We start from the raw sequence: 57,292 nt of genomic DNA, 5'->3' as shown, positions 1-57,292 counted from the left end.
CGATTCCATTCGCATCGGCAATCGTCTCCACGACGCGCGTGCTCGTAGTACCCACGGTAACGATGCGCCCGCCCTCGCGCTTCGCCTTGTTGATGATTTCGGCGTTTTCCTTCGTGAGTTCGTAATGCTCGCCGTGCATCTTGTGCTGGGTAAAGTCCTCGACCGAGATGTTCTGGAACGTGCCTGGCCCTACGTGCAAAGTAACCTCGGCAACGTACACGCCTTTCGCCTTGAGGTCCTCGAGCATCTGTTCACTAAAATGCAGGCTCGCCGTCGGGGCAGCAACTGCACCCGAGTACTTTGCAAAAATCGTCTGGTATGCCTTCTTGTCGTCCTCGTCGTCGGGACGGTTGATGTAGGGAGGGAGCGGCACGTGGCCCTCGCGATTCATCACCGCTTCAAGTTCCACGGGGGTCGTCGCAAAGCGGAGCACGCGGGCTCCATCTTCGTGAATATCCTCGACCGTCGCCTTGACACCTGCAATTTCGAGTTCGCGTCCGATCTTAAAGGCCTTGCCCGGGCGGACCTGCGCCTCATAGCGGGCATCGCCGTTCTCTGCCGGAATGAGCGACTGCACGAGTAGCGTTTCGACTTCGCCGCCGTGCAACGTGTGACCGTAAAGGCGCGCAGGAATCACCTTCGTGTTGTTCACCACAAGGCAGTCTCCAGGGCGGAACAGTTCCACAATTTCGGGAGCCTTCATGATGCGTCGCGGCCCGCCATCCTTGGGACAATGCAGAATACGCGTCTTGCCTTTCCCCGCCGTGCGGGTAGCAATCAGTTCCTTCGGGAATTCGAAGGTGTAATCGGAGAGGTTATGTTCTTGCATCTCAGGCGTCCATATCAGACAGTGCGTTCTTGAGTTTCTGCTTAATCTTTTCCTTCAGCGAGGCGGGTTTCAGAATACGCACATCGTTGGTGACACCCATCAGCCAACTTTCGAAATCCGGGGTAATGCGAAGTTTCAGATCGACAATCATGTTCTTGTTCCTGTCGAAACGCTTTGAAATCGGCGGATTGAAATGCGAGCGTTCGAACTGCGTCTGCAGCCACTTCGTCCTAATCTCGAGCGAGACATCTTCCACCTTGTCGCGACCCGTGTACTTGCCAAAAGCATACTTGTAATGCGTTTTCTCATCAAAGGCAAACTTCGGGGACGCATGGTTCGTTTCCGTCACGCTGTCAATCTGTTCAAAAAGGTAGTTCTTGAAAACCTGATTTCCCTTGTCGTCCACTTCGCCCGCGACAAGATAGAGCGTGTCCATGCGCATGATGACCTTGACCGGAAAGACTTCCTTCGTTTCTTCGGCGACCGAGGAATGGTCCGTCGAATGGCGGTAGTGAATCCTGATGGCCGTTCCGCTGTGGATTGACTTGAGAACCCGATTGACAAGCGCATCCTGCAATTTATCATCGCAGAAGGGGCCGTAATCCAGCACGTAATCCGGGTCTGTCGAAATGGCTTCGGGCTTAAATTCGTTCGGGTCCGTCGTTTCCAGCAGGCTTATTACCTTATCCAAAAGCTTTATCGTCTTTATTTCGGGAGCGGAATTCGCAGCCATCGTCTTCTTGATTTTATCGAGTTGCTTGACGATATTCTGGTTAAAGTTCACCTTCTCGTCGGGCTGGATAACATAGAAGGTCTCGCCCTCGCTCTTGTACTTGCGAAGACCGCAGTTTTCCTTCTGGACGACATCGAGATGACGGAAAACGGTGCGGATGCCACACCCGAGCGCCAAGGCCAACTGCGTCACGGTCATCGGATTCTTTAGTTTATTCTTAATAAGGTTGATTTTTTCGTATCCTGAAGCCATAGGCACTCCTTTTTTATAAGTTTCCAGCCACGCGCAAGCGATTTTCCACAGCCGTCGAAAGGGTCATCTTTACCGCGTTCACAAGGGCAATCTGTTTCTGAAAAGCCGAATGGACCCTTCCTTCCAGCAAATACTTGTCATCGACAAACGAGACCTTTATCTTGGCCCCCTGGAGCAAAGAATTCAACGAATAGCTGTGTTCCATTTCCAGGCAGGTTTCTCGATTCCGCATTTCCCTTTCCGGCAACGACACCATCGAGAAGTTCAAATCCTGCAAACCGGGAACTTCGGCAATCCTATTTTCCAAATCCTTAGGGCACAGGCCTTCGAAGCAGCACAAGGACACACTACCCTTTCCATTTGCTACTTCTACCTTGTAATCAAAGACATTTCGTCCAAAGGATTCCAGCAACATGTAAATTTCGTTTTCTATCCGCTTATCCGTCATGCCAGGCTCCGCAATAACCTTCGTAAAGTCAACGCAGCCACGAACGCGAGGCATGTTATTGATACAAGCCCGAAGCGAGCGCTTAATCATGACGCTCTTGACAAGGCCATCCAGGTAGACAACGCCCTGTCCAACCGTCACCGAGACCCTGCTTACGTCATCCGGGAAAAGCTGGCGCAACTTGTTGAGAACAATATCGGACAACTTGTCGTTAGGAATGTTCTGGGCTTGTTCCGGAAGCGTTATAAACAAGACGGAACCATCTTCGAGCAGTGTCGCCAACTTATCCTTGTCGCCATCTTTCACGAGCCCGACTGCAATACCAAACTTATCTCGCAAAGTGTGGTAAATATTATCGCCAAGCAAAGTCTGGGCGCTCTGCGCCGGAAGTAGGCGATAGCCTTCGGCCGATTTTTCACGAACCGGAGCGGGATGGTCGAACACAAATTTCATGTCCTGGCCACCATCATAGCTCACGACAATGATTTCTTGCTCATTTGTCCTGAAATAGCTTTTGACCTTCCCCGGCTTGACCGATTCCTTGAAATAGAGCCAATTTCCCGGAGAAATCCGACTATAGCCATACACAGCGGTGTAATCGCCCGCATCAATCGGCCTCGAAAAGGCAAACTCGTTCGAAAAGCCGACAAACGCAGCCGAGCACCTTTCACACATGCAGAGAAGCGGAAGATGCGGTTTCATTCCTCCATAAGTGGAATAAGGTTCACGTGCATAGACCCCGTGATCGAGCACCTGACGACAACGGCAGCAGAACAACTTCTGCGTATGGATCCTATGAGGAAAGAGATTTCGCATGGGTCAGCGAAGATTACCCCATCAGCGGGAGAGCGACATCGATGCGGCGGAGGACTTCGTCCTTGCCGATGATTTCGAACATTTCCCAGAGGCCGGGGCCAGCAGTCACGCCAGAAACAGCGAGACGCGGAGCACCGACGAGTTCACCCACCTTGTGGCCGCAACGTTCGGCGAGGTCATAGAAGCCCTTCTCGATGACCGGTGTCTTGAAGTCTTCGATGGAAGCGAGCATGTCGCGCACGAGCGTCGCCACTTCCTTGGAGCCTTCACCGAAGTGCTTCTTCGCACCCTTTTCGTCGTAGGTCGTCGGGGCGACAAAGAAGTACACGGCCATGTCAGCCAGATCCTGCACGAAGTGGGCGCGGGGCTTCAACTGCTTCACGATTTCGTCGAGGCGAGCTTCCGGTTCCTTGGAGAGGTCGATGCCCTTTGCAGCGAGACCTTCCTTCATGATACCCTTGAGGAATGCGTCGTCGCACAGGTGAATGTGCTGGCCGTTCATCCACTGCAGCTTCTTTTCGTCGAAGCTGGCGGACTTGGGGTTGATGCGTTCCAGCGTAAAGCTTTCGACCATTTCCTTGATGGTCATGACTTCGCGATCGTCGCCCGGGTTCCAGCCGAGGAGCGCGAGGTAGTTCACGAGAGTCTCCGGCAGGTAGCCGAGGTCGCGGAAGTCACCCACGGAAGCAGCCCCCTTGCGCTTGGAAAGCTTGCCGCCGTTCTTGTCAAGAATCACCGGCAGGTGGCACCATACGGGCGGCTGCCAGCCAAATGCCTTGTACAAGAGTTCGTGCTTCGGCGTGGAGCTGATCCATTCGTCGCCGCGGAGCACGTGGGTCGTACCCATCAGGTGGTCGTCCACGACGCTTGCAAAGTGGTACGTCGGGTAACCGTCGCGCTTGATGAGCACGAGGTCGTCCAGAAGTTCGTTCTGGTAGCTGATGTGACCGCGAATCATGTCGTCGAATTCGGTGACGCCCGTTTCCGGGACCTTGAAACGGATGACAGCCTTTTCGCCAGCGGCAATCCAGGCTTCCGCTTCTTCACGGCTAATATTACGGCAGTGGCGGTCGTAACCCGTGACCGGCACGTGAGACTTTTCTTGCTCGGCGCGGACTTCCTGCAGGCGTTCTTCGGTGCAGAAGCAGTAGTAGGCGCAACCCGCATCCAAAAGTTTCTTGATTTCGCGGTGGTAAATGTCCAGGCGTTCGCTCTGGAAGTACGGGCCGCAGTCGCCTTCGCAACCCGGACCTTCGTCCCACTGAAGTCCCAGCCACTTGAGGTCGCGCATCAAGTCGTGCAATGCAGTTTCGTTGTAACGCTTGCGGTCGGTATCTTCGATACGCAGGTAGAACGTGCCGCCCATGTGTTTGGCAAAAAAGTAGTTGTAAATAGCGGTGCGCGCACCGCCCACGTGGAGGTAACCCGTGGGGCTCGGGGCAAAACGGACGCGGACAGGACGGGTTGCAGAATTTTCGCTCATAGATTCCTCATTTAAATTTCAATTATCCCGCACAACTTCGCGCAGGAACTTTACATGACAAAAAATAGCAATTTTAAAGAGACGGGCGGTTTGCCAACTTCTCTATGATGGCTTCGCAACCTTCGTTCACGTCATCCCAGGTTGCCTGAAAATTACCCGTATACCACGGGTCCGCCACATCGCGCGGATTACCAGTCCAATCCATCAGCAGCGACACCTTCGACATGTCATGCCCTTCGCCCAGAATCCAGCGCAGGTTTCTCAGGTTATTTCTATCCATGAGCACGATATAGTCGTAATATTCGTAATCGCCTTGCGTCATCTGGCGCGCATGTTTTCCGCTACAATCGATTCCGTGGCTTGCAAGCATACGTTTTGCGGGCGGATATACGGGATTCCCGATTTCCTCGGTACTTGTCGCGGCACTTGCCACCTCGAAATTCTCGAGTCCCGCCTTCGCAAGCTTGTCCTTCATGACAAACTCGGCCATGGGGCTACGGCAGATGTTCCCGTGACATACAAAGAGGATTTTCGTCTTTTTCATAATGTCAAATATAACAGCAGGGCCTACACGCCGCGACGTTCGGGGTCCCACACGATTTTGTGAAGTTGCACCTGGAATCGGGCGCCATTCCGCGTCATGGTTTCGCTATCCAGCATCCAATCCACGATTGTTTCGTTCGGCAGCATCCCGAAAACTGGCGAGACAAAAATATGAGGCATGTCGCATGCAGGACTTTTCCGCAGCAACGAAAGCTGCGATACCACGCGTTCTGCTTCGCGCAGATCTTCGACGCTCCCAACAACGAACTTCAGTACGTCATTTTTTCCAAGCGTCGCGATATTTTCCATGCGCATCCTGCCCGACATCCCGCTACTGCCGCATTTCCAGTCCATGGTATAAAAAAGCGACGGGAAGCGCCACTTGCAGGGAACCGTGCCATTGGTTTCGACATTGACCTCGAAGCCCGCACCGCATAGCTTCGAAAGCAGTTCGTCGACGCCTTCATGAATCAGCGGTTCGCCGCCGGTGAGCGTCACGCAACCGGCCCCGCTTTCGCTACGGTATTTGTCTACAGCCGACAAGACTTCATCTACATCCATTTGTGTGTAGTCATGACCTTCGACCGCATACATCAAGTCGCAATAGGCGCACCGCAGGTTGCAGCCGTGAAGCCGCACAAAGACCGCGGCCTGCCCCATGCGCAGGCCCTCGCCTTCTATGCTCTTAAAGATCTCGCACACCTTCATGGCAGGCCCTGTCCCTAGCGTTCGTACTCGACAATGTTGCCTTCGCTTTCCTGAATCTGAACCTTGTAGCAGTGCGGAACCTGCTCGCAGACCCAACGCGCCATGTTCTCTGCGGTCGGATTAAAATCCACGACGTCATTCAGGAACTGGTGATCCAGCTTGCCGTGGACAATTTCCTTGATGCGCGAGAAATCGACCACCATCCCATTCTCGTCAAGAGTTTCGGACTGGCAGAAGACCGTGATAATCCAGTTGTGGCCGTGGAGCCCGCGGCACTTGCTTTCGTACGGAAGCGACAGCTTATGAGCTCCGGAAATTTCGATTCGTTTGATGACTCTGTACATATCAGGCCTCGTATTCTGTCGTATCGTCGATTCCCGCTTCGGCGAGAGCCGCCTTGCGTTCCAGACAGGTTGCGCACTTTCCACAGTGGATTCTACCACCCTTGTAGCAGGACCAGGTCGCGCTATAATCTATGCCAAGAGTTTTTCCCCTGCAAGCAATATCAGCCTTGGAGATATTCGTATAGGGTGCGTCAATGGTGATACCGGCGTAGGTGCCCGCCGCAATCGCCGCCGACATGTTCTTCACGAATTCCTCGCGGCAATCCGGATAAATGGCATGGTCACCGAAATGGTTCGCCATCATCACCTTCTCAAGGCCGCGGCTTTCAGCAAGGCCCGCCGCAACAGAAAGCATGATGCCATTGCGGAAAGGCACGACCGTCGACTTCATGTTCTCGGCAGAATAGTCGCCTTCAGGGACTGCATCGGCACCCGACAGCAGCGACGACTCAAAATAGTCGTGCATGAACTTGAGCGGAATCGTCACATGCGGAATTCCCAGCTTTTCGCAGTGGAAGCGGGCGAAAGGAATCTCGTTGTCGTTGTGGTTGCTGCCGTAATCAAACGAAACGGCAAGTGCAATATCGGCGGCACGCTCATAAAGCAGCGTGGTGCTGTCCATTCCGCCGGAGAGGACGAGCAATGCGTCTTTCATAGGGGCTCCTAGTTTTGTTTAGAGTCAGGATGGGTTTCGAACTGACTGATGCCCAAGATAGAAAAATTACAGTTTCCCGTCTTTAAGAGGAGAACTTCTTGTTGGTATGCGCCTCGACCACGTTCACCACGTAGTCGCCCAGCTTCTCGCAGTCGTTCACCACGTCCATGTAGTGCACGCCCATCTGGTAGCTGTATTCCTGGTTCTCGATATCGGTGACGTTCTTCTCCTTGAGGAGCTTGCGGTAGTCGTTGATTTCGTTCTCCAGGTTCAGCGTGCGGTTCGCATCGGCCGATGCATAATCGCTAATGACATCGATCATGTTCGTAAGCGCATTGTCGCACAGCTGCATGATATGCTTGATATGGCCGTACTGGTTCTCCGTAAAGTCTTCCTTGCTGCGGAACTTGCGATTGATGGCACGGGCCATGTTGTAGCAGGAGTCGCCGATGCTTTCGATTTCAGAAATTTCCCTGAGCATCGACTGGATGTTAGTCTTACTTTCGGGACTCAGGCGGCCTTCAGAAACCTTGTTAAGGTAGTTCGCAATCTCGATTTCCATGTTGTCGCTGATGCCTTCGTACTTCTCGATGCGGGCAAACAGCTTGACGAAGTCATTTTCGTCCTTCATCTCGAGCAGTTCGGGCACCATGCGGAACATCTTCTGCGTGCGGGCTGCAAACAAGTTAATTTCCTTGCGGGCTTCAAAAAGCGAAAGTTCTGCAGTGCTCATGAGGCCCGCGCTGATAAACTTGACCTTGAAATCCTCGCCGTCTTCCTTCTCGCGGATAATCTTGCAGATGATTTTTTCCATCGGCTTGATGAACCAGATAAGGATAAGCACGTTGCAGAGGTTAAACGCCGTATGGAATGCCGAAAGCGCGTAAGTGACACGGACGCTTGCCTGGGCAACTTCTTCTTCGGTATGCGGCACGAACGTCGGGTCAAACCCCACGATGCTGCAAACCATGTTCACGAACGGGCGGAACACTATCAATACCCACACCACGCCGAACACGTTGAAGAGCATGTGCGCCAAGGCCGCGCGCCTTGCCTGCGTACTTGCTGAAAGTGCCGCAAGGTTCGATGTCACCGTGGTACCGATGTTTTCGCCCATCACGAGCGCAATACCTTGGTAAATCGGGAGCACGCCGCTACTGCAGAGCAAGAGCGTAATCGCCATGATGGCGGCAGACGACTGCACGCACATGGTAAGGATGCTTCCCAGCAACAGGAAGAGGAGCGTGCTGAAGATGCCCCAGCCGCCAGTCGTTGCAAAGAAGTTGATGACCGCCTGGTTGTGGGCCAAGTCCATCGCCACAGCATTTTCGCGCAGCGTGGTAAGGCCCAGGAACATGAACGCGAAACCGAAGACAAATTCGCCCAGGCTCTTGGTCGAGTTCTTCTTGGTGTAAGAAAGGATGATACCGAGGGCGAAGAAGGGCCACACCACCGAGCTCATGTTGAACTGGAACCCGAATATGGACATGATCCACGCCGTGGCCGTGGTACCGATGTTCGCGCCCATAATAACAGGAATGGCCTGACTCAATGTGAGCAGGCCAGCATTAACGAAGCTTACGGTAAGTACGGTCGTAGCGGTAGAAGACTGCACCGAGGCCGTGACGAACGTGCCTGTGAGGAGGCCTCCGATACGGTGCTTGGTCATGGTGCCAAGGACTGCGCGGAGGTGCCCGCCGGTGAGTTTCTGCAAGCCTTCGCTCATGGTCTTCATGCCGAACATGAGCAGCGCAAGGCAACCAATCATTTTGAGAATCATAAGTGTCATAAAACCTTATTCGTTTTTGAAAGGGTTGTAAAACCGACCTTGATTTCGGTACCGAGACCAACGATCGAATTCAAGTGGATTGTCGCATGGAGGACTTCGGCGATGTGCTTTACGATAGCAAGCCCGAGACCCGTTCCGCCGGTTTCCTTGGAGCGGCTCTTGTCTACACGATAGAACCTCTCAAAGATGCGGGACTGGCATTCCTCCGGGATTCCGATACCGGTATCCTTCACGGCAATGGAGTCCTGTTCCACGAGCACGACGACCTTGCCGCCCGACTCCGTGTAACGTATGGCGTTGTCCACCAGGTTGAAAATCATTTCGTAAAGCAGTTTGGAGTTCGCGATGATTTCTGCGGATGTTTCGCCTTCCAGCGAAAGCGAGATAGACTTCTTGCTCGCGTTCAGGCCGAGGCTCTCTACACAGGAATGCGCAACGTTCCAGAGGTTCACCTTTTCGCCCAGCTCGAACGGTTCGCCACCATGGTTGTCGAGTTTCGACAGCGTGATGATGTCGTTCGCGATGGACTGCAGGCGGCTTGCCTCCTTATGGATTTTACCCGCGAACATCTTGACATCCTCGGGTTTCGCCAAGCCGCTCTCGATGAGTTCCGCATAGCCCGAAATGGAGGTCAGCGGTGTCTTGAGTTCGTGCGAGGCATTCGCGGTGAATTCATCCTTCAGGTGAGTCATTTTCTGCTTTTCGTTCGAAAGCTGTTCAATCGTCAGCTGCAGTTCCAAGTCCTGCTTGCGGATGGTATTCACGAGGGGCGCGATTTCCTTGTAGACGTTCTCGATTTTCATCCATTCGGGAGTACCGAGCTGATCCACAAGTTTCTTGAGCGGACTCACGAAGGTACGGCTGAGCCCGATGGCTATCAGGATGGCTGCCGCCACAATGGCCGCAAGCAGTACGACAAGATACGGGATTGTCTTGGAATACACCTTCTGCAAGTTCGCCTGGCGCATGCCGAGCCTGAGCACGTTTCCGTCATTCAGGCGCTTCGCAAAGTAGAACGCCTTCGCCTGCAATGTGGAAGAGTAACGCAGGTCCTCGCCCACGCCTTTCGCGAGCGCATCGATAATCTCTTCGCGGTCGTTGTGGTTTTCCATCTTGGCCGCTTCGGCATCGCTGTCGTAGAGAATCCCGCCCTTCGAATCGACAAGCGTGATGCGGAGATCCTTGCTTGCAAATTTCGCAAGTTTCTGGGGTTCGCCCCCAAGCGATTCATTCGCGTACGAGGTTTCAATGAGGCGCAAGTTTTCGCGCAGGAGTCCCTTGAGTTGCTCCGCCATTTCGCCTTCAAATACACGCGTCGTAAAAAAGACTGCAAAGAGCGCCGCAATCACTCCCATGTATATCAGGCTGTAGCGGATGCGGTCTTTCATTGTGCCTTGTACCCTACGTTTCGGACCGTCTGGATAATCGCACCTCGCTCGCCCAGTTTTTGTCGGAGCGTCTTGACGTGCATATCGACCGTCCGCGTATCCATTTTGAAATCGATGCCCCAGATTTTTTCCAGAAGCTGCTGCCTGGAATAGACGAGCCCCGGATGCGACACGAGAAGCTTCAGGAGTTCGTATTCCTTGTAGGTGAGTTCCACATTCTCGCCGCCCGCCGTGACGGTGCGCTTGGCCTCGTCGAGCGAGACATCCCCGAGCGAAATAATTTTCGGTTCAGCCGCTTCGACATTCACCATGCCCGAACGACGGAGCAACGCCTTGACACGCGAAATGAATTCCAGGACACCGAACGGCTTTGCGATATAGTCGTCGGCCCCCAGATCGAGCCCCTTGACCTTGTCCAGTTCGGAACTCTTCGCGGTAAGCATGATGACGGGAACATTGCACGTGGATTCCTGCGTACGGAGACGTCTCAGGATGCTAAGGCCGTCTTCGCCCGGCAGCATGATGTCGAGGACAAACAAGTCAGGCACGCGGGCCTTGACAGCCTCGTCAAGGCTTTTCCCGCAATCGAAGGCTTTGACCTCAAAACCGCTACTCTTGAGAGCGTAGGCTTCCATTTCGCGGATTTCGGAATTGTCTTCAACTATGTAAATCATATTCACAATTTACCCAACAACAAGATAAAAAGACCACAGCGTTTATCCAATACCTGAAGCAACGGCTTCGCAAAGGTTTTATCTACACTTTACACAAATTTTACTTGTAAAAAACAGGCACGAAAAACTTGCGGTACAAAAGATTTCTTGACACCGTATTTACAAGGTTCGTACCGTAATTCGCACAAAGCAAGCGGGATTATGTAGAGAATTTTTTGTTCGCATGAGCCTCGACCACGTTCACCACGTAGTCGCCCAGCTTTTCGCAATCGTTCACCACGTCCATGTAGTGCACGCCCATTTGGTAGCTGTATTTCTGGTTCTCGATATCGGCGACATTTTTTCCCTTGAGAAGCTTGCGGTAGTCGTTGATTTCATTTTCAAGGTTCAACGTACGGTTCAGGTCAACCTGCTGGTTGTCGTCGAGCACGGCAATCATGTGTTCGAGCGCCTTGTCGCACAGGTTCATGATATGCTTTATGTGGTCGTACTGCTCTTCGGTAAAGTCTTCCTTGCTGCGGAACTTGCGGTTGATGGCGCGGGCCATGTTGTAGCAGGCATCGCCAATGCTCTCGATTTCAGAAATCTCCCTGAGCATCGCTTGGATGGTCGTCTTGCTTTCGGGGCTCAGACGGCCTTCCGACACCTGATTCAGGTACTTCGCGATTTCAATTTCCATGTTGTCGCTGATACCTTCATACTTTTCGATGCGGGCGAACAGTTTCACGAAATCGTTCTCTTCCTTCATTGTCAAAAGGTCAGGCACAAAATTGAACATCTTGCGAGTGCGGGTCGCAAAGAGGCTAATTTCCTTACGGGCTTCAAGGAGCGAAAGTTCGGGAGTACCCATGAGGCCGGAGCTGATGAAGTGCAGGCGGGAGTCCTCTTCCTCTTCGGAATTCTTGGACTTGATGACCTTGCACACGAACTTCTCGATGAACTTGATGAACCAAATCTGGATGAAGGTGTTCGACACGTTGAACGCAGAATGGAACGAGGCGAGCACCACGGAAATCTTCGCGAGGTTTGCAGCATAGCCTTCATCGCCCGGATGGATGGAAAGGTCGTAACCCACCACGTGGCACACGGCGGCGAGAAACCACTTGAGCACAATCACCACCCAAATCACGCCGATAACATTGATAGTAAAGTGAGCTAGAGCCGCGCGACGCGCCTGCGTATTGGCTGAGAGAGCTACGATGTTCGCGGTAATCGTCGTACCGATGTTCTCGCCGAGCACGAGCATGATGCCCTGGTCAATGTGAAGCACACCGGTGGAGCAGAGAATCATCGTGATGGCCATGATGGCGGCAGAAGACTGCACACACAACGTGAGGATTGTTCCCATCACGAGGAAGAACAGCGAGTTGAAAAAATTCGGTTCGCTGAAATGCGCGAAGAACTGGCTGATAGACGCGCTTGCCCCCGGGTCCTGCACCACGGTAAAACCGGTTTCTTTAAGGGTGGTAAGGCCAAGGAAAAGGAAACCCACGCCAAACAGGAACTCGCCCAACACACGCTTCTTGTTGAGGTAAACGAGAATGATGCCCACGAAGAACGCCGGGTAAACGAAGTTTGCAATGTTGAACGAGAACCCGAGGCTCATGATCCATGCCGTAACGGTCGTTCCGATGTGGGCGCCGAGGATAATCGAAATCGCCTGCATCAGCGTAAGTAGCCCCGCATTAACAAAAGAGACCGTCATCAACGTGGTGGCGGTCGAACTCTGTACTGATGCTGTGACGAACATGCCGGTAAGCATACCCGTGAAACGGTTTGTGGTCATGGTTCCGAGCACATGCCTGAGCTGCGGACCCGCCATTTTCTGCAAGGATTCACTCATCGACTTCATGCCGAACATGAGGAGCGCCAGGCACCCTAACATTTTAAACGCCATCCAAGCCATATAATAGGACCTACCTATGGAGCGCCACTACCGGATCATCGTCGCTGCCTTTCAGCTAGCCCGGACTCATGGCGGTGAATTGTTGATTGTAAAGCTGGCGTAAAATATAGAAAAAATTAGGTAAAATTTAACCACCAAAAAATGGTAAACCAAACTCGTTGAATTAGGGACAACGAGAGCCTCGTGCCCCGAGCCTTTTTCCTTACAGACTTCTTACCATTGCGACCGCCTGGCTGGCGATGCCTTCGCCCCTGCCCGTAAACCCGAGCTTTTCGGTCGTGGTACCCTTGATGCCGACCTGCTTCACGTCTATCCCGAGTACGCGGGCGATGTTTGCCTTCATGGCGTCCTTGTGCGGGTTCACCTTCGGGCGTTCGCACATCACGATGCTGTCGATATTGACAATCTCGTAACCCGCCTTCTTGACCTCCTCGCCCACCTTGCGCAACAGTTCCAGACTGTCAGCGCCCTTGAAGGCCGGGTCGGTATCCGGGAAGTACGTGCCGATATCGCCGAGGCCTGCGGCACCCAGCAGGGCGTCGCTAATGGCATGCAGCAAGACGTCTGCATCGCTATGGCCCAAGAGGCCCTTCTCGTACGGGATATCCACCCCGCCAATAATGCACTTGCGGCCTTCCACCAACTTGTGAACGTCAAAACCGATACCCGAACGATAAATCTTGTCCATGATAAATCCTTTTTTTGCAAATTTAAAAATTTCAGTCTTTCCCGAAATAAAGATTGTTCATCGTTTCGGCAACTTCGGGGAAATCGTGTTCGTCGACGAAGAAGATTTCCTTGTCAATAACAAAAACATACATATGACGGAAAAGCCCCGTTCTGTACCTCTTTTTTAGTATATCCGTCTTGCCAAACGGAAGGACAGCCTCGTCATTGAGCCTGTACAACACAAAATCGTCCTTGCGACATTTTATTTCGCGCACGGCCTTGATGGAGTAGCCGGCATCAAAGAAAAAAACAACAGATACAGCAAGAGGTATAAAAACTGTTAAAAGAAGATACTTCGTAATCGGTTCCCTAAAGAGTTGACCGAGCATGCAAACAAAGACCATAAAGAGAAAGAGTGCTATACAATATTTGCCCACCATCAGTACTTTCCCGCCATGGCGTTTGCGTGCCTTGTACGTAAAGAATACTTCCTTCTCCGGGGCATTTTCAATTTGAGAACCGGAAGGTTCCGCCCCCTCGTCAGACTTCTCTTTTTCTACAGGCTTCGCAGCCCCGCACCACGGGCACTGCGGCTCGTAAAAATTAAATCGTTCTCCACATTCCGGACAAATCATCTTCGCAAACCCCTTTCTTGTGCAACAAGATAGATAAAAAAAGGAGCCCCGCCGAATCCGGCAGGGCATTCCCTTTTAGATTTATCCTCTAAAGACTAGCCGATGAGGGCAGATGCCGGAAGCACGCTCATCGCAAGCAGGGCAAGAGCAGCAAGCGATACGGTAAACTTGAGCATATAGCCATAATGGGGATCCGTCTGGCAGCAGCACTTGCACTGGCAAGGTTCCTTGCGGGGAGCAAACAGCACATAGGCGATTCGAAGGTAGTAAACCGCCGCCACGAGCGAAAGGCCAAAGCCAAAGATGGCCGTAGCCGTCATTCCCGCAGAGAAGGCTCCTGCGAACAGAGCAAACTTCGCGAGGAAGCCCGCGACAGGCGGAAGTCCGGCAAGGCTAGCAAGACAGACCGCAACACCGAGCGCAACGAACGGACGGCGACGGCCGACACCCTGAATGTCTTCCAGGTTCTCGTTCTTGTCTTCTTTACCGGCAAGGTAGGCAATTCCCGTCAGGGCGCCCGCACTTGCGATGGCGTAAGTCACCAGGAAGAAGAACATGGAGCCAAGCTGCACGGAGCCTTCCTTGAGGTAGTTCGGAAGCAGGAGGCCAATCACAATGAAGCCCGCGTTCATCACGGCAGAGAACGCAAGAATTCGACGGATGGATTTCTGGGCAAGGCCACTGAAGGCGCCAATCACCATCGAGAGGATAGCGACAACCAGGACAACGTAATAAAGTGCGGGAGACTGGGATGCAAACTTCACCGGTTCTGCAAGGTTCCATGCAGCAGGAGCTCCGGCACGGGTCGCGAGGATTCCCACCCATACAGAGCCGAGAGCCGCTAATGCACCCACCTTCACGACAGCAGCCATGAAGCCAGTCACGGCAACGGATGCACCCGTATAGACATCGGCCACCCAGAAATGTACCGGGGCAGCGCCTGCCTTGAACAGGAGACCGAACACGACAAGCAGGATGCCCACCGCATAAATCGAGCCACGGCCTTCAAGCACTGCAGAGAACATGTGCGTACTACCCGTAGCGCCATAAATCAAGGCCACCCCGTAAAGGAAGAAGGCGCTGAATATGGAGCCCGACACAAAATACTTGAACACGCCTTCACCCGCATTCTGGTCTTTACGGCGGATGCCGACAAGGGCATAGACCGGGAAACTCGTGAGTTCCATGGCAATGAAGAGGGAAAGGAAGTCTATCGCCTGCGTCATGAGCAGGGCACCGCAAGAAGCGAGAAGCATGAGCCCGTAGGCTTCGCCACCCTTCATCTTCTCGCGGCCGAGCATCCACTGGAGTCCGCCAATGCCGAGCAAGGCGCAAAGGAGGACAGAGACACCGAGCAAGCGACGGACCGGGTCCACCGCGAACAGATCGTAGACGCAATCCACCTTCACCAAGGCAAACGCCGCCATGCCAAGCGCGACAAACACCGCAGCAACCCACGGAAGGACCTTGTGCTTGCTTTCGTCGTTCAGGAACGGTTCTGCGGCAAGCGAGACCAGCGCGCCAAGCGCCACTACGATTACCGGCATAAACATCACAAGACTAGTCATTGGAAGCCTCCTCGTCCTTTACGGTCGGTTGAGCAGATTGTTCTTTTTCGAGAGCGGCTGCGGTCGCCTTCGCCATATTGGCCTCGGTTTCGATTACCTGACGGATCAGTTCCTTCTTCTCCTCTTCGGAGAATCCGGCTGCTGTCAGCGAAGAATCGAGCTGCGCCACGTCGGCAGAAGTCGCGATGTGCGATTCGAGGGGTTCCGCCTCCACAGTTTCTTCATCCTCGACAGGAAGCGCATCGGGCAAAGCCTCATCGACAGCGGCTTCTTCGTCAATGGCCGCCGTCTGTTCCGTGGAGTCGTTGAGATCACGCAGAGCGTTCGTCACGAAAGCGGGATGGAAACCAAACACCAGGAGGAGCAGGAGCATCACGCCATAGGCAAAACCTTCAAGCGCGCTCGCACGCGGGCCTTCCTTGTATTCGCGGGCAGGCGTTCCAAAAATGACCTTCTGGATAAAGCGCAGCATGTAGGCCGCCGAGAGGATCATGCAGAAGCCCACGACGCCAGCACAGAACGGGTTCATGTCCCAAACAGAAAGGAGGACGCCAAATTCCCCGATGAACCCGGCCGTACCGGGAACCGCGAGGGCCAGGACGCCCGCAGCGCCAAAGAGGAATCCGAACACAGGATTCGTATGCGAAAGTCCGCCCATTTCCTCGATATTGCGAGTCCCCGTCATGCGTTCGGCAACCCCGAGCAAGAAGTACTGAACACCGGCAGAAATGCCATGCGCCACCAGGAGCACGAGGACAGCCGTAAGCATCGACTCGGAGAAGCTGAATACGCCAGCAACCGCGATGCCCAAATGGCTCATGGAACTGTAGGCGAGCAGTTTCTTGCCGTCAGTCGCGCGGAGCGCCATGAGCGCCCCGTAAATCGCGGTTATAAGGCCAAGCCACAGGACCGTCATAATCTGTGGCACATCAAGCGTAAAGATCGGGAGCATCCAGGCGATAAAACCGAAAACGCCCGCCTTGCTCATCGCGCCAGTAAGGATAGCCGAAAGCGGAGCCGGAGCTTCGGAATACGTTATCGCTTGCCAGCCGTGGAACGGGAAAATCGGAGTCTTCACGAGGAATGCGAGCAGGAAGCTCAAGAACACAAGCAGCTGTGCGCTCTGGGGCATCGTCTGGACCGCGAGCACGATAGAAAGCACCAGCGAATTGTCGGCAATGGTCAATAGGTACCAGAGAGCGACCATCATCGGGGCAGAACCCACCAGCGTGTAAATCGCGAACGTCATTGCAGCCTGCTTCCGCTTTTCGCCACCGAAGCCCGCAATGAGAAGCGCCGCGGGAATCACCATGGCCTCGAAGAAGAAGAAGAACAGCACCGCGTCGGCAGCGAGGAACGTTCCGTTCATCGCACCCATGAGCGCGAAAATGCCGATAGCGAAGTTGCGGTAGTTCTTGTCCAGGTGTCCGCGCGCCGAGATAAGGGCGACCAGCGAAAGCCCGCAAGACAGGAACACCATCCAGGCGCCCAGGCCATGGCTATAGAGATAGTAGTAGGCAGGGCCCTTGCAACCCGGAATATGGAACCACTCGACAGGGGTCGTCGCCATGTTGCCATTAGCGACCAGCGCAACCGACATGCCGGCAAAAACAATCCCAAAAAGAATCGCCATGTGCGTCGAGGCCTTGAAATCCTCCTTGGAGTTGAGAACCATCAGGATGGCCGCAACGAACGGCGCAAAGACGAGGAGATGTAAAAGCATTAGATTACCCTCCCGAGAAGAGATTTTACACTATCGATGAGTTTAAAGACAAAGTCCGGAATACCGACGATGCCTTCGGCAAACAGGGCGACGAGCACAATCAGCGCGACCCCCGTAATGCTGAGCGCAAGCTGGAGACGCACCCTGCGGACCTGGAAAGTACTCGCGCCATCACCGAGGATTTCCCCGATTGCACCAAGCGTCCACTGGAACGCCTGCAGGAACTTGTCGACAACGACATCGCAAATCCAGGCAATCACACGCACCGGGAAAACAAATCCAACATGGATGTAGTCCCACACGAACGTCCATGCCGCCGCAGAACCTTCCGGAGCACCCGAATCCTTGGGGGTCGGAATTTTCTTATTCGCATAGACGCGCCAGGCGATAAACATACCCAGTAGGGCAGCCAGCGTGCCGAGTACCGCGAACAGCACCGGGTTCACGTGATGCGCCGACAGGATGCCTTCGCCAACCGCCTCGGCACCACCCAGGGCCGCAGCGAGGGAATCCTTGAAGAACGTAATGCCGATCATGTCCGCCCAGAGGTAGCCCGCGAAGATGGAACCGAACGTGAGCACGACCATCGGGATGAGCATCACGGCCGGAGCCTCATGGATATGGGCCTCGCTCTCCTTGCTTCCGCGGTATTCACCGAAGAAGGTCATGATAATGAGACGTCCCATGTAGACCGCCGTGATAACGGCCGTCGCAAGGCCAACCACATAGAGAATCATTCCGACAGGCACGTTCACCGAGCCGCCGAGAGCAAAAGGCATCGCAATGACAGGGCCGTTAGAAACGAGTTTTTCGAGAATCAGGTCCTTGGACCAGAAGCCAGCGAAACCCGGGAACCCGACAATCGCGAAGAACGCAAAAATCATGACGCAAGCCGTGACCGGGGTCTTTTTCAGGAGGCCGCCCATCTTGCGCATATCCTGTTCCCCGGCCAGCGAGTGGATAACCGCACCCGCGCCAAGGAAGAGCGCTGCCTTGAAGAAGGCGTGCGTAAACACGTGGAAGATGGAGGCATCGAACGCGCAGACGCCCGCCGCCATGAACATGTAGCCGAGCTGGCTGATTGTCGAGTAGGCAAGCACCTTCTTGATGTCGTTCTGGAAGAGGCCCGTAATGGCAGCCCAGAGCGCAGTGAACATACCGACAAACGCAATGAGGAGCAAAACCTCGGGCAGCATGCAGAACATCTTGCCCATGCGCGCCACCAGGTACACACCGCTCGTGACCATCGTCGCCGCGTGGATGAGCGCGGACACGGGAGTCGGACCCGCCATGGCGTCAGGAAGCCAGGTCAGGAGCGGAATCTGCGCGGACTTGCCGGTGCATCCCACGAAGAACAACACACCCGTCAAGGTGAGAAGCGTGAACACCAGGTCAAGATGGCCGCCGTTCAGAATCATCTGCATGAACTGGTTGAAAATGTCGTAGTTGAGGACCGCGGCACCGCCAATAGAGAGGAGGCAAAGCATTCCGAGAAGGAATCCAATGTCGCCCACGCGGTTCACGATGAACGCCTTGTTCGCCGCCTTGCAGTTCTTGAGGTCCTTGTTCCAGAAGCCGATGAGCAGGTAAGAGCAGAGACCCACACCTTCCCAACCGAAGAACGTGAGGAGGAGGTTGTCCGAAAGCACAAGCACGATCATGCTGAACAGGAACAGGTTGATGTAGGCGAAGAAACGTGCGAAGCCGCGGTCGCCATGCATGTAGCCGATAGAGTAGAGCGCGATAAGCGTTCCGATTCCTGTGACGAACAGGAGCATGATGCGGGAAAGCCCATCGAACAGGAATCCGATATCCACATGCAGAAGCGGGAAATCGATCCAGTTGCAGAGGGTTTCACGGATTCCGGATTCCGGCATTCCACAGGCCAGGACCGTCACGCAGGCAAAGGACATGGCCGGGAAAATGACGGCAAGTCCACCCACGATGTTTTCGGCTGCGCCCTTCTTGCTACCGGAAGAAACGACAGCAATCGTACCGAGGAGAATCGTTCCCAGCAGGGGGAACAGGGGAATGAGCCACAAAGGTAAATTTGTCATCGCTTAGCCCCTCATGTTGGAATAGGAATCCGCATCGACGCTTTCGCGGTTGCGGAAGATCAGGATGACCATCGCAAAACCCACGCACGCTTCGGCAGCCGCAATGGCGATGGAGAACAGAGGCACAATCTGGCCCGTAAGGCTCGCTTCGGCAGGAAGCGTCTTCGCGAACCCCACGAACGAGAGATTCACGGCGTTCAAGGCAAGTTCAATGCCCATCAGCACGAAGAACAGGTTGCGACGCGAGATGGCAACAATGATGCCGACGGCAAAGATTGCCAAGGCAAGAATCTGAATGAAAATGGGTTGGAGTTCCATCAGTGTTTTTCCTCCACGTTTTCAGAATCCACAGAACCGAGGCGCTTCTTGGCCATGAGCACGGCCGCCACCATAGCAGAGAGCAGGAGCAGGCCAAGCACCTCGAACAGGATAAAGTAACCCGGGCCGCCCTGGGCCACGTTAAAGAGAGTTTCCGACGTCACCGCCACGGAGCCGCGGATTGTCGCAGCATCGAAGCCGAGCGGGGCACGGACAAGAGCCACACCCACGAGCGCCGCAAGCACGAGGACCGCGGGGATGATGAAGAGCGACACCTTGTCGAACATCGGCGTCCGGGAATCGCGGGCACCGTTCAGCACCATGATGACAAACGTCACGAGCATCATGATGGCGCCGGCGTAAACCATAACCTGCACGACCCCGAGGAAGGGGCTACCGAGAAGGCCGTAGATGCCGGCGAGCGACACCATGGAAACGACGAGCGAAAGCGCCCCGTAAAGAGGATGACGGCTCAGCAGTACGCAGGTAGCAGCACCGAGAGCAATCACCGCGAGAATGATGAAATAAATAAGGGCAAGCATTACTTAACCTCCATTCCCCAGACCCTGAGGGCCTCGGCATTCTTGGTTCCACCGGGAGCCACCTGACTCTGTTCGTCGTCCGGATAATCCTTCGGATCCCAGTTGGTGAGATCGTAGAGGTGGGCGACAAAGTCATCGCGGTTGCGGTGTTCAAAGACCATTTCCTTCGTATCCATGCGGAGCGCATCCACCGGGCAAGCTTCGACGCAGAGACCACAGAACACGCAAGTGAGGTGGTCGATATCGAAACGCATCACGCGCTTCTCGATACGCGGGTCGTCACTGGCCGTAGCCTCGATAAAGATGCAGTGCGCGGGGCAGGCCGCTGCGCACATGCCGCAAGCGACACAGCGCGGGGTGCCATCGGGGCGAAGCATCAGGCGATGCTTGGCACGATAAGTGTTGCGGACTTCGGGCTTTCCTTCCGGATACGAAATCGTCGGAAGCGTCTCATAGCGGAACAGGCCGCGGGCGGCATGCTTGAGAGTCGTCCACAGACCGCGAAGGGCCTCGAAAATATAGAGGCGTTCGCCCAACGTCATGGGTTTCTGTCTAATAACACGCATTAGTTACCCCCTACGAGTTTAGCGATGACCGCAGTCACCACGAGGTTGATGAGGGCGATGTTCAGGATAATCTTCCAGCCGAGGTTCATCACGTGATCGTAGCGGAAGCGCGGAAGAGTCCAGCGCACCCAAATCCACACCCAGCAGAACATGACGCTCTTCACCACGAGCACGAGCAGGTGGATGAGCGCCGTACCGAGAGCCGTCGCGAGGCTGCCCACGGCAACACCGTTCACGACCATGTTCGCCGGATTGTAGAAGAACCAGGCGCAGACGCCGAGGATGACGAACACCGCAACGGCAGCCCACGCAATGATATTGTAGAGCTTGTATTCGCGGAGCACCTCGAAGCGGTGAGTCTGGGCCGTAGCGGCAAGCTTCTTCGAGTAGCGGTGAACCATGTGGAGGAACGCGAGAGCGAGGAACGCGAGGATGCCGCAGAGCACCGCAAGCGAGCCGCCCATGTGGGCCTGCATCGTCTCGGTCGTCACGAACGGAACCGCGTAGCCGCCCAGGAAGAGTGTTGCAATGAGGAAGCTGTTGATGCAGATATGCGAGTATTCACCCATGTAGAACAGGCCGAACTGCATGGCACCATATTCCGTATGGTAGCCGGCGACAAGTTCGGGCTCGCCTTCGGCCACGTCGAACGGGGCACGGCCGGTTTCAGCGATGCTCGCGATGAGGAAGCAGAAGAACGCCACCGGCTGGGCGACAATGCCCCACACGTGGTGTTCCTGCCAGGTCACGATATCGGTCAGGTTGAAGGAACCCGCGAGGAGCAGGATGCCCATCATCGAAAGGCCGAGGCACACTTCGTAACTGATGGTCATGGAACTCGTACGCAGCGCACCGAGGAAGCTGTACTTGGACTTGGACGCCCAACCGGCCAATACGGCGCCGAACGCGGAAAGCGAGCTGAAACCGAACAGCAGGAGCACGCCCACGTCGGAATCGATGATGGATCCCGGAATGCGGACCATCTTGCCGCCCCATTCGAACACCATCGGGCCGAACCAGGGAATCACGCAGGGCGAGAGGAACACGATGGCGAACGGGATTGCCGGCGCCACGTAGTAGAGCACCTTATTCACGCCCGCGGGAGCGAACATTTCCTTGAAGAACAGCTTGGTACCGTCGCACATGTTCTGCACGTAGCCGAACAGACGGATCTTTCCGAAGTAGGGAATCTTGATGTAGGAACGGTTAGGTCCCTGGCGGTCCTGCATGAAGCCGGCGCCACGGCGTTCCATAGGAATCAGCAACAGGATGTAGAGGACCGGCACGAAGCAGAAGGCGAACTTCGCAATCGTGATGAGCCATTCCACCCAGGTTTTGGATTCGATAATATCCATTATGCGTTACCTCCTTCGAGGAGATTGCCTGTGCTCTTGATAGAATCGTAGGTAAGGCCGGAGAGGGCCGGGGCGTATGCGCCAGCCTGTCTGAAGGCCTCGGATGCGCAGCCGAACTTTGCTCCGGCAAGCTCCGAGAGCACCTCGTAGGCCGGGCGGAGTTTTTCGTCGGGGCAGACCGGACATGCATTCAGCTTCTGGAGGATGTTCAGGCTGTTCACCATCGACCCCTGGATTTCGCTCCAGTGGCGGATGCCGAATGCGAGAGTCGCCTTCGCGGCGGTCGCATCGTTGAATGCCGAGAGCGCGATGCGGCTCGGAATCTTTTCCAAGGCAGAAGCCGCGGCGGCATCTTCACCGAAGAGGTCCGCGTTCACGGTCACGAGCACCTTGAATTCACCGGCGCGCTTCACGAGATCGGCAAGGTTGTCATCGGGCACGCCCATCAGCTTGAGGCCCATGCGGTTCGCCATCGGGTCACCGCTCATGGCGATGCCGTCGGGGGCACCGACCTTCTTGAAGGTCCCGCCGAAAAGTTCGGCGGAGTCGCCCAAGGAATCCTTGAGCATGCGGAGCGCAGCCAAATCCTCGATGGTGCAGGCGCCACCCGCGACGAGGGCGACCTTGCCCCCGACAGACTTGGTTTCAGAAATGACTTCCTGAATCACGTGGAAGCCCATCGCCGGCAAGCGGTTCTTGTCGAACTGCTGGAACGCAAGGCGGCTCGTGTTCGAAAGCCAGCTGCGGTTCACTTCGGGGTTGCAGCGCGGCATCACGCGGTAGATGCGGCCATCGGCATGGTCAAGCCAGATGTTCGCGCCGAGGGAATCGTCCATCGAGATGGTCGGCGTGTGGGAAAGCAGCCAGACACGCTTCTGAAAGCGGAAGTACTTCGCAGTCATGGCGCCCACCGGGCACACGTCCGTCACGCACAGGTCGTATTCGTGGTCGAGCTTTTCGCCCGGGAACGTGGTGATGTAGGTGTGGTCGGCACGGCCGGCGAGCTGCAGCTGTTCCGAACCGGCGATGCTACGCATAAAGCGCACGCAACGGTCGCACTGCACGCAGCGTTCTTCGTCGAGCAACACACGGGGGCCCAAGTCCACATGCTTGCCGCCACGGAGCTGGCCCTTCGCATCAATGAACTGGTGCGCCGGATTGCCGTGGTAGTTCTTGCCGTATTCGGGACGCATGCGGGATTCGTTCTGGCCCGCTTCCATGTAGTTTTCCTGCAGGGTGCATTCACCGGCCTTGTCGCAGATGGGGCAATCGAGCGGGTGGTTCACCAGCATGAATTCCTGGGTGGCCTTGCGGGCGTTTTTAACGCGGGCGCTGGAGGCAGGCGTGTAGATTTTCATGCCCGGGGCAACCGGCGTGTAGCAGGCAATCACGAGCATGCGGCCGCGGGGACCTTCCTGTTCCACCAGGCACTGGCGGCAGTTACCCGATACCGGGAGGTAAGGATGGTAACATACGTGGGGTGTTTCAATCCCGACGGCCTTGAGGGCCTCGAGGAGGTTCGTATCGCCAGGAACCATCACCGGCTTGTCGTCCACGAAGATTTCCACCTTCGGGCTGTTCTCGGTCGGGAGTTTCGGCATGTTGTAGTAGTTACTCATATTATTACCAGAAAATTCCAGGACGATAGGTTTCCTGAACACGCGGCTTGGCGTGGTCGGGGTTCTTTGCGATATATTCATCGAAGTCCGCACGGAACTTCGCCGTGTAGCTCGAAACGGGGCCGCCAAGCGAAATGGACAGCGGGCAAATCGTCACGCCGCCAAAACCGCCGCAGAGGCTCTGCATCAGTTCCACGTCGCCGTCGTGGCCCTTGCCTTCGACAATCAGGTTCAGCATGCGGTGCAGAAGACCCGTACCTTCGCGGCACGGAGTGCACTGGCCGCAAGATTCGTGACTATAGAAGTTGCCGAGGCAGTTCAAGAGGTCCACCATGTTGTGGGTATCGTTGATCACGATCATGGCGCCCGAACCGAACATCGTCTTCATCGAGGCGAGGCATTCGTAATCCATCGTCGCGACCGCCGCTTCTTCGGCAGTCAAGGGAGCGCACGAGGAACCGCCCGGCAGCACAGCCTTGAGCTTTCCGCCCACGACGCCACCGGCATATTCGTTAATCATCGTCATCATCGGGGTTCCGAGAGGAGCCTCGTACACGCCCGGATTCTTCACGTCGCCACTGATGCAGAACACCTTCGTACCGCCGGCACGTGGCGTACCCATCTTGGCATATTCGCTCGGGTCATGCTGCAGAATCCACGGGAGCGCCATGATGGTCTCCACGTTGTTCACGCAAGTCGGGCTCTTCCATGCACCGCTCACCGCCGGGAAAGGCGGCTTCAGGCGGGGCTGGCCCTTCTGGCCTTCGAGCGAGTTGATAAGAGCAGTTTCTTCACCGCAGATGTAGGCGCCGGCGCCGCGATGCACGAAGATATCGAAGCAGAACTTGGTGCCCATAATGTTTTCGCCGAGGTAGCCGGCAGCGTATGCCTGGTTCAGCGCCTTGTTGATGCTCTCGATGCAAGGTAGGAACTCGCCGCGGCAGTAGATGTAGGCAGCACGGCTACCGAGAGCCCAAGCTGCAATAATCAGGCCTTCGATCAAGCGGTGCGGATCTTCCATCATCAAGAAGTGGTCCTTGAACGTTCCGCCTTCGCCTTCGTCGGCGTTCACCACGATATACACGGGCTTGCCGGAATTGCGGGGAACGAAGCTCCACTTCATACCGGTCGGGAAGCCTGCACCGCCACGGCCACGCAGGTTAGAGCGCTGCACGTAGTCGATGAGCTCGAACTGGCTCATGTTGAACAGGCGTTCCGAAATGTTCGCATAGCCGCCCAGTTTCTTGTAGACTTCGATGTCCTGGGCACCCTTGCCAAAATTCTGCGTACAAACTTTTACACATTCAGCCATAATTACTTAGCCTCCTCGACCGGAGCCGGCTTCTGGGTGGTGACGGCCTCGTTAGAAGGTTTCGCCGTGCGTTCACCGGAAGTTGCAATCATGCGGTACACGTCGCCGACCTTGCCGGCAGCATCCACAAAAGCCTTGTCCTTCACGCCGGGTTCGCCAACGACGTCCCACTTGGAGCCGTTCTTCTTTTCGACCACAATCTTCGTGAATTCGGGAGCGCCCTTCCAGGTGAGAGTGGCGCCGTTTTCGTCGGCTTCGGCCTTCACGTTCAAAACCGGAGAAGGGGGAGCGTAGTCCGCGACCTGCGGCTTGGCCGTAGCACCCGGAGCGCCGGGGTGGCCGCCGTGGCCCTTCACGATTCCACCGAGAACATCGTGCTTCGGGACGTTGTCTTCGTGGGCGTAGCACCATTTGAGAATGCGGGCGATGCTTTCTTCGGTAAGCGTCGTCCCCGGCTTCATCACCAGCTGGTCGTTTTCCACGTCGGTCGCAAAGTCATCGTTCACGAGCATCATCGGGCCGTTGCCACAGCTACCGAGGCATTCCACCTGCAAAAGCGTGAAGAGGCCGTCCGGAGTTGTCTCGCCCGTCTTGATGTTCAGGGACTTTTCCACGTGCGCGATCAGAGCCGGCGCACCCTTGATGGTGCAGCTGATGTTGCGGCAGAACTGCAGCAGGAACTTGCCCTTCGGCGCGTGGTTATACATGGTGTAGAAGGTCGCGACACCGAGCGCATGGGCCGGCGCGCAACCGCAAACCTTGGCCGCCCAACGGATGCCTTCGCGCGGCACCCAGCCGAACACGCCCTGCACGAGCCACAGCACTTCGAGGAGGGCTCCCTGGCCCACCGGATAGCGGCTAAGCAGGTCAGCGCAACGTTCCTTGATTTCAGGAGTCTCAAGCTTTGCGAGCACTTCCTTCGGGGAGGGTTGCGGAACTTCCTTGTTTACATAACCGAACGTCTGGCCGGGATCCGGCAGGGCCTCGATGGGCTGCGCGGGACGGTCGAACTTTAAACGGTTGTTCGAAACGAACTGGACTGCACCTTGAATATGTTCTCTCATCGGTCAAGTTCTCCAGCGATAATGTTGAGGCCCGAAAGTACGGCCATGGAGTCGGCAAGCTGGCCACCTTCCACAAGTTCGTGGAATGCGGCAAACTGCGTGAGGCAGGGTGGGCGCACCTTGATGCGGTACGGATGGCCGCTGCCGTCAGAAACAATCGTGAAGCCGAGTTCGCCGTTCGCGCACTCGCTTCCGCAGTAGTATTCTCCCTCGGGGACGCGGATGCCTTCGTACACGCTCTTGAAGCGCCCGATGAGGCCTTCCATATCCTGGTAGGCGAGCTTGTGCGCCGGCACGCGAATGCGTGGGTCGACGATGTCGACCGGCCCTGGCGTAAGGCGCTTCAGGGCCTGGCGCACGATCTTCACGGATTCCTCGATTTCAGCAAGACGCACCTGGAGGCGGTCGTTGCAGTCGCCCTGCGTGCCAACCACGACTTCCCAGTCGTAGGTTTCGTAATCGTAGTAGGGTTCATCCTTGCGCAGGTCAGATGCGACACCCGAGGCGCGCAGGCACGGGCCCGTCCAGCCGTAGCTGATGGCGCGTTCTGCAGAAATCTTGCCGATTCCCACCGTACGGTCGAGGAAGATGCGGTTACGGTCAAGGCATGCGTGCAGGTCCTTCAGGGCCTTCTCGACAGAACCAAGGGCCGCAAGCACATCGTTTTCAAATCCATCGTAGCTGTCGCGGTAGAGGCCGCCAATGCGGGCGTAGCTGTTCGTGAGGCGCGCACCCGTGAGCTTTTCCCAGATGCACATGATTTCTTCGCGGGGGTTAAAGGCGTACATGAACGGAGTCGTTCCACCCAAATCCTGGAAGGCCGCCGCGACGCACACGAAGTGGTCGTTGATACGGCTGAGCTCATTTACAATTACGCGGAGCACCTTGCAACGTTCCGTGATTTCTACGCCGAACATGTTCTCTACCGCACGGCAGTACGCGATGTTGTTCATGATGGCCGAGCAGTAGTTGAGGCGGTCGGTATACGGGACCACCTGCTGCCAGGTGCCGCGTTCCACCATCTTCTCGAACCCGCGGTGCAGGTATCCGATTTCTTCTACGCTCGCGACAATCGTCTCGCCGTCCATCGCGGCCAAAAAGCGCAAGCAGCCGTGAGTGGCCGGGTGGCTCGGGCCCACGTTCAGGGGCATCAGGTTCAGCTTATCGCCATTCTTATCCAGTACAATCATTCCTTGATACTCCCTTCCAAGAATTCGTTATCGTTTGTCTCCACTTCCTTGCTGCGCTGGATGACCCTGTAGCCAAGGTCCTGCAGGCGCTTTTCAAGTTCCGGGAGCAGGTAGTCGTTGGTGGAGAGCCACTGGCGCTTCTGGGCCGGGTAGTCCTTGCGGAGCGGGTGACCGACAAATTCAACGTGGTTCAACAGGCGGCGGAGGTCCGGGTGGCCATCGAACACGATTCCGAACTGGTCGTAGACTTCACGTTCGTACCAGTTGGCGTTCGCATACAGGTCACTAATGGTCGGGACCTTGAGGTTATCCTCCCCGACCAGCACCTTCAGACGGATGCGGAGTCCCGGGTTCGAAATGCTCTTGAGCGCATAGGCCACCGCAAAGCGCGGGCCCTCGTGGTTCGGGTAGGTCAGGTAGTCGATGCCCGCGATATCCACGAGCATCTCGAACTTCGCGGCGTCACCATCCCTCAGGAATTCAACCGCATTGCGCAGGTAGGTGGCGCTCAGCACGGCAGTCACGCTCCACTTGTCGAGAGTTTCGCGTTTCGCGCCGAACTTTTCTTCCAGGCAAGAGAAGATTTCTTCAGCAGTCATTATCTTCTACTCCTTCCAGAACTGGGCTTTCTTAACAATGTTCTGTTCTTTTTCAACGACGAAGTCCTTGATGTCGGTAACCTTCTCCTGGGCAAAGGCCTTCGCATTGGCCTTGGCTTCGGCAGTCTTCGCCTTGATCATTTCGAGCTGGTCCTTCACCTGTTCGGCACGCTGCTTCATGTAAGATTCGTCCTTGATCTTCTTCTGCAGGTCGAACATCGCATCGAAGAACGCTTCCGGACGGCTGGGGCAGCCACCGATATACACGTCCACCGGGATAATGTGGTCAATGCCCGGAACCGTGCAGTAGCAGTCGTAAAAGCCGCCCGAGCAGGCGCACGCTCCCATCGCGATAACCCAGCGCGGTTCGGCCATCTGCTCGTAGATACGCTTCAGGATCGGGGCCTGCTTGTAGGTGATCGTACCCGAGACCAAAAGCACATCGGACTGACGCGGCGTAAAACGCACATACTCAGACCCGATACGCGAGAGGTCGTAGCGGCCCACTTCCGTACTCATGAACTCGATTGCACAACAAGCCGTACCGTAGGGGAACGGCCACAGGGAATTGGTTCGGCCCCAGTTGACCAGGAAGTCAAGCGAGGACGTAATGATACTCGGCTTTTCTGCCTCATTACCCATAAGGATTACCTCATAAAATTCGCGCCAAAAGATAGAAAAATCGCCTTTATGGGCGGAATTTTCCGCCCGAATGGAGCATCTTTGTTCTTTACGGGAATCTTTTATTTTTCTTTTATCTCAAAGAGTATCAAGGAGATGCGCATTCCGGAAGCCTTTCTACGCCTCTTTCCCCTTTTTGTTCTCAAAAAAGTTCTCATTTTTGAAGTTTTTTATCTATATTATAGGAAGCGCCCACACCGGGCCCAAAAGCTATGAACCAGTACCTAGACATATACCAGTTTACGCACTTCCGCAAGTTCCTGGAAGAATACCAGACCGCCCGCGCCAAGGCGGAACCCGGCTTTACGCGTACCGAAATCTGCAACCTTCTCGGGCTCGAGAAGAGCCGCAGCTACTTTGCCGATGTCCTCAGGGGCAAGAAGGTCAGCCCCCGCATGGTGGCAAAGTTCATCGAAATCCTCGAACTCGACAAGAAAGAGGCGAAGTACTTCGAGACGATGGTGGAACTCGACCAGGCGAAAAACGACGCCGCCCGCAACGCAGCGATGCAGGAACTGCTGAAACTGCACCCGAACCCGCAGCACATATTAAATGAAGACGCCTACGAATATTATAGCCGCTGGTACCACAGCGCGCTCTTCGCCATACTGGACGCGATGGACGTGGGCGACGACATGGCGCCCGTGCAGAAGAGGATTTTCCCGAAGGTCCCTCTCGGCAAGCTGAAGGATTCGCTCGCCCTGCTGGAACGCCTCGGGCTTGCCCGCAAGAACGAAGAAGGCTTCTGGAAACCCACCAAGGAAAGCATCAGCAGCGGGCCGTACAACAACGCGGAACTCATCAAGCAGTACCAGCTGCAGTGTTTCGAACTCTCGAAGCAGGCGCTCATCACGCCGCCCAAGAAGCCGACCGTCATGAGCACGCTCACGTTCAGCATCTCGAGCGAGGCGTACAAGAAGCTCGAGGCCGAACTGCAAGAATTCAAGGCGAAGGCAAGACGCATCATCGGCGAGGACAAGGAGCATGCCGACGGCGTCTACCAGATGAACATCCACCTGTTTTCGAATTTGGAGTAGGGATGATTGGAGTAAATAAAATTTCCTTTTTTAGCGCGGCGGCTCTGCTGTCGCTGTTTATGGCGTGCAGCAACGGCGAAAATACCGCGGGCGTCCTGACTGAGACAGAGTCGGGAAAAACCATTGCGGGCCTCATTACCGACACCGAGGGCAAGCCCCTCGCAAGGGCGCGCGTGTACCTGACAGGCGTCGATACGGTAGACTACCACACCTACGCGATGGATTCGACCGAAACGGCAGACGACGGAACCTTCTTCATGAAGTCGGAGGGCGACCGCCACTACTTCAGGGTACTCGCCAAGGCCACCCCGGAATCGGACACCCTGCTCGGCTTTGAAGACTACTACAACTCCACCTGGGATACGGGGTGGCCCGATACCGTCCACTTCGAAATCGAAGTGGGCGCACCCACATTCGTACAGATCTACTTGCAAGGGGCCTTCAGCGATATCGACTCCATCTGCTTCCACGGCACCTTTGTCTGCGCAGCGACCTCCGACAAGGACATCGAAAACGGGTACATGACCGTCCGCAACATGCCTGCGGGCCTTGTTCGCAAATACACCGTCTGGAGAAACGATACGGCGCACACGTCGCCATTTGTCGACGATTCCAAAAGGATCCGCCCCGGTGACACACTTTTCTGGTCTGGGATTGTAGCCCTGTGGGGCACCTCCGTCGAAACCCTGGGCATCTCCATTCCCCAAAAGGCAAAGGACCTCCTGGATTCTGCGGGCCTGGATGCGACCCTGAACAATCTCATCGTCCCCGTTTACGCCCCCAAGGATTTCGACCTGCTCATCGATGGATGGGGCAGCATCGTCGATCTCTTCACCGCAGAACAGGACAAGTCCGCCGAGAAGAAATACTGGGCGAGATTCGATTCCATCGGAGCAAAAGAACAGGATGCACACTGGCTTTTGGTCCAGCATGAATACCCCTACAAGCAACGGAATAACATACGGCACCTCTATTCCGAAATCGAGCCTCACACTTCGTTCTTCGACTCCACATTCAGTCTCTATACGCCCAGCTTTGCAGTGAGTTTCTGGATCGAAAGGAACGGTGAGGTGGCCGACTCCGCCGACAATTCAGACAGCATTGAAATTTTATTCGCAGGGACGGACACGCTGGGATTGAAAATTGCCCAATGCGAGAAGGATGCCCAGTTCATCTGCACCACAATCCATAGCGGAATCGACACCGACTCCAGCGATAATGCCATCTACGGCAAGGCGAAGGTTCTCGACGGAAAACGGCACCATGTTTCGCTCGTCATCCACGAGAAGCACCTGACTATCGCGATAGACGGCGAGACCATCCGCGACACGGACCTGAAACTAGCCGAAAATTTTGACAAGGACCTCCGCTATATTCAGGTAGGCGACGAGCATCTTGAAGATTTCATCGTCTATTACTTCAACGACAGCATCCGCAGGGACGAAGACAAGGACTGGACCCGCCTCCAGGCATGGCTCATGGCGTTCTACGAGATGCAGAATTTATTATATTAGGAGAGATGAAGAAACTCGTCCACGACCGTAAGATCTGCCACGCCTGCGCAGGCTGCGTAGGCGTGTGCCCCAAGATGGCGCTCGACATGTTCGGGCTCGACCTGCAGATTGATTCCGAAAAGTGCGTGCGCTGCGGCATCTGCGTGAAGGCGTGCCCCGTCGGTGCGCTCACGATTACGGAGGTGAACGATGCTTGATTCCCGTTACGATGTCGTGGTGATTGGCGCAGGGCCCGGCGGCTCCGTTGCCGCAAGGAACTTAGCACGGGCGGGGCACAAGGTATTGCTCCTCGAGAAGCGCGAACGCATCGGCTTCCCGGTACGGTGCGGGGAGGCGAGCACTACGCTGGCCGACCTCCAGACATACGGCCCCATCGACGAGAGCTGCATCGAGAGCATCATCAACGGGCTCTACATTTACGGCCCGAACGGCGTGAACATCGAAGTCCCGAAACCGAACACGGGCATCATGCTCAACCGCGAAATCTTTGACCCGTGGCTCGCAAAACTTGCGGCCGACGACGGCGCCCAGGTAGAGACCTGCGCACGCGCCGAATTCGTGGGCGACGTCGAGGGCGATGCCCGCATGGTGCGAGTCGTGCTCGGGAAAGGCAACGGCGACGGTAGCGTGACCGAAACGGGCACGCAGGAAATTTTTGCGAAGATGGTCATCGCGGCCGACGGCGTGGAAAGCCGCATCGGGCGCATGGTGGGCCTCAAGAGCGTCCAGGACCCGCGCGAGACATGCACGGGAGTCGACATCCAGGTGCAGGGACTCTTGACCAAGCCCGACTACCTCACCTTCTGGCAGGGACACGACTTTATCAACGATGGCTACATCTGGAGTTTCCCGAAGCAGAAATCGAACGTCACGAACTTCGGCGCAGGGTTCCTCGCTGCGGGCAAGCATGCGGGCAACATTCTCGAAATCACGATGGAATGGCTCGAGAAGCTCTTCCCGGGGGCAAAAATCAACCATACCGTAGGCGGGCTCGTACCTGTTTCCAGCACGCTCAAGGACTACACGCTCGACCGCCTGGCCCTCGTGGGCGACGCCGCCCACCACACCAACCCGCTCACGGGTGGTGGCATCGCTGCCGCGATGAGGGCCGGCCGCTTCTGTGCCGAATACGTGGACCAGGGATTGAAGGCGACCTCCGGAGAGGCCGCGGCACTCAGCCGCAACTTCCTCAAGCAGTACGAAAAGCGCTGCTACGAGTACTTCGGCAAGACGCACGATTTCGAATACAAGTTCCGCAGGTTCCTGCTCGCCATCAATCGCGAAGACCAGATTGGCCTCTACAAGGTACTGCAGGGGTTCGCCCTGAGCGGGTACAAGAAGAGCGCCTTCCTCAAGACGCCCGTCCAGACCGCCAAATACCTGTACAAGTTCTGGAAGTTCAAGTAAGCGGTCTTCGGCGACCACCCCTTTGTCGCTAATCACAATAATTAGGCATTCCGTACACTAGGTGAAAAATGTATTGCACCTGGCGTTCCCATATGTTATATTTTTATTATCGTAAACTTATGATTTCTGCAATCTTTTCAAAAGAGCCTCTCATGGATAAAAAGAACGGCTTCACCCTCATCGAAATAATGGTCGTTATCGTCATTATGGGCGTACTTGCCGCAGTCGGCGTGCCAAAACTATTCGGCATGATAGCCAAGGCCAAGACCACGGAACTTCTCTCTGCAGCAGGCTCCTACATCCATCTTGAAGACGCATACCTGCACCAGGAGCGCGGCGTAGGTTCCTGGAAAGACATCGGCTATACCGCACCCGGGAACGGAAAAACAAGCAACTTCGAATACGGGGACTGCCAACAAGACGAATCCTCCAGCGAGAGCGGCAATTCCTTCATCGGTTGGCACGCAACAAGCCTCTCCAGCCTCAACGAATGCCCCACAGGCAGCGCCTGGGCTATTGTCATCACACCCGCCAATCAGCAAATCGCATATTATTCCCAAATAGCCTCTTCAGCGGAATGCGCGACCTTCTCTAGATACTGGGAAGTCGGCGACATCAACATTGGTGGCTGCACTGCAACAGCGACTCAAACCGCCCAGCAAGGCACAAGCAACAATCAAGCCTCCGACGACAATCAAGCATCAAACGACGACTCGTCAAGCGGTTGCAAAACTAGCAATGGAAACGGAGCAGGACTCCAGCACGCATATGGCCAACAAAAGAAATGTAACCCGGATGCCGAAAAACCTGGCAATGGAAATGGAAATGGAAAAAATAAGGACAAAAATCCCTAGCCTACGCCAGTCCTTATTTCCGCTATATAACTTTTAAAAAACGTCAGCCGGCGTTTGCGCCAATATTCGGTTGTATATAATCCGCTTGCCCTTCACGCCGTCGCTTGCGCACACATGTTCAAAAGGCGGCTTGAGCATCGATGCCACGAGATGGGCAGCGACGGATTCCGCGAACACGGGGCGGATTCTCGCAGGTAATATCGCGAGATGCCTGCCAAAAATCTTCTGCATCAGTTCTTCGCCGAACCGCTTGTCCTTGTGCTTTCCGAGCAGTAGCGACGGCCGCACGAGCGTGAGCGCCTCGAAACCAATCATCGTGAGGCCTTCCTCGAGCATTCCCTTCAGGCGGTTGTAGAAGAACGGCGAATGCGAATTCGCTCCCTGCGCACTCATACACAGAAAATGCCTTACGCCCGCCTTCTTCGCGACGGCTGCAAGCGATAGCGGGAGCCTCACATCGATTTTCTCCTGCGCGGGCTTGCTACCCGCCTGCTTGATAGTCGTGCCGAGGCAGCATATCGCCGCGTCGAGGCCCGCAAACTTCTCGCGCAGCTTGTCCACCTGTTCAAAGTCGACCACGTCGAAGTCGATTTTCGCGGCACCCTCTAAAATACCGGTTTCGGCGGGCTCGGGCACGCGACGCACCGGGCAGTACACATGTTCCACCTGGTCAAGGCGCACCAGGAGTTTCAAGACATTTTTTCCGACAAGGCCAGTCGAACCGAAAAGCGCAACTTTCATACCATAAATTTAGTCCTTTACGCAGCGAACGGAATTTCCAAAGCCCCGTCCCCTATAACTAAAATAAGGGGCAATTTCATTATCGACCAAATTCATCTCGTAAAGTTCCTTGTTCGCATTTTCCGTGGACCCCCAAAAGCCTGTACCAACAGTCTCTTCAGAGAATCCTTCATCATCCCCCGTGGTCCCCCCATCGAACCAAGTACCGGCAGGCAGTGCCGAAAAACCGAAAGCATCCGAACCATTGCCACCGTCATTCCAACCGCTTTTCGATTTCAGTTTCTCACCCGCAATTTTTCACCGCCGACAGTCTTTATCAAAATTCTGAATTCTTCCATACTGGGCAGGTGCCAGCCTGCAGGGCACGCCTTCAACGCAGCATCCCTCGTGTAAAGGCGACCATATTTTTTGCAGTTGCTAGTATCGTTGTTGTAACAATAGCTGTCTGCTATTTCGTAATCCAGGTTCTCGGCCATCCAGGTCTGCGCGCCAATTGTAGTTGTCTTGTAGACGCGACCATCGCGCGGGTCTTTCAACACATTCTCCGCCTCGTTACACCCGATAAGGGCAACCGCCATCAGCGCAATCAAGATGAAAAAGAACCTTTTAGACATGTTTTAAATATATGTTATTTAATCAATTTGAGTTCAAAAATACGTCCCTTACATACTATTTTGCCTGTTGAGGGGCTTTAGTATGTAATTTTCGCAAAATCACAAATAAACTAACAATCAAAAAAGCACTTTTAACAGTTTATTTTACATACTAACAAAGCATTTTCCGACATCTAGTATGTAAAGCATCACGCGAATTCCCCCACACGTCCACATTCTTACATACTTTTTCATCTCTTTTGCCGTTTTAGTATGTAAGAGTGTCAAAAAAGCCCCCCAAACCATGTGCAAGCCACCTCTTAGGACGACTTTTCTTTTTTATCTTTATCATTATGGCATTCTTCACGAGATCGAACCTAGACGACCTGCGGCGCGAAGCGGACCAGCTTTCCATCTGCGTCGAACATTTTTTGTACGCCTCCGAAATCGTGCCCGAGTGGGACGAGAAAACCAAGGGGTTTTACGATAACTGTATAGAAAAATGCAACGGCCGACTCAAGGCCATCCACTTCCTGATGGAAAACATCCGTACGCAGAAAGAATCGGCCCCAGAATCCGAAGACCCCTAGGACATCCCCGCTAGGTTGCACTCAGTAGTCCAAACCAAATGCCCATAGCGAAACAGTGTTGAGGAATCCGCGGTCAAAAAGAGAACGATATGCTTGATTGGCTTTTTGGGAAATCTTATCAGTATCTAGTATTGATAAACTATGATAGATCTTTTAAGATCTCACGAGAATTACTCGATGCAATTTGTGCTTATCCAGCAAACGCATTCAAGCCTCGCAAGTATCATTTCTTGACTGAAAGATATAATGATATAAATGTTCCCGCAAAATCCATTTCGGAAGTCAAATTCAGTTCCATGATATCGGCTTCATTGTATTTTGAAACTTCAGAAGGCATATTAGATTGGCTCAATCTATTGCATATAAGTGATGGACACCCCAAAGGTTACAATGAGGTATATGTTCTTTTTGAAAATCCAGATATTTCAAATTTCATTTTGTATTTGAAAGATTTTTTCGCAGCTGATTATGGCTATGTTTGTAAAGCCAAGAATTGCCAAAGTAAATGTATCAGCAATGTTGTGTCTAATGGCGACTCGTGGCAAGCCTATCATAAAAAAATTCTTCAAGGTTGTATAAGGGATATCTATCCTGTCAATATTCTGAACTCCGCCTATGTTCAAGATTCCTTGATAAATAAAATCAAAGAGGATGAACGAATGGGGAACTTGGATTCATCCGTCGACGGATATATAATATGGAACGTTGAACCATCAAACATCCGCTACGTGCGCCGCGTCTGCAAGAAAATGGGGCTGTTGATATCTGCAATGCGAGTACCCACCGAGTTTGCAAGAAAATGTTTGGATGAAATTGTGGGTAAACAAGAATAGCCGCTCGCAAGCATGTTTTGCCCCCGCTTTTATTAAAATCCTTTTACATACAGGACAGTTTTTTCTAAATTTACCGCCGTAAAATCGGGTTTCCCGAACCAGTTTAAACCATAAACCCATAGGCTTAGTCATGGCAAAAGCAACCAAGAAAGCAGAAGAAGTCGAAGTGCTCGGCACCGACGCGGAATCGTTCCGCAAGGCGTTCACCGACCACATCCACCACACGCTCGCCCGTAACAAGGTGACCGTGACCGACCACGAAAAGTTCCTCGCCGTCGCATACGCCGTCCGCGACCGTCTCGTGGACCGCTGGATCAAGACCCAGGAGACCTACTACAAGCAGGACGTGAAGCGCGTCTATTACCTCTCCCTCGAATTCTTGATTGGCCGCACGCTCGGTAACTCCGTGCTGAACCTCGATGTCGAAAGCGCCGTCACCGAAGCGCTCGACGAAATCGGCATGACCCTCGAAGAACTCCGCGAACAGGAAGTTGACGCGGGCTTGGGTAACGGTGGCCTCGGCCGCCTCGCCGCTTGCTTCCTCGACTCCATGGCAACGCTCGAACTCCCGGCCACCGGCATGGGCATCCGCTACGAATACGGCATGTTCAGCCAGAAGATTGTGAACGGCGAGCAGGAAGAACAGCCGGACAACTGGCTGCGCCTCCCGAACCCCTGGGAAATCGCCCGCCCGGCCAACGCCATCAAGGTTCCGTTCTACGGCTACGTGGTGAGCTGGATGGACGAGAAGGGCAAGCTCCGCAACCGCTGGGAAACGAAGGACTACGTGCTCGCCCTCCCGTACGACACCCCGATTCCGGGCTACAAGAACAACACCGTGAACAACCTGCGCCTCTGGAGCGCGAAGTCCACCGACGACTTCGGCCTCAGCTACTTCAACAACGGCGACTACATCGCCGCCGTGCAGGACATGGAACTTTCCGAAACGATTTCCAAGGTGCTGTACCCGAACGACTCCTCCATGAACGGTAAGGAACTGCGCCTCAAGCAGCAGTACTTCCTGTGCTCCGCCTCCCTGCAGGATATCATCAAGCGCTTCAAGAAGCTCCATGACGGCGATTGGAAGAAGTTCCCCGAGAAGGTTGCCATCCAGCTGAACGATACGCACCCGGCAATCTCCATCGCCGAAATGATGCGCATTCTCCTCGACATCGAGAACATGGAATGGGACGAAGCCTGGGACATCGTCACCAAGACGTTCGCCTACACGAACCACACCCTGATGCCGGAAGCCCTCGAGAAGTGGCCGGTCAGCCTCTTCGAGAAGCTCCTCCCGCGTCACCTCCAGATCATTTACGAAATCAACGCACGCTTCCTGCGCATGGTCAGCATGAAGTGGCCCGGCGACAATGCACGCCTCGCCCGCATGAGCCTCATCGAGGAAGGCGGCTGCAAGATGGTCCGCATGGCCTACCTCTCCATCGTGGGTTCGTTCGCCGTGAACGGCGTGGCCGCACTCCACTCCGACCTCCTGAAGACGACGCTCTTCAAGGACTTCTACGAACTGTGGCCCGAAAAGTTCAACAACAAGACGAACGGCGTGACGCCGCGTCGCTGGGTCCGCAAGGCCAACCCCGCCATGTCGAGCCTCATCACCAAGAAGATTGGTGACAGCTGGGTCAAGGACCTCGACGACCTGAAGAAGCTCGAGAAGTTCGCTAAGGACGCCGCATTCCAGAAGGAATTCATGGCAGTCAAGAAGCAGAACAAGGAACGCCTCGCCAAGTACCTCAAGGCTACGCAGGGCGTGGATGTCGATACCGATACGTTCTTCGACGTGCAGGTGAAGCGCATCCACGAATACAAGCGCCAGCTGCTGAACATCCTCCATGCCATCCACCTGTACATCCAGGTGAAGGACGGCAAGGAAATCCTGCCGCGTACCATCATGATCGGTGGTAAGGCCGCTCCGGGTTACTGGATGGCTAAGCAGATTATCCGCCTCGCGAACGCCGTCGCCGCCATCATCGACGCCGACCCGGTCTGCAAGGGCAAGCTCAAGATGGTGTTCCTCGAGAACTACCGCGTCTCCTTCGCCGAGAAGATTATCCCGGCGGCTGACCTCTCCGAACAGATTTCTACCGCGGGCACCGAAGCCTCGGGTACCGGCAACATGAAGTTCGCCTTGAACGGTGCGCTCACCATCGGTACGCTCGACGGCGCCAACGTGGAAATGAAGGAAGAAGTCGGCGACGAAAACATCTTCATCTTCGGCCTCACCGTGGAAGAAGTCACCGACCTGCTCGCCAAGGGCTACCGTCCGCGCGACTTCTACGAGAAGGACGACGACCTGCGCCGCGTGATTGACCTCATCGGTTCCGGCTTCTTCAGCCCCGACCGTCCGGACCTCTTCAAGCACATTGCAGACAAACTCCTCACCCACGACCCGTACATGCTCTGCGCCGACTTCCGCAGCTACGTGGACATGCAGGCCAAGGTGGCGAAGGAATACCAGAACAAGAAGGCATGGGCCGAGAAGGCTATCCTCAACGTGGCACGCATGGGCAAGTTCAGTTCCGACCGTACCATCAAGCAGTACGCCGAGGAAATCTGGCACGCCAAGCCCTGCAGCATCAAGCTGTAAGTTAGACGAAAGATTGCAGGTCCCGGAGTCATCCTGAACAGCAAGGGCGCTGAGCCTAAGATGTTCGCCTGCGCGAACATGACGACTGTAGAAAGTCCCGCGAGAAATCGCGGGATTTTTTATTCATTTTTTTTGCAAGCGCAAGATTCGTCCTTATTATAAAAACGAAGCTATGCGAAGCAAATGGAAAAAATACTTATTGCCGAGAGGCGATTTTCACGCAGTCAGCCGCAATCCGAGCAATGCGCTTGCCCCAGTCACCGCAGGCTCCGTCCAAAAGCTTGAGGAAGAACCTGTGTTCGTTCTCGAGCGAGTCGGGAATGTGGGCGATTTCCCCGTTGTCGAGATATCGCGCAAGGCTCACGGTGTAATTGGAGCCGGGAGAACCGCCCTGCCGGCCATAACTCACGGAAATCGTGCGTACATCTACGTCGCTGTCGCGGTTCACGTAAAAATCCGCAGTCACGCCCTTGTAGGGCCCGCGCGCAACCTTCAAATACAACCTTGCCCTATCGCGGGATTCGGCAGATGTCTTGAACGAGATATCGACATCTTCGTACCGGAACAGGGTGAAGAACAGGCTCAGGTCGTGAACGAGCAGGTCAAGCGATACGTTTACGTCGCGGCAACGTTCAGAATACTTGTGCTCGCGCCGAAATTCCAGGCGCACGTTGCCCGCGGGCAGTTTATCACCGGCAATAAGCATATCGCCAGTTCCTAATTGTTTATCGCCGGCCTCAAGACGCGCGTTCAGTTCCGCAAGGAAATGCTTTCGGAAATTCAGGAATATCGGATTGAAGCATTCCGACTGCGCGACAAAAAGAAGCGTATCGTTTTTCGCAGCCAGGTCGACGAGTTCCTGCGCCTCCTCGCCGGAGGTGGCAAGCGGTTTTTCAACCAGCACGGGAATTTTACGCTCCAGGAAGAACTTCGCGTAGGCATAGTGCGTCGATGCCGGCGACGCGATTACCGCAAAGTCTGCGGGCAGCCCATCTGCAGTCCCGCACGTTAATTTATCAGTAATCTCGTCAAATTCTTCTTGATTGTCCGCAGCAGCGATAAACTTCACACCACACGCTTCAAAACGCGCGCGATGCCGCTTGCCCATGGTGCCGTTCCCGACAAGAATTGCATTATACGGTTTCATCGCGCGACCTCATTGAACGGAGTATTTCCCGCAAGGTCAACTTCACGACAAGCCACCCGATGTCCCTCGGGCATGCCCTTCAAGCAATACGCATGGCAGTAGCGGTCTCCTTCCGTCAGCTGGCAGGCAGGCAATTCAAAGAACCTGTATTCCGGTCGCGGGCCTTCGTGATCGAGCATAATGCCATCGGGCGTCACAGAAAGCGTGAACTTGTCCGGTGAGAGCGCCATCCCGCGCCCGGTCACCTTCATGTAGCATTCCTTCAGCGTCCAGAGCCTGCAAAAAGCAATATCCTGCGCATCGCCTTCCGGGAAAGAACGTATCCACGCGTTCTCGGATTCCTTGAAGAAGCGTTCCGCAAGGCGGGAACGCCCCGGACGCACGCGCTCCACGTCGCAACCCGCCTCGTAGGGCGAAATAACGCACATCACGCGCGTCTTGGAATGCGAGAGGTTGAAGTGTATATCCGGCTCATCGCGAAAAGCGGGCTTCCCGTTCTCGCCGAGCACCACATGGGCGTCTGCGCCTTCAATCCCGAAATCGCGACAAGCGATACGCAACAGCAGGCCCACCCCAAGCGACTGCGCACGGCCACCCGGGAACTTGAAACGCATCGCCTTCTCGCGACGATACTCGGGCACCTCCCCAAGCAGCCTTTCAAAAACTGCCGGGTCGTTCAAGGCCGAAATATCTGCCGTATAGACGAGCGTATCCATACCGCGCAATATAGCAATTTAGGCCTATTGCACGCCATACCGCAAAGATTTATATTTTACCACATGGACATCAAGAAGACAAACGCGGCGCGCATTCTCGACCGGCAGAAAATCAGTTACGAACTCATCCCCTACAAGGTCGACGAGAACGACCTCGGCGCACAGCACGTTGCCGACAGCCTCGACGAAGACATCAATCAGGTATTCAAGACTATCCTCGTTCACGGCGACAAGATCGGCTACCTCGTGTGCGTTGTGCCGGGGAACCTCGAAGTAGATTTGAAGGGCGCCGCCAAGGTGAGCGGCAACAAGAAAATAGACACCGTCCCACTCAAGGACCTGACTCCGCTCACCGGCTACATTCGCGGTGGCTGCAGCCCGCTCGGCCTCAAGAAGAACTTCCCGATTTTCATTCACGAGACAGCGATGCAGTTCCCGTTCATCTACGTGAGCGCGGGCGAACGCGGCCTGCAACTGAAAATCGCGCCTGCCGACCTCGTAAAGGCGACGCGCGCGACCGTGGGCGCGATTGCTAGAATCCCGCCCGAAGCTCCGCAGGACTAGTTTCTTTACTTCACCGAGATGCTGCGGACGTTCCCGCCCTGCTTCACCAGGAAGATGCCGGAATGGAACCTGGCCTTGATTGCAGTAGTCAAGTCCACATCGTTTTCCGTCTCGAAGGAAGTGAGGAACTTGCCCTGAGCGTCAAACACAAGCGACATGCTGCTGCCGGTTGTCATCGGGCGAACTTCCTGAATAACCGTGGTCGACGAACTGCTGACCTCAGGAGCAACAGAAGAACTCGACGGCGTATCACTTTCGATATAGACCTTCGCATAGGGGAAGTCATATTCTCCTTTGGCTTTTGCCCCTTCGGAGTTTCCTGCTTCACCAAGAATCTTTGCCTCGTGCATCTTGCCCATCTTCATGCCGAGTTCTTCCCACTTCTTGAAGTGGGCCGTAATGTCGATGGTACCGCAGTCGCGCTTCGAAGTACGCACACTGAAATACTGCTTGAAGTACTTGTTGTCTCCATCGATGGAATAGGAGGTACGGTCGCCTTCGTAAACCGTATACTTCGCTCCATCAATGTCATAAACGCCATGTTTCTTTGCTGAGGATCCCTGGGCCACCCAATCGCCGGGCATGTAGTCACTGCCGGTGTTATCGACGATGTACCACTCCACCAGCGGTTCGCGGGTCCAGCCATAAATACCGATATAGGAATACTGGATTCCCGAAAGATTGTTCTTGACCAACTTGAAATCCGCCTTCATGTGGCCAAGTTCTGTATGGGTTTTGTCGCTATTGAAAGAAAGCCCCGCGCGGCAAAGGTAGTCCTTGGCGCCGGTCATCTGGCAGTTGAAAGAGCCGTCGTCGTAGAACGTCGCGGAACCACCGTTGCCGCCTTCGTTCCAGAGTTCATATCCGATACCGTTGCTGAACGAACCCACATTGTTCGTGGAGACCTCCACCTTGGAACCGCTATGGGCGGCAGTGTTGCAGAAATCCTGCGCAAACGCATTTGCAGCCAGGGCGCACATGGCAACCAGGCCATACTTGAGAATAGCTTTCATACAAACATCCTTTTTTCTAGAAATCTACTACAATAAGTATCTTTTGCAGAGCGCATACATCGCCCCCATTATTCCAAGTTGGAGTATCCAGGGCACTGACGCAGGAATTTAGGCTATATTTAAAGAATGTTCCAAAAGTTCACAGCGCCCCTTGTAATCGCCACGGCAGCAAGCGCCGCCTTTTTCGCGTGTTCCTCCGATTCGAGCAGTTCCGGCCCCGCAGAAGAACCGCCCGCGAGCAGCAGCGACAAGATTGCCACGAATTCTTCGAGTTCGCTTCGACTCAGCTCAGCGAACTTATCATCCTCTTCAATAGATGTTTCCGTCTCCGCCGAGATATCCTCCAGCGACAAGGCCACTGATAAGGTTGGTGAGCCTGCCGAACCAGCCGAAGTGTACCTGTGGCACGACGAATTCGACTCAATCGACACCACCACATGGACATTCGAGACAGGAGCGAGTGGCTGGGGCAACAACGAGTGGCAATACTACACCGGCCGCAGCGAGAACGCCTTCGTGCAAGACGGCATCCTCCACATCCGCGCGAACAAGGAAGATTACGAAGGCGCAAAATACACGTCGGCCCGCATGATTACCAAGGGCAAGTTCAGCTTCACCTACGGCACGGTAGAGGCCCGCATCGCGCTACCCGTAGGCAAGGGAATCTGGCCCGCATTTTGGATGCTAGGCGAAAACATCGACGCAGTCTCCTGGCCCGCCTGTGGCGAAATCGACATCATCGAGGCGGTAAACAGCGAGAACGTCGTCTACGGCACCAACCACTGGCAAGCCGGAGGGAACCAAGCCGACTACGGCAACAACACCAAGGATTACTACGGCACGAGCAAGGAACTCGACATCACGCAGTTCCACAACTACAAGATGGTCTGGAACGAAAAGCTCATCGCGATGTACGTCGACGACTTCAAGTACCAAGAAATCGCCATCGAAGACGCGAAGGACGGCCTGGAGGCATTCCACAAGCCGCAATTCTTCATATTGAACGTAGCCGTCGCGGGCAACTGGCCCGGATTCGAGGTAGACGATTTGCAGTTTCCGAACGAGATGCTCGTGGACTATATCAGGGTCTCGCGATAAGCGGCAACGGGAAATTCAGCGTTTCAGAAATTCGAGAATCCTATCCTTGTATTCCTTGATTTCGTCGAAGGCAGCATGACCGTACCCCTCGAAAACCTTGTACTCACAAGGGACACCCGCAGCGTTTAGCTTGTCTACAATCTTGTCGGAAGCAACCGGAAGGACTACGCGGTCCTCACTTGCGGCAAGGACCAGCACCGGACACCTGACATCTGCAAGCATATCGCCGGTATCGACGTTGTCGCATTCACGGGCGAATATGGCAAAACGGTCCATTTCGGCATCAGAAACATCCTTGTACATGGCACGGAGCGCACGACTGTAGCGTTCGGCGAACTTCACCGAGAAACAGTCGCGGATGAAGGCATCCACCAGTCCTTCGCGGTCATGCGCGCGGGCAAGGCGAGCCCAGTTTCCGATTATTTCGAGCTGTTGCGGTTCAGGTTTGGAAGTCGAACAACCGAGAACAAGTTTCCACACGAGTTCCGGATGCGTCGCAGCAATATGCTGGGCCACCATGCCACCCTGCGACACGCCGTAGAGGGCGACATCCTTGAGTCCGAGCGCCTGCATGGCAAGCACCTGGTCGCGGGCCATGTCTTCGAGCGAATAACCCGCCTCAACATCCTTGCGTCGGTCAAAAAAATACAGCGTAAAATCCTCGACAAACATCTTGTAGGGCACCTGCAAGGACGCAGCGGATTTCATTACACTCTTGATGGCAAGCCCGGGAATGACAACCATTGCACGCGGACCGTTGCCGAACCGCGCATATTCCATTTCGAATCCGTCCGTGCGGACGCACTGTACAAGACTTTCGCTCATGCCCTAAAGATAACAACAACTTGACACAAGAGTCTTCCTCATGCGTAGAATAAGGTATATTATGAACGATGTTTGAAAAATTCAAAACAAGATTGATTATATGGGCGATCGTAACCGGGATATGTTTGATTCCGGGAATAATCTTTATCGGCACAGATATGGTCTATAAATTTTTTATCGAAGTCCCGCTCGTTACGGCAATACCGATTCTTATCTTCGGGAAAATACCTAAAAGCGATCAATCCATTGACGATTATTTAAATCAAGACGAAACGGACGCATTTGACAAGGCCCTAGGGCTAAAGCCCAAAAAAGAATCCTTTGACGAACTTATCGCAAAAAAGAATACAGCGAAAGCGCCTTCTAAACCCAGTCAAAAACAGCCTCATAATCATCAGAACAAACTTTGAATAAAGTCTTCTACCACCTTCCTGGACTGTTCGAATTTTACGACCTGTACAAGGCCTTCTTGCCGCTATGGCGCGAGCACCGGGAATACTTCTACGACTGGTGCGATATCGGCTCCATCTACGGAGCGCCTAGCGACTGCCTCTGGGGCGGCGGGCGCGTCGGTTTCGGGGATGCCGAACCGGAAAAGGTTATGGCACTCGTGAAGGAATACGGGATTTCGGCACGGCTCACCTTCAGCAATTCGCTAGTTCGCGAGGAGCACCTTGATGATGTAGAGTGCAACAAATTGTGCAGGATGTTCGAAGGCTCGGATACAGGGCTTGTCGATGGAAGGAACGGCGCCGAGTTCGATGCAGGTTTGGACGGTGCCGGCATCATCGTCCACTCGGATCTTCTGCTCGATTACATCAAGGCTAAATATCCCGAATTCTATTTTGTCTCCTCGACCACGAAGGTGATTACTGACTTTGAGCAGTTTGTCACCGAACTAAACCGCAACGAATTCAGTTACGTGGTGCCGGATTTCCGCCTGAACAAGCAATTCGGCAAGCTGAACGCGCTTACGGACGCACAAAAACAAAAGGTCGAGTTCCTATGCAATGAATGTTGCTGGTTCGGCTGTTACGACCGCAAGGCCTGCTACGAGAACGTGAGCCGCAAAAGCCTCGGCGAAGATTGCGCAGACCATAAATGCGTCTCGCCCACCGCCCAGAGGGGCTACCGATTCTCCGACGCGATGAAGAACCCCGGCTTTATCGGGATTGACGACATCCAAAATGTGTACGCGCCTGCGGGATTCCGGCACTTCAAAATCGAAGGGCGTAGCCTCGGTAGCGCCGTCATCCTGGAATTCCTGCTTTACTACATGACCAAGCCCGAGCACCAGCTCAAGGTGCGCGAAGAGATTTACCTGGACAGTTCGCTGGATTTGTTCTAGCGCAATCACGCAAATATTGGGCAACTGCATTTTTTATAAATGTCATGTTTTGACATTCTGTTTATTTATATTTGATCGTGAGCAGTACAAAAGCGACATCAAACGCGAGGGGGCCAATAAAACTTTTTCTTAGAAGCAAGCACTTATAATTGTATTTTGGCATAATTTTAAAGTTATTTAGCGTATTGACAATTTGTAATACAATTTGTATATTAATTATGAAAATCATAAAACACGCATTTGAAAAATTCGATGAGAGAACATTCACTCCCGAAATGGCTGCAAAACTCGTCCATGGCAGATGTTTGTTTAGGCGTTCAAATTCTTTTCCAGACCGATACATAGCAATCGGAGAGGTAGATGGTAAAATATGGTCAGTCGTACTAGGAAAAGACCTGTACACAGTCGTCACGGCAAGGCGTGCACACAAAGACGAGGAAAATCTATGGCATTCAAGGTAATGGAAAAGCCCGACATGACGGAAGAAGAACTCCGCTATTTTAACGAGCACGATTTTGCAGAGGAATTCCGCAAGGGTTTGGAAGATGGCACAACGATCGTCAGCAACGGCCCCTGGGAAGAAACCGTAAAGGAAATCAAGGCCCGCAAGGCCCGCGAAGCAACGAAAATGGCATCTTTCCGTTTACCGACTTGGGTCATTGAAGGGCTGAAGCGCAATGCAGCAAAAGGCGGCGTCAAGTACAGCGAATACGCCATCGAGGTCTTGTCAAAGGCCGCTGTATAAATTTATATTCAAGATATGAAACTCCTCAACCAGTTCAGCTATACGGAACTCATGCCCGTCCTCTCGACAGAGGGGATGAGGGCGCTTGACAAGGCGGCCAAGGAAGCGCTCGCCAAGGACGTTTGCCAGACAGACGCCCCAATTGAAGGTGAGACGTGCGTGGCGATTGAGGCCGGTTATGAACTGATGAAACAGGCGGGAGCCGCGCTGTTCCAGAAGGTGGTCGAGGTTTTAGATGCTTATCGCGGGACTGGAAATGCGCCGCGATCGGTGGCTGTATTTGTCGGCGGGGGTAACAACGGAGGTGACGGGCTCGTACTCGCGAAGTTGCTTATCGAAGCGGGAATCCCCTGCACAACGTATTCACTTGCTGCCGCGGACAAATTCCAGAACGAAGCCAAGATGGCTCTGGATGATTTTGTGCAGGCAGGCGGCCGTTTAATTCCGTATTCGCCGGCAGCGGAAAGTTTGTCGCAGGCAGGAACTGCACCGCGCACGCCGCGGTTCGCGGATTTTGACCTGATTGTAGATTGCATGCTCGGGAACGGCGCGTACGGCGAACTGCGGGAACTGTACGCAGCCGCGGTCCGCGACATTGCCGCATCAAACATCCCGGTTGTCGCGGCCGACGCACCCACCGGTTACGACTCACAGGAACACGTGCGCCGGGAACCCTGTACCCGCGCATGCGAAACCCTCCTGTTCGGGTTCCCGCGGCTGGATGCATACACGCGCGAAGGCGGGCCCGCTTTCGGGGAAGCCTCCATCGCCCCGCTCGGCTACCCCGCAGGCATCGTCGAGCAGTTCAGCGAGAACACGTTCCTCGCCACCGAGGCGCTCATTCCGCAAATGTTGTCCGAGCGCGACGACTGGGGCGACAAGCGCACCCAGGGCTGCGCCATGATTGTCGCAGGTTCCGGCGATATGCCGGGAGCCGCCGCGCTCTGCACGCAGGCCGCCCTCCGGAGCGGCGCCGGCCTCGTGACCCTCGCGAGCCCCGAAGCCGTGATGCCCGTACTGCAGGCGAAACTTTCGGAACCCGTATTCGTAAACCTGCAAGATATCGCAGGTCAAGATGCGGATTCCACGGACGACCGCGCCACAGCGCTCTCGCCCGCGCACATCCCGCAAATTCTCGAGAAGGCGAAGCACAACCAGGCACTCGCCATCGGGCCGGGGCTAGGGAGCGCCGAATGCACGCGCGACGCCGTCATCGAGATACTCCCGCAAGTCAAGTGTCCGACAGTCATCGACGCCGATGCGCTGAACGCCATTGCCACGCTCAACAAGACTTCGGCAAGCCCTTCCTCGGGGGCAGCATCGTTCCTTCACAGCATCGCCTCCGCGGCCGTGCTCACCCCGCACCGCCGCGAATTCGAAAGGCTTTTCGGAGCGCTCCCGACAAACGATATCGGCATACCGAAACTACTCCGCGACATCGCCCGCAATACGAAGAAGGTCATCCTCCTGAAGGGCGCGCCGACCTTCGTCGCGAGCCCCGACGGACGCGTGTTCATCGTGCCCGCACATAACTCGGGCCTTGCCAAGGGCGGCTCCGGCGACGTTCTCACGGGAATCATCACAGCACTCCTCGCACAAGGCTTGTCCACCTGCGAAGCCGCCGTACTCGGTGCGTTACTGCATCAAAAAGCGGGCCGCATAGCCCGCACAAAAATGGGAGCATTCAGCATGCTCCCAAGCAATGTCATCAACGCGTTGCCGCAGGCGTTTAACTAATCAAGATGCACATAGAAAAGCGTATAGTCAAAAAAGAGGGTGAACTCAGCCCTAAAACCAAGGCGAAACTCGTCGCTCTCTTGGGGCTATCCGCCGCTTTTTCGATTTCGGCATTCGCTTCGACCCAAGAACAGAAGGAGTCGGCAGATTCTACGAAAACGGCAAGCACCGTTTCGCCATCGGCTCTTTCCTCATCATCGTCCTTGACAAGCAACGACTCCACTTATTACGGGCCAATCGGCGGAGAAATGGACGACATCGTTTCTGAAGACGATGCGGTCAACAGCCTAATTCAAGACGGTGATTTACGGCATCACCTATAACTACTAACGACACCGAGAACGATTACTTCATCTCAGGCACGAGTTTGTCCAGCGCCGCTTCGGATTCGGCGTTGAGCGAGGACTTCACCGTCACCACAGTTTCGGCGAGCGTCACGTTCTTGAGCGTTGAGAGGATTTCGGTCATCTTCTTTGCGGCCATCGGAGCCCACGTGCCGTTTTCGATAACGCCCACCTTGCGGTTGCTGTAGTTCTTCGCCTTCAGGTGGTTGAGGAAATCTTCCATCACCGGGAAAAGGCCCGCGTCGTATGTGGGAGCGGCGACCACCATGCGGTCGTAACGGAAGGCGTCTTCGATGACTTCGGCCATGTCGCTACGGGCGAGGTCAGAGACCACGACCTTCTCGACACCGGCGGCGGTCAACTTCTCGGCGAGCTTTTCGGCAGCCTTCTTGGTGTTGCCATAAATGGATGCGAACGCCACGAGCACGCCCTTGTCTTCTGGAGCGTAGCTGCTCCAGGTATTGTACTTGTCGATGTAGTAGCCAAGATTTTCGGTGAGTACCGGACCGTGCAACGGGCAAATCGTCTTGATGTCAAGCGCGGCGGCCTTCTTGAGAACGGCCTGCACCTGGTTGCCGTACTTGCCCACGATATTGAAGTAGTAGCGGCGGGCTTCGCATGCCCAGTCGTCCGGATCGGCATCGTACACGCCGAACTTGCCGAACGCATCGGCAGCAAACAGCACCTTTTCGCTCTGTTCGTAACTGAACAGGACTTCGGGCCAGTGCACCATCGGGGCTCCGATAAACTGCAACGTGTGGGCGCCGAGCGAAAGCGTTTCACCTTCCTTCACGGCCTGCATTTTGGTTGTCGCGGGCAGCGCAAAGAACTGCGGCAACAGGGCGAAAGCCTTCGCAGATGCAACGAGAGTCGCCTCCGGGTACTTCGCCACGAAATCGGCGATGCCGCCAGCGTGATCCGGCTCCAGGTGATGAATCACCAGGTAGTCCGGCTTGCGGCCAGCGAGAGCAGCGTCTAGATTGGCAAGCCACTCGCCCACCTTGTGCGCGTCCACCGTATCCATCACGGCAATCTTCTCGTCAACAATCACATACGAATTGTAGGCCATGCCTTCGGGCACCACGTACTGGCCCTCAAACAGGTCAATGTCCTTGTCGTCGACACCGATGTACTTGATATTCTCGCTAAAGTTCTTCATGATTTTTCCTTTTTGTGGAAAGTTAAAAAATTAGTCCTTTACGCAACGAACAGAGAACCCGATGTCCTTGCCGTCGTTGTCCAGGCTCGCACCGTCGTAGCTGTAGCCCAAGTACATGAGGTACGCGTAGTTGCCATTACTCACAGTAGAACTCCAGAAGTACGCGTAGTAGCCCTCGAAGTCGTAATACCCATTGTAGTTCCTGAGGCCAGCAGGCAACGCCGAGAAGGAATAGGCATCCGTGCCGTTGCCGCTGCTGTTCCAGCCGCTAGTGGACTTGAGCATCTTGCCCGCCGTACTGGAACCGCCAACTGCGGTAAACAGCGTTTTCCATTCCGTCTGCGTAGGCAGGTGCCAGCCCTCAGGACAAACTCCGCGCACCGGATATGTCGGCGAGCAAGTCTTATTATAGCCGCAGCCCTTGCCGTTTGTAGACCACGTTCCCACACTGTCCATCGCCGCAGCCCAGGTGTAAAGTCGGCCATATTTGGTGCAGTTGGATGCATCGTTGCTGTAGCACCAGCTAGTAGAATCGGAGGTGTAGCCGCTATAGTTATAGGGAACACCAGTGTAAGCATAGTTCAGGTTCTCCGCCATCCAGGTCTGCGTACCGATGGTGACAGTCTTGTAGGTTTGGCCATCGCGCGAGTCAGTAAGAGTCCCTTTGACGGGTTCAGTAACCTTACTAGATGATGATTCTGCTTCTTCCGAACTGCTAGATTTAGATTCACTGGATCCTTCGCTACTGCTCAGGACGACGTCTTTCGTAGAACTACTACTGGACACGCTTGTCTCGCTAGAATTTGATTTCGGTGAGATGCTAGAACTGCTTTCGTCCTTTTTGCTAGAGGATGTTTCTGCTGTTTCACCGTCGTCCTTAACACAACGGACGGAGTACGTGGCATACTTATCTTGGTTGAACACGTTCGTATAGTCGTCGGTGTAATACATGTACATGCTGTACGCGTAGTCGCTATTGACCTGATTAGAGCTCCAGAAGTACGCACGCTCGCCCACAGCATCGAAAGAACCATTGAAATACCCATAGCCTGCAGGCAACACCGAGAAGGAATAGGCGTCCGTCCCGTTCCTGGCAGCGTTCCAGCCGCTAGTAGACCTGAGTATCTTGCCCTCATCGGATTCGCCAACTGCGGCAATCAACGTATGCCATTCCGTAGTCGTAGGCAAGTGCCAACCCTCGGGGCAAACGCCACGCACCGGATAAGTCGGCAAGCACAACGTTCTAAATCCGCAGATTTCGCCGTTCGTGCTCCATGTTCCCGCACTGTCCATCGCCGCCGCCCAGTTGTAAAGGCGACCGTACTTGGTGCAATATTCAGCGGAATCTTTATAACAAAAGCTTTTCACGCTCTCGTAGTTCAAATTCTCCGCCATCCACGTCTGGGTACCGATGGTGACTGTCTTGTAGGTTTGGCCGTCGCGTTCATCAGTTATGGTTCCCTTAACTACAGTTGACGGATCCACATAGCCCTCAGGAAAACTGCTACTAGACGAAGACTTCGTGGAACTGGAAGAACCCTTGCTACTTGACGAAGTCACAGACGACGAGGAACTGGCATTTCCCTGCTTTTTACTAGACGACGACGCATCATCGCAGTCTTCACACACGCCGGAAGACGAGTCATCTGAAGGACGTGTCACAAAATCGCTGTCATCGTCAGCGCAAGCGGCAAGACACAGGAATGCCGACAGGACTAATATTCTCCATTTCATAAAGGCCCCCATTTGAGAGACAATATAACAAAGAATTAGCCACGCAAAAAAAACACCCGCAAGGGTTTGCCTTGCGGGTGTCGGTGTTTATTGGAGGAGAACTATTTTAGCGGATTTCCACCACGCGGGTCTCGGCGCCGACCCGCACAATGTAGCGGCCCGCACCGGTCATCACCGCCACGAAATTCTCGCCTACCGCCTTGCGGCAGAGTAGGCGCCCCTGCATGTCGAATACTGCGACCGGAGCGGATTCCACACCCACAATACTCAGTTCGCGACCCGACACGGAGAGGTACCAGCGAGATGTTTCAGCGAAGTGTAATCCCATACCTTCTTCGCTGCTGCTGGACACACTTGTCTCGCTATCGCTCGACTGCGGTGTGACGAGCGAGGAGCTGCTGCTGGACGCCACAACACCGGAGCCCGCCACGACGGTAATGGTCCCGCTCTTCGAGGCATTCGTCGTAGCGCCCGTCGTAGTAACGGTGAACTTGTACGCACCCGGCGCCACCGTCGCAGAGACCGTTCCCGAAATGTAGAAGTCAGAACCCTTGAGCGTACCCGACACGCCATCCGGAAGCCCCGTCACCGTGGCACCCGTCGCGCCCGCAATCGTGTAGTAGAATTCCATAATCGATTCGCCCGCAGCAACAGTCTGCGTGGTGCTGCCCGAGCCATGCTTGGTGAGGCTCGCCTCGCCCGCGACAGTACCCTGCGACGAACTGGACTTTGCGACACTGCTGCTCGACTTCACGGAAGAACTCGATGCCACGCTGGAGCTCGACTTTGCGCTGCTCGAACTTGCCGGAGTCACCACAGGACTGCGGCCCGGATCCGGGAGAGTAGCACCTGCATACAACTTAATTGAATCGCGCAGGGCATACGCCTTCGCCTGCGTGTTCACGTCGGTAAGGCTCATGGAATAGCTCGGCTTGAACGCCGTGCCCGTACCAGCCTGCGGTTTCTTCACGTTTTCTTCGTAATTTTCGATCATCTGCGCTGCCGTGATGGCACCGTCGCTCGTGTAGAGGTCAAGCGCCTTCTGCACGCCAATGAATACGTTCCTTTCGATGCGGATATCCGCCTCGATGGCGGCACGCACGCAGTAGCTCGCATCCTTGCTGTCGAAAAGGTTGTTCGCCACATGCACCTTGCCAAAGCGCACGCGAGGCATGCGTTCCACCACGCCGTCCGCCCACCACGTATGATGAATCGTCACATTCAGGTGTCCGCGGTCGCTCGTCTTTGTCTTGCTGTTGCCAATCAGGTTACTGAACTGATGACCGCTCGACGCCGAGGTATAGCTGAACTTGGTCCACGAAATCGTCACAAAGTCCGAGGCGTTGGTAATGTCCAGGTTGCCGTCGTGACCATCGTAAACATCCACGTGGTCAATCCACACGTTCTTCGACTCGTGATTCACCTGCAGGCAATCCTCGTCATCATCGTCGTGCGCGCCGGCGCCCTTGAATTTCAGGTTGCGGATGATGACGTTCTTCGAGCCGCTCAGTTTCATGGCGCTGCCCGAAGTGGGCTGCGCGATGATGGCGCCCTGGTAACCGTAAATCGTCACGTTGCTGCCGACCTCGACGGGGCCCATGTACGTCCCCGGCTTCACATAAATAATCTTGTTGCCCGCCTTGGCGTAGCTCTTAAGGTCACTCACGTTGTCCACCGTGACCTCGGAATAGCCCTTGCCACCCGTGGTGCCGCCATTCTGCGTGGCAAATCCCGCCATCGGGAAATCCGGCGAGGTGACCGCGAACGTGGAGGTTGCAAGAGTCGCCCCGAGCACCACACCCGCGACAAGCATCCTGGACCATTTTGACTGTGTTTTTTCCATAACATCCATCCCTTTTTTTCGAGAACGCGTCAATATGTTCTCAAATTCTTTCTCAAAATTTATATTCAAAAACACCAAAAGTCAATATGAATTTTCGTAAATTATGTAAATTTTTAAGTAAAATTGCTTCAAAATAGCACAAAAATGTTCTCAAATTTTACAGAATTTTTGAGAACATCAAGGCAAATCGACCCAAAAATGCAAAAAATCAACCCATTTCGCCACATCAGAAGACTTGGTCGTCCCTATCGCCATTTTATGGCATAGAAGATTTCTACATTCAAGCCATGGCCGAAAAGACTTTATTATTGCTCGACTCCTACGCGCTTGCGTTCCGCATGTTTTACGCCTACTCGCAAAACCCGCTCAAGAACAGCCAAGGCGAAGACGTTTCCATGATGCACGGTTACTGGGGTGCGGTGCTCCGCATTTTGGCCAAGCACAAGCCGACGCATTTTGCGATTGCACGCGATGTCGCGCACACTAAGACTTTCAGGCACGAACTTTACCCCGACTACAAGGCGAATCGCGGGCCCATGCCCGAAGAGATGGCGGCGCAGATGCCGCTGCTGGGCGAAAGTCTCGAGGCTAGCGGAATTCCGCTGCTTTCGGAACCGGGCTACGAGGCGGACGACGTGATGGCAAGTACCGCGGTGGCTGCGGTCGAGGCGGGATTCGACAGTGTCGTGATTCTCAGTAAAGACAAAGACATGTCGCAGATCGTGACAGACAAGATTCACCTTTTCCACCTGACGAAGGGCGCCGATGGAATAGATTTTGGCCCCGAGCAGGTGATGGAAAAGTACGGGCTCCCGCCGGAAAAGATACGCGACTACCTCGCGCTCATGGGAGATGCGAGCGACAACGTCCCCGGCGTACCGAAGGTGGGCCCGAAGACGGCCATCCAGTTGCTGAACGATTACGGCGACATGGACAACCTGTACGCGAACCTCGACAAGATTACCAAGAAGGGATTGCACGACAACCTCGCGAACAACCGCGAGAAGGCATTCCTGAGCCGCGAACTCGTGACGCTCCAGACCAAGCGTGCATTCAGTGGAAACCTGGACGCACTCGAATACAACGGCCTGCACGTGGATACGCTCGCGCAGATGTTCAAGGACCACGAAATCAATAGTTTGTTGCGCCTGCTCGAGAAGGTCCCGAGCAAGGCGGGTTTTGTAAGCGACGGCGAACCCGTTGCCGCAAGTTTCCCCGTAGAAGACTTGCCCACATACATCTGCGTCGATACCGATGAAGTTTTTGAGCAGATGAAGGCTGAATTTGCGGCTGCAAGTACCGTGGGCATCGATACCGAAACGGACGGGCTCGATCCGATGCAATGCAACATCGTGGGCCTCTGCCTTTCGGCAGACCCGGCGAAGGGTTACTATGTCCCGCTCGCGCACACCGATGAAATCGGGTTCCCGCTCCCTGCAAGCAAGGGCGGCAACTTCGACTTTAACAAGGTCGCGACCTGGTTCAAGGAATTGATTCAGTCGCCGCGCGAGCTCGTGTTCCACAACGCGAAATTCGATTTGCACGTTCTCGCACGCGCGTTCAAGATTCCGCAGGCAGACATCGACAACGCAAACATCGTCGACACGCTGATAGCCGCCTGGATGCTTTCTCCGGGACAATCGGGCCTCGGGCTCGACAACCAGGTGATGCAACGCCTGCAGCACGAGATGATTCCGATAGAGAACCTCATCGGGCGCGGCAAGAACCAGATTACGTTCAACCGCGCGCCCATCAAGGATGCGACGGAATATGGCGCCGAAGATGCAGTCTATACGCTGCGCCTGTGGGAACCACTCAAGAAGGAACTCGAGAAACTCGACTACGTGAAGTACTTCTTCGCGCAGGAAATGCCGCTCCTGAAGGTGCTCTACCAGATGGAAACGGTCGGCGTCGCGATTGACGTTCCGGCCCTCAAAACGCTGGAGCAGGAACTGCAGCAGCGCATAGAAAAACTCGAAAGGGAAATATGCGACATGGCGGGAGTCGAGTTCAACATCGGCTCGCCAAAGCAGCTGGGCGACGTGCTTTTCGATACACTCGGGCTTCCCGAAATCAAGAAGCGCAGTACCGATGCCGTCGTTCTCGAAGAACTGAGTTTCAAGGCGCCGCACCCGATTGTTTTTTCCGTCATCGAGTACCGCGAACTCAAGAAGATGCAGAGCACCTACATCTCGGTGCTCCCGACGCTCATCAATCCGGACACGCGCCGCATCCACACAAGCTTTATCCAGTGGGGTACCGCGACAGGCCGCCTCTCGAGCCGCGATCCGAACCTGCAGAACATTCCCGTACGCAGCGACCTCGGCAAAAAGATTCGCGCCGCATTTATCCCGCAGAGCAAGGATAACGTAATCCTTGCGGTGGACTACTCGCAGATTGAACTCAGAATGCTCGCGCACCTGAGTGGCGACGCTGCACTCATCGAAAGCTACAAGGAAGGCATCGACATCCACGCCCGCACCGCCGCCGCGATTTACGGGGTGGATCTCGACGCCGTCACGAGTGACATGAGGCGCGACGCAAAAGTCGTGAATTTCGGCGTGCTTTACGGGATGACGGCCTTCCGCCTCGCCCGTGACCTGAAAATTCCGATGTCGCAGGCAAGGGATTTTATCGACGGTTACTTCGGGATGTACCAGGGTGTACAGCAGTTTATCGAAGATACCAAGGCGGCCGCCCACCGCGACGGCTACGTAGAAACGCTTTCGGGCCGCCGCCGTTACATCGCAGGTATCGACAGCAGCGACCGCATGGAATCGCAAATGGCCGAGCGCATGGCCGTGAATACTCCCGTCCAAGGCTCCGCCGCCGACCTCATCAAGATTGCGATGATCCGCATCCAGAAGCGCATCAACGAAGAGAACCTGCCGCTCCGCATGATGTTGCAGGTGCACGACGAACTCGTGTTCGAATGCCCCCGCGACCAGGTGGAAGCGATGGCCCAGATGGCGAAATCCGAGATGGAAGGCGCCATGGAACTGAAGGTTCCGCTCGTGGCGAGCGTCGGCTTCGGCGAGAACTGGCTAGAGGCGCACTAAGCGACCGTTCGGCTCACACTCCCGTAAGGCTTCTCCGGCTTCGCCTCACTCCCACCTAAAGGTGGCCATGTACACTAAGCGCTAAAGCGCAAGTGTCCAAAGGTCGCCGACACGACTCGTTAATACGAGTCGCTTACGGCTCACCAAGCGCGCGAACTTGCCTACGCCTATTCCGCGTCCTTTATGCAGCGGACGCTATACGCATCCGTTATCTTGCCTCCCGAAACGGAGCTCGTAACAAAGTTTACTTCCTCGCTAGACAAATACAACGCTTCATACTCGTTCAGCGAGCAGTCCTGTGCATACCAGAACCATGCTTCCTGCGTAGCGCTTCCATACGAGTTCTCTCCATACATGATTCCGCCAGGGAGAGCCGTAAAGCCCAACACATCCGTTCCATTATTGACATTGTCTGAATAATCTAACCAGCCATCCTTCGCCCGCAAACCACTCTGCGGGTCACCACCCATAAGCACTATAAAATTGTACAACTCGAACCAATCCGATATCGACGGCAAATGCCAACCCGCAGGGCATACCTGGCTAGACAATTCGCAGGAATAGAAAGAGCCGTAAGCGTCGCACTGTTCTGCCTCATTGCCGTAGCACCAGCGGTTCCCTTCCAGTTCGGGCTTTGCAACCGAATCCCTGTAGTCCAGGTTTTCAGCCATCCATGTCTGGCCCCAGATGTCGATAGTCTTATACACCCTGCCATCGCGCGTATCCATGAACGAGCCATATTCCCACGCGGTCGAATCTATTTTCCAGCCGTCTTCGCCACACACGAAATGCGTATTGTTCACCGTAATTTTCTTGCCGTAGATATAACTGGTACAGCCCAAATTCAGGCTCATTTCCCTCTCCGTAGGCAACCGGAATCCGCCATTCTCGCAAACATAAATGCGTCCAGTCGCATTATCGTGCTTATTATGGAAAGAACCGTCCCCATATAGCCCCGTCGCGCTACACTCATCCCGGTCTTCGTAGGTATCATTGTATATCAGCGGAGCCGTTTCCCATTGCATGTGAACCGCACGCCACGACACGTAGCGACACACATAGTATTCACCTTCATACTTCACCTTGGACGTATCACCCTCTACCATGCACGGGGAGCCTCCCAAAGAATAGAGGATGCTATCCATCTTGGTTCCCTCGCGCCAATGACCATCCTGGAACACACAGTAGCGGCCATTTGACGGACATTCCACGACTGTGCCCTCGTCGTAATCAGTGCCCAACATTACCTGGTCCACTACGGAATCACTTGTCGCCACCCAAGTGCCATTATCGCAAGTGTACCATACGGATTTAGACGAC

At 54.8% G+C, this 57,292-nt stretch carries 54 protein-coding genes and 1 pseudogene (1 of these 55 cut by a window edge); 17 read left to right on the top strand and 38 right to left on the bottom strand.

Features of this window, described 5'->3' with window-relative positions:
• The 27 genes and pseudogenes from queA to B4A77_RS00525 all read right to left on the bottom strand — a co-directional run.
• On the bottom strand, window positions 1-829 hold the 5' portion of the coding sequence (queA, locus tag B4A77_RS00655; protein ID WP_290732361.1) for a tRNA preQ1(34) S-adenosylmethionine ribosyltransferase-isomerase QueA. Its footprint begins 218 nt before the window's first position; only the first 829 of its 1,047 coding nucleotides appear in the window; the start codon lies at window positions 827-829; the stop codon falls past the left edge of the window.
• 1 nt (window position 830) lies between these two features.
• Complete coding sequence (locus B4A77_RS00650; RefSeq protein ID WP_173382747.1) at window positions 831-1,814, bottom strand: helix-turn-helix transcriptional regulator; 984 nt, start codon at window positions 1,812-1,814, stop codon at window positions 831-833.
• A gap of 13 nt (window positions 1,815-1,827) precedes the next feature.
• Window positions 1,828-2,964 carry a BON domain-containing protein gene (locus B4A77_RS00645; RefSeq protein WP_290737356.1) on the bottom strand — a complete coding sequence of 379 codons (1,137 nt, stop codon included), beginning with the start codon at window positions 2,962-2,964 and terminating at the stop codon, window positions 1,828-1,830.
• 127 nt (window positions 2,965-3,091) lie between these two features.
• Window positions 3,092-4,561 carry a glutamate--tRNA ligase gene (gene gltX, locus B4A77_RS00640; protein WP_290737354.1) on the bottom strand — a complete coding sequence of 490 codons (1,470 nt, stop codon included), beginning with the start codon at window positions 4,559-4,561 and terminating at the stop codon, window positions 3,092-3,094.
• A gap of 73 nt (window positions 4,562-4,634) precedes the next feature.
• Complete coding sequence (locus B4A77_RS00635) at window positions 4,635-5,105, bottom strand: low molecular weight protein-tyrosine-phosphatase (RefSeq protein ID WP_290732373.1); 471 nt, start codon at window positions 5,103-5,105, stop codon at window positions 4,635-4,637.
• A gap of 23 nt (window positions 5,106-5,128) precedes the next feature.
• Window positions 5,129-5,812, bottom strand: a complete 684-nt coding sequence (locus B4A77_RS00630; RefSeq protein ID WP_290737353.1) for a radical SAM protein — start codon at window positions 5,810-5,812, stop codon at window positions 5,129-5,131.
• 14 nt (window positions 5,813-5,826) lie between these two features.
• Entirely contained in the window at window positions 5,827-6,156 is a 330-nt protein-coding gene (gene queD, locus B4A77_RS00625; RefSeq protein ID WP_173382742.1) for a 6-carboxytetrahydropterin synthase QueD, read from the bottom strand.
• Between the two features lies 1 nt (window position 6,157).
• Complete coding sequence (gene queC / locus B4A77_RS00620) at window positions 6,158-6,811, bottom strand: 7-cyano-7-deazaguanine synthase QueC (RefSeq protein WP_290737351.1); 654 nt, start codon at window positions 6,809-6,811, stop codon at window positions 6,158-6,160.
• Window positions 6,812-6,893: 82 nt separating this feature from the next.
• Window positions 6,894-8,600 carry a Na/Pi cotransporter family protein gene (locus tag B4A77_RS00615; protein ID WP_290737349.1) on the bottom strand — a complete coding sequence of 569 codons (1,707 nt, stop codon included), beginning with the start codon at window positions 8,598-8,600 and terminating at the stop codon, window positions 6,894-6,896.
• Window positions 8,597-9,988, bottom strand: coding sequence for a sensor histidine kinase (locus B4A77_RS00610; protein ID WP_290737347.1), 1,392 nt, complete (start codon window positions 9,986-9,988; stop codon window positions 8,597-8,599). Before B4A77_RS00610 ends, B4A77_RS00615 begins: the two co-directional genes overlap by 4 nt.
• Window positions 9,985-10,662, bottom strand: a complete 678-nt coding sequence (locus B4A77_RS00605; protein WP_290737345.1) for a winged helix-turn-helix domain-containing protein — start codon at window positions 10,660-10,662, stop codon at window positions 9,985-9,987. Before B4A77_RS00605 ends, B4A77_RS00610 begins: the two co-directional genes overlap by 4 nt.
• Window positions 10,663-10,861: 199 nt before the next feature.
• Entirely contained in the window at window positions 10,862-12,547 is a 1,686-nt protein-coding gene (locus B4A77_RS00600) for a Na/Pi cotransporter family protein (RefSeq protein ID WP_290737343.1), read from the bottom strand.
• Window positions 12,548-12,770: 223 nt separating this feature from the next.
• Window positions 12,771-13,256 (bottom strand): 2-C-methyl-D-erythritol 2,4-cyclodiphosphate synthase, encoded by a 486-nt coding sequence (ispF, locus tag B4A77_RS00595; protein ID WP_290732394.1) that lies wholly within the window; start codon window positions 13,254-13,256, stop codon window positions 12,771-12,773.
• Window positions 13,257-13,287: 31 nt separating this feature from the next.
• A complete protein-coding gene (locus tag B4A77_RS00590; RefSeq protein WP_290737341.1) occupies window positions 13,288-13,872 on the bottom strand; it encodes a hypothetical protein in 585 nt (194 codons plus the stop codon).
• A 95-nt stretch (window positions 13,873-13,967) separates the two neighbouring features.
• Window positions 13,968-15,440 carry an NADH-quinone oxidoreductase subunit N gene (locus B4A77_RS00585; RefSeq protein WP_173382699.1) on the bottom strand — a complete coding sequence of 491 codons (1,473 nt, stop codon included), beginning with the start codon at window positions 15,438-15,440 and terminating at the stop codon, window positions 13,968-13,970.
• Window positions 15,433-17,163, bottom strand: coding sequence for a complex I subunit 4 family protein (locus tag B4A77_RS00580; RefSeq protein ID WP_290737339.1), 1,731 nt, complete (start codon window positions 17,161-17,163; stop codon window positions 15,433-15,435). The genes B4A77_RS00585 and B4A77_RS00580 overlap by 8 nt, the downstream gene beginning before the upstream one ends.
• Window positions 17,163-19,220 (bottom strand): NADH-quinone oxidoreductase subunit L, encoded by a 2,058-nt coding sequence (gene nuoL / locus B4A77_RS00575; RefSeq protein WP_290726397.1) that lies wholly within the window; start codon window positions 19,218-19,220, stop codon window positions 17,163-17,165. The genes B4A77_RS00580 and nuoL overlap by 1 nt, the downstream gene beginning before the upstream one ends.
• Window positions 19,221-19,223: 3 nt before the next feature.
• The gene (nuoK, locus tag B4A77_RS00570) at window positions 19,224-19,538 is read right to left on the bottom strand and encodes an NADH-quinone oxidoreductase subunit NuoK (RefSeq protein ID WP_173366211.1); all 315 of its coding nucleotides are present in this window, start codon (window positions 19,536-19,538) and stop codon (window positions 19,224-19,226) included.
• Complete coding sequence (locus B4A77_RS00565; RefSeq protein WP_173382702.1) at window positions 19,538-20,080, bottom strand: NADH-quinone oxidoreductase subunit J; 543 nt, start codon at window positions 20,078-20,080, stop codon at window positions 19,538-19,540. The genes nuoK and B4A77_RS00565 overlap by 1 nt, the downstream gene beginning before the upstream one ends.
• Entirely contained in the window at window positions 20,080-20,646 is a 567-nt protein-coding gene (locus B4A77_RS00560; protein ID WP_173382703.1) for a NuoI/complex I 23 kDa subunit family protein, read from the bottom strand. Before B4A77_RS00560 ends, B4A77_RS00565 begins: the two co-directional genes overlap by 1 nt.
• On the bottom strand, window positions 20,646-22,001 hold the full coding sequence (locus tag B4A77_RS00555; protein ID WP_290732407.1) for a complex I subunit 1/NuoH family protein: 1,356 nt from the start codon (window positions 21,999-22,001) through the stop codon (window positions 20,646-20,648). The genes B4A77_RS00560 and B4A77_RS00555 overlap by 1 nt, the downstream gene beginning before the upstream one ends.
• Window positions 22,001-23,620, bottom strand: coding sequence for a 2Fe-2S iron-sulfur cluster-binding protein (locus B4A77_RS00550; RefSeq protein ID WP_290737336.1), 1,620 nt, complete (start codon window positions 23,618-23,620; stop codon window positions 22,001-22,003). The genes B4A77_RS00555 and B4A77_RS00550 overlap by 1 nt, the downstream gene beginning before the upstream one ends.
• Before the next feature lie 4 nt (window positions 23,621-23,624).
• Window positions 23,625-24,932: an NADH-quinone oxidoreductase subunit NuoF gene (nuoF, locus tag B4A77_RS00545; protein ID WP_290732410.1), complete on the bottom strand. Its 1,308-nt coding sequence runs from the start codon at window positions 24,930-24,932 to the stop codon at window positions 23,625-23,627.
• 2 nt (window positions 24,933-24,934) lie between these two features.
• Window positions 24,935-25,996, bottom strand: a complete 1,062-nt coding sequence (locus B4A77_RS00540; protein WP_173382707.1) for a complex I 24 kDa subunit family protein — start codon at window positions 25,994-25,996, stop codon at window positions 24,935-24,937.
• Window positions 25,993-27,186, bottom strand: a complete 1,194-nt coding sequence (locus B4A77_RS00535; RefSeq protein WP_290726383.1) for an NADH-quinone oxidoreductase subunit D — start codon at window positions 27,184-27,186, stop codon at window positions 25,993-25,995. Before B4A77_RS00535 ends, B4A77_RS00540 begins: the two co-directional genes overlap by 4 nt.
• Window positions 27,183-27,785, bottom strand: a complete 603-nt coding sequence (locus tag B4A77_RS00530) for an NADH-quinone oxidoreductase subunit C (RefSeq protein WP_290734301.1) — start codon at window positions 27,783-27,785, stop codon at window positions 27,183-27,185. Before B4A77_RS00530 ends, B4A77_RS00535 begins: the two co-directional genes overlap by 4 nt.
• A gap of 141 nt (window positions 27,786-27,926) precedes the next feature.
• Window positions 27,927-28,427: pseudogene (locus tag B4A77_RS00525) on the bottom strand (NADH-quinone oxidoreductase subunit B); the annotation flags it as partial.
• Between the two features lie 251 nt (window positions 28,428-28,678).
• Here B4A77_RS00525 and B4A77_RS00520 point away from each other — a divergent pair.
• The 5 genes from B4A77_RS00520 to B4A77_RS00500 all read left to right on the top strand — a co-directional run bounded on the left by B4A77_RS00520 (window position 28,679) and on the right by B4A77_RS00500 (window position 33,278).
• Window positions 28,679-29,503, top strand: a complete 825-nt coding sequence (locus B4A77_RS00520; protein WP_290732417.1) for a TIGR02147 family protein — start codon at window positions 28,679-28,681, stop codon at window positions 29,501-29,503.
• A 2-nt stretch (window positions 29,504-29,505) separates the two neighbouring features.
• Window positions 29,506-31,017 carry a carboxypeptidase-like regulatory domain-containing protein gene (locus tag B4A77_RS00515; RefSeq protein WP_290737334.1) on the top strand — a complete coding sequence of 504 codons (1,512 nt, stop codon included), beginning with the start codon at window positions 29,506-29,508 and terminating at the stop codon, window positions 31,015-31,017.
• Between the two features lie 5 nt (window positions 31,018-31,022).
• Window positions 31,023-31,214: a 4Fe-4S binding protein gene (locus tag B4A77_RS00510; protein WP_290737332.1), complete on the top strand. Its 192-nt coding sequence runs from the start codon at window positions 31,023-31,025 to the stop codon at window positions 31,212-31,214.
• Entirely contained in the window at window positions 31,207-32,424 is a 1,218-nt protein-coding gene (locus tag B4A77_RS00505) for a geranylgeranyl reductase family protein (RefSeq protein ID WP_290737330.1), read from the top strand. The genes B4A77_RS00510 and B4A77_RS00505 overlap by 8 nt, the downstream gene beginning before the upstream one ends.
• A 119-nt stretch (window positions 32,425-32,543) precedes the next feature.
• Complete coding sequence (locus B4A77_RS00500) at window positions 32,544-33,278, top strand: type II secretion system protein (protein WP_290737328.1); 735 nt, start codon at window positions 32,544-32,546, stop codon at window positions 33,276-33,278.
• Window positions 33,279-33,311: 33 nt separating this feature from the next.
• Here the strand turns inward: B4A77_RS00500 and B4A77_RS00495 are convergent, their stop codons facing one another.
• The 3 genes from B4A77_RS00495 to B4A77_RS00485 are packed head-to-tail and all read right to left on the bottom strand — an operon-like array spanning window position 33,312 to window position 34,633.
• Window positions 33,312-34,019, bottom strand: coding sequence for an NAD(P)H-binding protein (locus tag B4A77_RS00495; RefSeq protein ID WP_290737326.1), 708 nt, complete (start codon window positions 34,017-34,019; stop codon window positions 33,312-33,314).
• Window positions 34,020-34,028: 9 nt separating this feature from the next.
• Window positions 34,029-34,298, bottom strand: coding sequence for an FISUMP domain-containing protein (locus B4A77_RS00490; protein WP_290737368.1), 270 nt, complete (start codon window positions 34,296-34,298; stop codon window positions 34,029-34,031).
• Window positions 34,295-34,633, bottom strand: a complete 339-nt coding sequence (locus B4A77_RS00485) for an FISUMP domain-containing protein (RefSeq protein ID WP_290737324.1) — start codon at window positions 34,631-34,633, stop codon at window positions 34,295-34,297. Before B4A77_RS00485 ends, B4A77_RS00490 begins: the two co-directional genes overlap by 4 nt.
• Window positions 34,634-34,965: 332 nt before the next feature.
• Here B4A77_RS00485 and B4A77_RS00480 point away from each other — a divergent pair, with 332 nt between their 5' ends.
• From B4A77_RS00480 to B4A77_RS00470, 3 genes are all read left to right on the top strand, one after another.
• Window positions 34,966-35,202, top strand: a complete 237-nt coding sequence (locus B4A77_RS00480; protein ID WP_290732432.1) for a hypothetical protein — start codon at window positions 34,966-34,968, stop codon at window positions 35,200-35,202.
• Between the two features lie 89 nt (window positions 35,203-35,291).
• Complete coding sequence (locus B4A77_RS00475; protein ID WP_290732435.1) at window positions 35,292-36,035, top strand: hypothetical protein; 744 nt, start codon at window positions 35,292-35,294, stop codon at window positions 36,033-36,035.
• A gap of 130 nt (window positions 36,036-36,165) precedes the next feature.
• The gene (locus B4A77_RS00470; protein WP_290737322.1) at window positions 36,166-38,640 is read left to right on the top strand and encodes a glycogen/starch/alpha-glucan phosphorylase; all 2,475 of its coding nucleotides are present in this window, start codon (window positions 36,166-36,168) and stop codon (window positions 38,638-38,640) included.
• A 196-nt stretch (window positions 38,641-38,836) separates the two neighbouring features.
• Here the strand turns inward: B4A77_RS00470 and B4A77_RS00465 are convergent, their stop codons facing one another.
• Together B4A77_RS00465 and B4A77_RS00460 are read right to left on the bottom strand one after the other, a co-directional pair.
• Complete coding sequence (locus B4A77_RS00465) at window positions 38,837-39,787, bottom strand: Gfo/Idh/MocA family protein (RefSeq protein ID WP_290737320.1); 951 nt, start codon at window positions 39,785-39,787, stop codon at window positions 38,837-38,839.
• Window positions 39,784-40,503, bottom strand: a complete 720-nt coding sequence (locus B4A77_RS00460; protein ID WP_290732442.1) for a 4'-phosphopantetheinyl transferase family protein — start codon at window positions 40,501-40,503, stop codon at window positions 39,784-39,786. The genes B4A77_RS00465 and B4A77_RS00460 overlap by 4 nt, the downstream gene beginning before the upstream one ends.
• Before the next feature lie 63 nt (window positions 40,504-40,566).
• On the opposite strand from B4A77_RS00460, the gene ybaK reads away from it, so the two are divergent.
• Window positions 40,567-41,067 (top strand): Cys-tRNA(Pro) deacylase, encoded by a 501-nt coding sequence (gene ybaK / locus B4A77_RS00455; protein ID WP_290737318.1) that lies wholly within the window; start codon window positions 40,567-40,569, stop codon window positions 41,065-41,067.
• A 5-nt stretch (window positions 41,068-41,072) separates the two neighbouring features.
• Here the strand turns inward: ybaK and B4A77_RS00450 are convergent, their stop codons facing one another.
• Complete coding sequence (locus B4A77_RS00450; RefSeq protein WP_290737316.1) at window positions 41,073-42,080, bottom strand: glycoside hydrolase family 11 protein; 1,008 nt, start codon at window positions 42,078-42,080, stop codon at window positions 41,073-41,075.
• Between the two features lie 126 nt (window positions 42,081-42,206).
• Between B4A77_RS00450 and B4A77_RS00445 the strand changes: the two genes are divergently transcribed.
• Window positions 42,207-43,178: a glycoside hydrolase family 16 protein gene (locus B4A77_RS00445; RefSeq protein ID WP_290737314.1), complete on the top strand. Its 972-nt coding sequence runs from the start codon at window positions 42,207-42,209 to the stop codon at window positions 43,176-43,178.
• 15 nt (window positions 43,179-43,193) lie between these two features.
• Here B4A77_RS00445 and B4A77_RS00440 read toward each other — a convergent pair whose 3' ends face one another.
• The gene (locus B4A77_RS00440; protein WP_290737312.1) at window positions 43,194-44,003 is read right to left on the bottom strand and encodes an alpha/beta fold hydrolase; all 810 of its coding nucleotides are present in this window, start codon (window positions 44,001-44,003) and stop codon (window positions 43,194-43,196) included.
• Between the two features lie 68 nt (window positions 44,004-44,071).
• Between B4A77_RS00440 and B4A77_RS00435 the strand changes: the two genes are divergently transcribed.
• The 6 genes from B4A77_RS00435 to B4A77_RS00410 all read left to right on the top strand — a co-directional run bounded on the left by B4A77_RS00435 (window position 44,072) and on the right by B4A77_RS00410 (window position 48,156).
• On the top strand, window positions 44,072-44,413 hold the full coding sequence (locus B4A77_RS00435; protein WP_173381761.1) for a hypothetical protein: 342 nt from the start codon (window positions 44,072-44,074) through the stop codon (window positions 44,411-44,413).
• Window positions 44,410-45,351, top strand: coding sequence for a hypothetical protein (locus tag B4A77_RS00430; RefSeq protein ID WP_290737310.1), 942 nt, complete (start codon window positions 44,410-44,412; stop codon window positions 45,349-45,351). The genes B4A77_RS00435 and B4A77_RS00430 overlap by 4 nt, the downstream gene beginning before the upstream one ends.
• Window positions 45,352-45,569: 218 nt before the next feature.
• Window positions 45,570-45,812, top strand: coding sequence for a hypothetical protein (locus tag B4A77_RS00425; RefSeq protein ID WP_290737308.1), 243 nt, complete (start codon window positions 45,570-45,572; stop codon window positions 45,810-45,812).
• Window positions 45,797-46,096, top strand: a complete 300-nt coding sequence (locus tag B4A77_RS00420) for a hypothetical protein (protein ID WP_072812312.1) — start codon at window positions 45,797-45,799, stop codon at window positions 46,094-46,096. The genes B4A77_RS00425 and B4A77_RS00420 overlap by 16 nt, the downstream gene beginning before the upstream one ends.
• 15 nt (window positions 46,097-46,111) lie before the next feature.
• Window positions 46,112-47,833 (top strand): NAD(P)H-hydrate dehydratase, encoded by a 1,722-nt coding sequence (locus B4A77_RS00415; protein ID WP_290737306.1) that lies wholly within the window; start codon window positions 46,112-46,114, stop codon window positions 47,831-47,833.
• A 5-nt stretch (window positions 47,834-47,838) separates the two neighbouring features.
• The gene (locus B4A77_RS00410) at window positions 47,839-48,156 is read left to right on the top strand and encodes a hypothetical protein (RefSeq protein WP_290737304.1); all 318 of its coding nucleotides are present in this window, start codon (window positions 47,839-47,841) and stop codon (window positions 48,154-48,156) included.
• A gap of 22 nt (window positions 48,157-48,178) precedes the next feature.
• Here the strand turns inward: B4A77_RS00410 and B4A77_RS00405 are convergent, their stop codons facing one another.
• The 3 genes from B4A77_RS00405 to B4A77_RS00395 all read right to left on the bottom strand — a co-directional run bounded on the left by B4A77_RS00405 (window position 48,179) and on the right by B4A77_RS00395 (window position 52,913).
• Complete coding sequence (locus tag B4A77_RS00405; RefSeq protein ID WP_290737302.1) at window positions 48,179-49,336, bottom strand: FprA family A-type flavoprotein; 1,158 nt, start codon at window positions 49,334-49,336, stop codon at window positions 48,179-48,181.
• Window positions 49,337-49,366: 30 nt separating this feature from the next.
• Window positions 49,367-51,070, bottom strand: coding sequence for a fibrobacter succinogenes major paralogous domain-containing protein (locus B4A77_RS00400; RefSeq protein WP_290737300.1), 1,704 nt, complete (start codon window positions 51,068-51,070; stop codon window positions 49,367-49,369).
• A gap of 106 nt (window positions 51,071-51,176) precedes the next feature.
• Complete coding sequence (locus B4A77_RS00395; RefSeq protein WP_290737298.1) at window positions 51,177-52,913, bottom strand: pectate lyase family protein; 1,737 nt, start codon at window positions 52,911-52,913, stop codon at window positions 51,177-51,179.
• Between the two features lie 287 nt (window positions 52,914-53,200).
• Here B4A77_RS00395 and polA point away from each other — a divergent pair, with 287 nt between their 5' ends.
• The gene (gene polA, locus B4A77_RS00390) at window positions 53,201-55,972 is read left to right on the top strand and encodes a DNA polymerase I (protein ID WP_290737296.1); all 2,772 of its coding nucleotides are present in this window, start codon (window positions 53,201-53,203) and stop codon (window positions 55,970-55,972) included.
• A 167-nt stretch (window positions 55,973-56,139) separates the two neighbouring features.
• On the opposite strand, the gene B4A77_RS00385 is transcribed toward polA, so the two are convergent.
• On the bottom strand, window positions 56,140-57,292 hold a 1,153-nt coding region (locus tag B4A77_RS00385; RefSeq protein WP_290737294.1), incomplete at its 5' end, for an FISUMP domain-containing protein.

It is taken from the genome of Fibrobacter sp. UBA3718 (genome assembly GCF_002371935.1).
Taxonomy (GTDB): domain Bacteria; phylum Fibrobacterota; class Fibrobacteria; order Fibrobacterales; family Fibrobacteraceae; genus Fibrobacter.
This window is presented reverse-complemented; position numbering and strand designations above follow the sequence as displayed.

Coding starts and splice junctions, on each gene's coding strand:
- B4A77_RS00650 (WP_173382747.1), bottom strand. CDS start 1,814: ATGGCTTCAGGATACGAAAAAATCAACCTTATTAAGAATAAACTAAAG.
- B4A77_RS00645 (WP_290737356.1), bottom strand. CDS start 2,964: ATGAAACCGCATCTTCCGCTTCTCTGCATGTGTGAAAGGTGCTCGGCT.
- gltX (WP_290737354.1), bottom strand. CDS start 4,561: ATGAGCGAAAATTCTGCAACCCGTCCTGTCCGCGTCCGTTTTGCCCCG.
- B4A77_RS00635 (WP_290732373.1), bottom strand. CDS start 5,105: ATGAAAAAGACGAAAATCCTCTTTGTATGTCACGGGAACATCTGCCGT.
- B4A77_RS00630 (WP_290737353.1), bottom strand. CDS start 5,812: ATGAAGGTGTGCGAGATCTTTAAGAGCATAGAAGGCGAGGGCCTGCGC.
- queD (WP_173382742.1), bottom strand. CDS start 6,156: ATGTACAGAGTCATCAAACGAATCGAAATTTCCGGAGCTCATAAGCTG.
- queC (WP_290737351.1), bottom strand. CDS start 6,811: ATGAAAGACGCATTGCTCGTCCTCTCCGGCGGAATGGACAGCACCACG.
- B4A77_RS00615 (WP_290737349.1), bottom strand. CDS start 8,600: ATGACACTTATGATTCTCAAAATGATTGGTTGCCTTGCGCTGCTCATG.
- B4A77_RS00610 (WP_290737347.1), bottom strand. CDS start 9,988: ATGAAAGACCGCATCCGCTACAGCCTGATATACATGGGAGTGATTGCG.
- B4A77_RS00605 (WP_290737345.1), bottom strand. CDS start 10,662: ATGATTTACATAGTTGAAGACAATTCCGAAATCCGCGAAATGGAAGCC.
- B4A77_RS00600 (WP_290737343.1), bottom strand. CDS start 12,547: ATGTTAGGGTGCCTGGCGCTCCTCATGTTCGGCATGAAGTCGATGAGT.
- ispF (WP_290732394.1), bottom strand. CDS start 13,256: ATGGACAAGATTTATCGTTCGGGTATCGGTTTTGACGTTCACAAGTTG.
- B4A77_RS00590 (WP_290737341.1), bottom strand. CDS start 13,872: ATGATTTGTCCGGAATGTGGAGAACGATTTAATTTTTACGAGCCGCAG.
- B4A77_RS00585 (WP_173382699.1), bottom strand. CDS start 15,440: ATGACTAGTCTTGTGATGTTTATGCCGGTAATCGTAGTGGCGCTTGGC.
- B4A77_RS00580 (WP_290737339.1), bottom strand. CDS start 17,163: ATGCTTTTACATCTCCTCGTCTTTGCGCCGTTCGTTGCGGCCATCCTG.
- nuoL (WP_290726397.1), bottom strand. CDS start 19,220: ATGACAAATTTACCTTTGTGGCTCATTCCCCTGTTCCCCCTGCTGGGA.
- nuoK (WP_173366211.1), bottom strand. CDS start 19,538: ATGGAACTCCAACCCATTTTCATTCAGATTCTTGCCTTGGCAATCTTT.
- B4A77_RS00565 (WP_173382702.1), bottom strand. CDS start 20,080: ATGCTTGCCCTTATTTATTTCATCATTCTCGCGGTGATTGCTCTCGGT.
- B4A77_RS00560 (WP_173382703.1), bottom strand. CDS start 20,646: ATGCGTGTTATTAGACAGAAACCCATGACGTTGGGCGAACGCCTCTAT.
- B4A77_RS00555 (WP_290732407.1), bottom strand. CDS start 22,001: ATGGATATTATCGAATCCAAAACCTGGGTGGAATGGCTCATCACGATT.
- B4A77_RS00550 (WP_290737336.1), bottom strand. CDS start 23,620: ATGAGTAACTACTACAACATGCCGAAACTCCCGACCGAGAACAGCCCG.
- nuoF (WP_290732410.1), bottom strand. CDS start 24,932: ATGGCTGAATGTGTAAAAGTTTGTACGCAGAATTTTGGCAAGGGTGCC.
- B4A77_RS00540 (WP_173382707.1), bottom strand. CDS start 25,996: ATGAGAGAACATATTCAAGGTGCAGTCCAGTTCGTTTCGAACAACCGT.
- B4A77_RS00535 (WP_290726383.1), bottom strand. CDS start 27,186: ATGATTGTACTGGATAAGAATGGCGATAAGCTGAACCTGATGCCCCTG.
- B4A77_RS00530 (WP_290734301.1), bottom strand. CDS start 27,785: ATGACTGCTGAAGAAATCTTCTCTTGCCTGGAAGAAAAGTTCGGCGCG.
- B4A77_RS00520 (WP_290732417.1), top strand. CDS start 28,679: ATGAACCAGTACCTAGACATATACCAGTTTACGCACTTCCGCAAGTTC.
- B4A77_RS00515 (WP_290737334.1), top strand. CDS start 29,506: ATGATTGGAGTAAATAAAATTTCCTTTTTTAGCGCGGCGGCTCTGCTG.
- B4A77_RS00510 (WP_290737332.1), top strand. CDS start 31,023: ATGAAGAAACTCGTCCACGACCGTAAGATCTGCCACGCCTGCGCAGGC.
- B4A77_RS00505 (WP_290737330.1), top strand. CDS start 31,207: ATGCTTGATTCCCGTTACGATGTCGTGGTGATTGGCGCAGGGCCCGGC.
- B4A77_RS00500 (WP_290737328.1), top strand. CDS start 32,544: ATGATTTCTGCAATCTTTTCAAAAGAGCCTCTCATGGATAAAAAGAAC.
- B4A77_RS00495 (WP_290737326.1), bottom strand. CDS start 34,019: ATGAAAGTTGCGCTTTTCGGTTCGACTGGCCTTGTCGGAAAAAATGTC.
- B4A77_RS00485 (WP_290737324.1), bottom strand. CDS start 34,633: ATGTCTAAAAGGTTCTTTTTCATCTTGATTGCGCTGATGGCGGTTGCC.
- B4A77_RS00480 (WP_290732432.1), top strand. CDS start 34,966: ATGGCATTCTTCACGAGATCGAACCTAGACGACCTGCGGCGCGAAGCG.
- B4A77_RS00475 (WP_290732435.1), top strand. CDS start 35,292: ATGCTTGATTGGCTTTTTGGGAAATCTTATCAGTATCTAGTATTGATA.
- B4A77_RS00470 (WP_290737322.1), top strand. CDS start 36,166: ATGGCAAAAGCAACCAAGAAAGCAGAAGAAGTCGAAGTGCTCGGCACC.
- B4A77_RS00465 (WP_290737320.1), bottom strand. CDS start 39,787: ATGAAACCGTATAATGCAATTCTTGTCGGGAACGGCACCATGGGCAAG.
- B4A77_RS00460 (WP_290732442.1), bottom strand. CDS start 40,503: ATGGATACGCTCGTCTATACGGCAGATATTTCGGCCTTGAACGACCCG.
- ybaK (WP_290737318.1), top strand. CDS start 40,567: ATGGACATCAAGAAGACAAACGCGGCGCGCATTCTCGACCGGCAGAAA.
- B4A77_RS00450 (WP_290737316.1), bottom strand. CDS start 42,080: ATGAAAGCTATTCTCAAGTATGGCCTGGTTGCCATGTGCGCCCTGGCT.
- B4A77_RS00445 (WP_290737314.1), top strand. CDS start 42,207: ATGTTCCAAAAGTTCACAGCGCCCCTTGTAATCGCCACGGCAGCAAGC.
- B4A77_RS00440 (WP_290737312.1), bottom strand. CDS start 44,003: ATGAGCGAAAGTCTTGTACAGTGCGTCCGCACGGACGGATTCGAAATG.
- B4A77_RS00435 (WP_173381761.1), top strand. CDS start 44,072: ATGTTTGAAAAATTCAAAACAAGATTGATTATATGGGCGATCGTAACC.
- B4A77_RS00425 (WP_290737308.1), top strand. CDS start 45,570: ATGAAAATCATAAAACACGCATTTGAAAAATTCGATGAGAGAACATTC.
- B4A77_RS00420 (WP_072812312.1), top strand. CDS start 45,797: ATGGCATTCAAGGTAATGGAAAAGCCCGACATGACGGAAGAAGAACTC.
- B4A77_RS00415 (WP_290737306.1), top strand. CDS start 46,112: ATGAAACTCCTCAACCAGTTCAGCTATACGGAACTCATGCCCGTCCTC.
- B4A77_RS00410 (WP_290737304.1), top strand. CDS start 47,839: ATGCACATAGAAAAGCGTATAGTCAAAAAAGAGGGTGAACTCAGCCCT.
- B4A77_RS00405 (WP_290737302.1), bottom strand. CDS start 49,336: ATGAAGAACTTTAGCGAGAATATCAAGTACATCGGTGTCGACGACAAG.
- B4A77_RS00400 (WP_290737300.1), bottom strand. CDS start 51,070: ATGAAATGGAGAATATTAGTCCTGTCGGCATTCCTGTGTCTTGCCGCT.
- B4A77_RS00395 (WP_290737298.1), bottom strand. CDS start 52,913: ATGGAAAAAACACAGTCAAAATGGTCCAGGATGCTTGTCGCGGGTGTG.
- polA (WP_290737296.1), top strand. CDS start 53,201: ATGGCCGAAAAGACTTTATTATTGCTCGACTCCTACGCGCTTGCGTTC.